Genomic DNA, 57,671 nt, shown 5'->3' with positions numbered 1-57,671 from the left:
CACATGCCAATGATGTTCACCCTTCAGTTCCACTCCAGGATTGGCTACGTGCCACGCTTCAATCTTCTTGTGGGCGTTCTCGATCATCACCACGGCGGCATCGACCATGGCGCCAATGGCGATGGCAATCCCGCCCAGGGACATGATGTTGGCGTTGATCCCCTGATAGCGCATCACAATGAACGCAATCAGTACCCCCACTGGTAGTGAAATGATCGCCACCAGGGACGAGCGCAGGTGCCAGAGGAAGATCCCGCACACCAACGCGACAACGATGAACTCCTCGATGAGCTTGTGACTGAGGTTTTCCACCGCGCGATCGATCAGCTTGCTGCGGTCGTAGGTGGTGACGATTTCCACGCCGGCCGGCAGACTGCTTTTCAGTTCGTCGAGTTTGGCCTTGACCGCAGCAATGGTCTGGCGAGCGTTCTTGCCGCTGCGCAAGATCACCACGCCGCCGACGGTCTCGCCTTCGCCGTCGAGTTCGCTGATGCCACGCCGCATTTCCGGTCCCGACTGGATCGTGGCGACATCGCCAAGGGTCACAGGCACGCCGCCCGCACCGAGCTTGAGCGGGATCGCACGAAAGTCATTGAGCGTCTTCAGGTAGCCGGAAGCCCGCACGATGAACTCGGTCTCTGCCATCTCCAGTACCGCGCCACCGGTCTCTTGGTTGGCCTTGCCGATGGCTTCGGATACTTCGGCCTGAGTGATACCGAGACTGGCCAGTTTCAGCGGATCCAGCTGCACCTGATACTGCTTGACCATACCGCCCACGGTGGCCACTTCCGCCACATTGGGCAGGGTCTTGAGTTCGAACTTGAGGAACCAGTCCTGAAGTGCGCGTAGCTGTGCCAGATCGTGCCCGCCAGTGCGATCCACCAGTGCGTACTGGTAGATCCAGCCCACTCCCGTCGCATCCGGCCCCAATGCCGGTTTGGCGCCGGCCGGCAAGCGACTTTGTATTTGGCTCAGGTACTCCAACACCCGCGAGCGAGCCCAGTACAAATCAGTGCCGTCTTCGAACAGCACGTAAACGAAGCTGTCACCGAAGAAGGAATAGCCACGCACAGTCTTGGCACCCGGCACCGAAAGCATGGTGGTGGCCAACGGATAGGTCACCTGGTTCTCGACGATTTGCGGGGCTTGTCCCGCAAAGGGGGTGCGAATGATGACTTGAACGTCAGAGAGATCCGGTAATGCATCGATGGGTGTGCTCTGCACCGACCAGATGCCCCAAGCCGTGACAAACAGCGTCGCCAGCAGTACCAGAAATCGGTTGGCCACTGACCAACGAATCAGGGCAGCAATCATGGCTGGCTCCCCGATTTATCCAGGCGCTCAACACGCAAGCCATCGTCGGTCTGACTCACCGCGACCCGAACCTTGTCACCTGCTTTAAGGCCTTGCATCAGCGCCGGGTTGGCGAGTGGGAACGTCATCGTCATGCCGGGCATGCCCAGCGTTTTGAAAGGGCCATGGGCCAGCGTGACTTCTTTGTCGTTGATCTCAACGATCTGCCCATCCGCTTCATGCAAACCGGTAGCTGCCGCGCCGGGTGGTGGTTCTTCCACCGAGCCTGCCACGATACCTTTGAGACTGGCCTCCGAGTCGAGCAGGAACTGACCCGACGTCACCACTTTCTGGCCTTCATCCAGACCTTTCACTATCGCTATCTTGCCATCGCTTTCCTGCCCAAGTTGCACTTCCACCGGACGGTAGCGGCCCGCGTCTTCGGCCAGCATCACCAACGCACGTCGGCCTGTGCGAATGACGGCCTCGCTCGGCACCCACAACACACTGTGCTCAGTTGAGCGGTTCAAGCGTACTTGCGCCGTCAAACCCGGTCTGAGGCGACCGTCTGGATTGGGGAGTTCCACCCGTACGCGCAGGGTGCGGCTGTCCGGGTTGGTCTCGGGCAGAATCGCGCTGACCTTGCCATTGACCTTTGTCCCTGGGAAGGCTGGCAATTGTGCTTCAACCGTTTGCCCCACGGCGATAGCTCCGGCATCCGACTCTGGAACGGCCACGGCCAGCCAGACACGGCTCAAGCCATTGACGCGTGCCAGAGTGTCGCCAGTCGCCACGGTCATACCCGCACGTACATTCAGTTCTTGCAGCACACCGGCAATGGGGCTGGTGAGCGTCAGGTAAGGCTGAACCTTACCGTCACGCTCTACCTGAGCTATCAGTGTTGCCGGCATCCCTGTGAGCCGCAGTCGTTGGCGGGCCGCAGCCAGCAAGTCAACATCACCATTACGCTTGAGGGCAAGGAACTCTGTTTGCGCTGCCGCCCACTCTGGCACCAGCATATCCGCCAACGCCTCGTCGGCTTTCAGCACATCACCGGGAGCATGGGCATAGACCCGTTCCACGAAGCCAGCAGTGCGTGCCTGGATCACCGCGACATCCCGTTCGTTGAACGCCAGGACACCGGTCACGTCGACGCTGGAATCAAAGATCCCACGGGTGACAGTCGCAAAACGCAGACCGAGATTCTGAGTCAGGCCCGGATCGATACTGACCGTCGTACCGTCACTACCTCCACTGGCGTATTGAGGGACCAGCTGCATGTCCATGAAGGGAGACTTACCCGGCTTATCGAACTTTTGCTGCGGGTACATGGGGTCGTACCAATACAATGCTTTGCGCTCATCCGGTGAATTGAGGTTCTGCTCCGGGGCGGTAACAGGTACTCCGCTCATGCGCTGGTAAGCGATCCAGTAGCCACCGGCAACACCCAATGCCAGCGAGAGGCCAACCAGCAATGCCCCGTTCCATTTTTCAAGGTTCATTGGCTGGACTCCCCATAAGCAAAATACAGACGCGCACTGGTCAGCGCTCGCTGCTCCTCCACGTCGATCTGTTTGAGTCGGGCTTCGATGAGTTCACGTCGAGCGGCCACAACGGCGTTTAAATCGCCTTTGCCGGCACGGTAGCTGGCCATGCTGAGTTCGAGCTTTTCCCTGGCCAGCGGCAGCAGGCTTTCCTGGTTGCGGCTTACCGCACGATTCAGGCGTTCATAGTCAGCCAGTTCGTTTTCCAGTTGCTGAGTGTGCTCGCGTGACAGGGCTTCGCGCTCAGCCTCGAGCTGGCTGAGTTCAGCCTGTTTGGCTGCGATTTTGGGGTTTTGCCGGGAGTCAGGAAACAGTGGCAAGTCCCAGGACAATTGCACGCTGACCATGTCGCCGAACTGACGATCGCGATGTTGATAGTCAAGCTCCCAGCTCCAGTCTGACTTTTTCTCCGACTCGGCTTCACGAACCTTGGCTTGCGCTTCACGGGTCATCGGCGCAAACGCTGCCAACTCGGGGTGGTGTTGCAGTTTATGGGCGTAGCTTGAGGGGTCGACAGGCCACTCCGGCAAGCTGCCCACAGGCTTGTCGTTGGCGGCGGAGCCAATCCAGCGTTTGAGGGCCGCCCGGGTCTGCGCTCTCTGGAGAGCCAGATCGTCCTGTTGCTCCGCCAGTCGAGCCGCTTCTTGCTTGGGCGTCACCGCATCGGCGGGTTGAGCGCGACCACCGGCAATCTGGGCCCGGACGGTATCGGTCAGCAGGCGGTTTTCTTTGTAGAAGTCCTGGAACAGCGCATCTTTGCGCTCGACCGAGTAGCTGCTGATCCAGGCCAATGCCGTGGATTGACGTACGTTCAATCGCGCAACCCGACGCTCTGCCGCAGCTCTATCAATGGCCGCATCGGCGACCTCAACGCGTGCTTTGCGTTTGTCGCCGTTGGGCATCTCTTGCCTGACCCCGACCATTTGCATGGTCATGAAGTCGTCGTTGATGCTCCAGCGATCCGGGCCGCCGATGGGGTAGTTCTGCACACCTGCCAGCAACTTGGGGTCAGGTAGTTCACCCGCGGGTATAGCCGCACTGCTGGCAGCTTGAATCTTTGCATCTTGTGCAGCCAGCGACGGCGCATTGTTTTCGGCCAGCCGCAGCGCTTCATCGAGTGTCAATGCGCCAGCGAAGCTCGGCAATGCCAGTACGCTAACCGCCAGACCGGCCACGAGGGACCGACCTGTGCAATAGCACTTGGAGTTCATGTTTACGATTCCTGTGATCATCCACTGCACGCGTCAAAAGACATGCGCACAGCTATGCCATCCCGCTAAAACGGGATGAGGCTCAATGGGGGACAGGAATCAGACGCGAGGCGGTCGCCATACCCCGGATGGGGTCGGTACAGGCATGGAATCGCTGGAAGAGGAAAGCACTACAGGGCTGAACAACGTGACAGGAGGCTTGCCGATCGAGACTTGCAGCATACCGCCAGTCTTGCATTCCTGGCCCGGCTTGCAGGGTTTGCCGTGCTCGGTCGGACTTTTCATATCGTTGCAGCAGTCCATCCCCATGTCGTCCATCATCGCCATGCCCATCTTCATCATCGGGCAAGGTTCTGTCGGTGCCTGAACACCCGCCATCCCGCTGAGGGGAAGCGCCAGGCTAATCACGAAAATGAGGCAAAACCGCAGGTAGCGTTTCATGGGGTTGGAGTGTAGCCGTCAGAAATAGTACTAACAATCAATTGCACGCACGCGCTCGGTTGCCTTGCGCAAGGGGTCGATTGCGCGTGATATCAGCGAACCCGGATTAAGCCAGCATTACTGACACAAAATGCAAGATGATCCTGTTCGCAGGCAATGCTATCGACTTGCGCAACGGTAATGAGTTGAGAGTCCGTCGAAGACCGCTTTTGGCCAATCTGGATCGCCGCCTGTTGCTCTGGATCCAACACCTGATACTTCCAGAGCGTTGACGAACCTTTGCGGCAGAAGGTAAACGCTGCTGGCCCCCCCGATAGCCAATGGACAATTGAGTGAAAAGAGAAAGGGAGGGCATCCATTGCCCTCCCCTCCGCGGTCCACGCTCCCTGCGACAGTACTGACCAGGACCTCAGACGGCCAGAATGAAGTCCGTCTGATCAACGGCCGCGCTGCTGACACCCACAAGGCGGATGGAGTCCACTCCGATCCCAACCACCGTGTCCGCCCCGTCAGCCGTTATGCTCACGTCGGCAGCGAACGTCGCGCTGCTGATCGCCAGCGCCGTGACATCGAGCAAGTCCTGTCCTGCGGCCGGATTGGCTCCGAAGTCCAGGATCACATCGTTGCCGAAGGCCGGGCCAAACGCGAAGATATCGCTGCCGACACCGCCGGCCATCGTGTCGTTACCGCCGCCGCCGTTGAGCACGTCGTTACCCGCACCACCCACGATCACGTTGCCGAGCGCGTTGCCGGTGCCCGCGAAGTTGCCGCTGCCGCCGAAAAACAGATTTTCGACGTCGGCACCCAGGGTGTAGCTCGCGAGCGAGGTCCACACCGTGTCGTTGCCGGCACCGGCGAGCTCGCTCACCACGTCCCCAAGGTCGGTGACTTCATAGGTATCGTTGCCGATGCCACCGACCATCGTGTCGGCACCTGCGCGACCGATGATAACGTCGTTACCTGCGCCACTGCTGAGGAAGTCGTTACCAGCCCCCCCCGCGATCGTGTTGTCGAGCGCGTTGCCGCCGCCCGCAAAGTTGCCGCTGCCGCCGAAAAACAGATTTTCGACGTTGGCACCCAGCGTGTAGCTCGCAAGCGAGGTCCAGACCGTGTCGCTACCAGAGCCGGCGAGCTCGGTCACCACGTCCCCGAGTTCGGTAACTTCATAGGTATCGTTGTCAACGCCACCGACCATCGTGTCGACACCTGCGCCACCGATGAGGAGGTCGTTACCTGCGCCACCGGCGAGGACGTCACTACCCGCCCCCCCCACGATCGTGTTGTCGAGCGCGTTGCCAGTGCCCGCAAAGTTGCCGCTGCCGCCGAAAAACAGATTCTCGACGTTGGCACCCAGGGTGTAGCTCGCGAGCGAGGTCCACACCGTGTCGCTACCGGCACCGGCGAGCTCGCTCACCACGTCCCCGAGGTCGGTAACTTCGTAGACATCACTGCCGACACCGCCAACCATCGTGTCGGCACCTGCGCCACCGATGAGGACGTCGTTACCCGTACCGCCCACGAGCGTGTTGTCGAGCGCGTTGCCGCTGCCCGCAAAGTTGCCGCTGCCGCCGAAAAACAGATTTTCGACGTTGGCACTCAGGGTGTAGCTCGCGAGCGAGGTCCAGACCGTGTCAGTACCCTCACCGCCAAGCTCGGTCACCACGTCCCCAAGGTCGGTGACTTCGTACATATCGTCGCCAACACCTCCAGCCATGGTATCGGCACCCGTACCGCCGATGAGAATGTCGTTGCCCGCGTCACCATTGAGGATGTCGTTGCCGCCCAAGCCGCTCAGGATGTCGTCGCCAGCACCTCCGCTGGCCGTGTCGTCGCCTGCCGTGCCGGTCCATATGTCGACACCGGCGGTACCGACAAACAGATCACCGACCACTGTCGTTGCGGCAGAAGTGACTTGCTCAGGTGTGCCGAGGTCATCGACGTAACTCGCGACGACACGCAGTTGCTGACCGAACTGCGCCAGGCCGGGCGTGAAGGTCGTGCCCGTCGCGCCGACGATGTCGGTAAAGATCGCACCGCTCCCCACCTGCCACTGATGGGTAATCACCGAGGTCGTGGTCCCGTTGGCGTCGGTGAACGCATCCGTGGCGGTCAAGGTCGAGCCTTCCGTCGGGGTCGTATCGCTGATCAGCACCGTTCCAACCGGCAGGACATTGACGGTGCCGGTACCGGCCGCCGTGATCGGTGCGGTCGACGCCGAGAACACCTCCTCCAGCACGCCATTGGCGTCCTTGTAGACCGCCCTGACGCGAATAGCCAGTCCGGTTGGCACGACGAGTTGCGGGATAGCCGGCACGGCGCCAATGAGGGTCGCCGGTGGTGCGACCATGAATTCCGTGCCCACCGTGACGGTCGTGCCCTCCGCGCGCGCAGTCTCTCCGGCGGCAAAGAAGGTGATGTCTTCGAAGACGCCCGAGCCCGGGCTTGGTTCGAACTGCCAGAAGAAACTGATGGGGCTGGTGATCGCGCCGCCGGTCGCAATATTGTCGGCATCAGAAATGTCTGCCGCCGATACCGTCAGCGTCTGTCCGACAGCCGGCGTAGGATCGTCGATCCTCAGCGAACCGACTGGCGCGGAGTTCAAACCGCCCAGCACGATCGCCTGATCGGTGAACTGCAACCGCTCGATATTGCTGAGGGTGTCGATCCCGTCCCTGCCAGCGACACTGTCGGTGACCGTAACGGTGCCATTGACGTTTTCGACCACGGTATAATCCGCAAAATTGCCGGAGTACAGCGCCGTATCGAAGTCAGGACCGGCCGCCGTCAGGATCTCGCGGACGATCTGGAGCTGGCCGGGGTTATAGGTGCCGTTCAACATGAGCGGGACCAAGGGCGTCATGCTGTCGAAGGTGGCGATTTCCGGCCCGGTGCCATCGATGTTCTGCCGCACGCTGATGCGCACGTTGAGCCACTTGTCGCCGTCGATGAGGTCATCGCCGACACGGCCTTCGATGACGTCGCTGCCGGCACCACCCAGGATAATGTTGCCCCCGTCGAACTTATCGTCTGCGGTACCCAGGATGCCGTCAGCGCCAGCAGCAGCGGCACCAACGAACGCCCGCAGACCACTGATGAGGTCAAGGTTGGTGAGCACACTACCCGTGGCGCCAGCGATAGCGAGCGTGACCGCGGTGGAATCATCGCCGATGAGGAAATCGGCGTGTGCCGATCCCGACAGCCCTTCCACCAGGTCCAACCGGGCAAGGATCGAAGCGGTGGAACCGGGCACCGCCGGCTGATCGAAGAAGCGCTGACTGGAGTTGAGGCCAATGGTCACGCCGACTGGATCATCCTTGTAGGTCGCCCAGTCGTAACCGGAGAACCCGATGTAAACATCCGCCTCGCTGGGGCTGCCGACCATGATGTCATCACCGCCTTCCCCGTCGAAGTTGTCCGGTCCGCCATCACCCAAGAAGACATCGTTGCCAATGATCTTATCGTCGCCGAATGCGTCAAAGTTGTCGCCGGCAGCACCATCGGCGGATCCGTTCTGGATCCAGTCGTCGCCTTCGCCGCCGCGCGCAAACTCGTTCGCCTTGCTGCCGAGGATGAAGTCGTTGCCCAGGCCGCCACTGCTGTCGGCCGCGTCCTCGCCGGTGATGATGAAGTCCTGGCCGGCCTGGCCGAGGATCAGGTTCAGGCCGTTGCCGGCCTGGATGACGTCGTTGCCGTCCTCGCCGTGGATGACGTCGTCGCCGCCGATGTCGGTAATGATGTCGTCACCGGTACCGCCAAGGAGTTGGTCGTTACCGTAGCCGCCATCGATCCGGTCGTTACCGGCATCGCCGTAGACCGTGTCATCGTCCGAGTCGCCGGCAATGAGGATATCGTTGCCGGGCGTGCCGCCGAGCACGACCGTATCGGCACCGGTGTAGTGCAGGTAGTTGGTATCCGGGCCCACTGTGCCGGGGTTGTCGCGGATCACCAGCGGTGTGAGGAAGTCACTACGTGGTGAGCCGATCGGATGGTTCGACGGGCCAAAAGGATCGGCATTGCCCGGCAGGTTGTCGGCGGCCTCATTGACTAGTGTCAATGGATTGTCGACCAGTATGCCATCCGGCCCGGCAATCACGCTCGGGTTGAACTGCTTGGTCGGGTCGACCTCGAGGGTAAAGGCCGGCGTCAGGAAAACCCTGGCCGAGAGGTGTGTTGCGTCGGTATTGGCCATCACCAGACTGGCGAACGTGTTGTTCTCAAGTTCGGCGCCAAAGTCCATCGAGGCGGTGCGTTCCAGATAGTAGAAGCGGTCGCCGTCCTGGAGTTTCTCCATCTGGTTCTCGAAGACGAAGTTGAAAGTCGAGCCGAGCATGCCGCCAAAGGGCATTTTCTCCTCGGCCAGCCCGCCAACCCAGAAGTCGACGCTGTCCAGGCCGGTGATGGTCACGTCGTCCGCGGTGTTCAGAATACCGTCCGCACCGGCGGTACTGGCCCAGGCTCCCGTGCTGTTCAGGAAGTCGACACGGTCGGCCGGTGCAGTCGCGCTGCCTAACACCAGGTCCGCAGCCGCGGCGCGCTTGTCCGCCAGCGTGAGGGCGCCGGTGATGGTCGCGTGCGTGCCGTAGGCGGCGATGAAGTTGATCAGCGATTCCGGATGCTTTATGTGCTGCACGAAGTCGGCCCAACTGGTGTAAGGCTTGAGCTCTGCGTCGCCGGTAGGCAGATAGAACTCCCGCCGCGCCGCGTTCAGGGACGGAATGCCGGTATCGCGGCCGCGCGCCAGGTTGATGGCGGGCAGATCGAGCGGCAGGCCCAGCAGGTTGTTGCGCAGGGCTTCGGTGACGAACTCGTCAATCTCGTTGCCCACCTGACGGGTCACGCCGCGCACGATGGCACCGGCCGCCTGTTCCGGGGTCGGACCACTGCCCGCGAACGCGATCGGGTTGAGGAAGGCCTGAATCAGCCCGATATCGCTTGAGGCGAAGTTCGGATCCAGTCGGTCGACCTGCTCCAGCAGCATCGAGTGCCCGAAGCGATAGACGGTGTGTGCGAACTCGGCAACGATGCTCGGATCGATCGCGGTGTCGTACACCTGGCCTGGGGCGAAGAAGGGATCGACCATCGGCTGGATCGTACGCGCGAACTCCTCGAACACCAGGTGCTGGTACTGCATTTCGGTGCCGAACTTCGCCGTCTGGAACAGACGCTCGCCGTTCCAGTCAAGGGTCGTGGTGTCGACGGGAACGGCAGTGACAGGCGTCAGCAGCCACTCGTTCAGGAACGACACGTCGCCGCTTGCCGCTGTCGCCAGGACCACCGCCATGGTGTGATCGACCAGGCGGTTGTGCTCATGGTGGAAGATGGAGTGGACGGTGGTCAGGCCGATGTTCTCGTTGACCCGACCGTCGCCGGCAATGTAGTGCGCGTCCAACAGTTCGTTGTCGTAGAAGCCCGGCGCAGGCGTACCGCCAACAACAGTGTCCACATCGGGCAGGAGTGCTGCGCCGGTCGCGTCGTCGATCGGAACGGCGGTGTGCGCGATGTCGTTGAGGAAGGCATGGCCGGTGCGCGCGGCATTGACCAGGCTGATGGGCGCCGCCGGATTGCCTTCAACCAGCACATCGTCGGCCGTGCCGGCAATGCCGTCCGGACCCACCATCACCACCTGAGGAAAACCGTTCGGACCCTTGATGAAATTGCCGTAGGCGTCGGTCGCCAGCAATGGCACGTTGTTGAAATCGGCATCGGTGAGGTCGATCCCGAGCAGGTCATGAGCTTGCGCCTTGACCACCTTCCAGGTGGCCATGCCGCCGATCCCTACGTCGTCGGCCGTGCCGAACACGCCATCGGCGCCCAGATCACGATTTTCGATCAACTTGCCGGTGGCCACCGGGTCGCCGGCTGCATTGAGCTCATAGGCACGCAGGAACACCTGATGCGAAGGATGCGAGCTGTAGGTCTGGTTCTGGTCGACAAACGGCGAGGTGGTGTTGGTGTTCTCGTGGATGTCGTCGGCCGTGCCCAGGATGCCGTCGGGGCCGGGCTGATTGGTGGCGCGCGTCAGCACCATGAAGTTGGTCGGGCTACCGGGCACGAACAACGGGTCATCCGGCTGCAGCGGAATGAACACAGTGCCCGAGCCGCCCTTGGTGACGAGGTCCAGGCCATGGTCGAAAAACTGGCCGAAGAAAGTCATCCATTGGTTGAAGGGCGCGGTCAGGCCCGCGTCGGGGCTCACGTTCGAGTTGAAGAAGGTCTGGAACGTCGTGCCGTCGGTGCGGGTTCCGGTAATCACCTGTGAGCCGACTTTCAAGACATCGTCAGCCGTGCCAAGGATGCCATCCAGACCCGGATCGAAGGTAGCCGCGACCGCTGCCGGGTTGCTGGCGGTCTGGTCGACGATCAGGTTGCTGATGGTGCGCGGCTGCGAATCGGTCACCAGGCCGCTGGTCTGGGTGTAGCTCGTGCCGGCTTCGGCCGTGCGGAAGTCCGGCGTGGTCAGGCGCGGGAATACCGTATCGGCGGCACCGAACTCGGGATGGAGCAGGTTGTTGTCCGTCCCTTCGACCGTGCGCAATCCGTATGGCACCCGTATGTTCGGCAGCAGAGTAACCAGGTTCTCGCCCGCCGCGTGGTGTTCCGCGATCTTGATCTGGTCAAGGATGAACGCCAGGTCCGATTGCGTGTAACGCACACCGTTGCTGGGGGCAGTGGTCTGCGGATCGATCAGCGAAGGCGCCACTACGGGGGCCGGCGCGCCGGCCACTATGGCGGTGGTTGGCGCGGAGAACACCTGCTCGGTCACGCCATTATCGTCGGCATAGATGCCTTTGACCCGCACTGCCAGGCCGGCAAGATCTGCCGTCACCGTGAGAGTGGGCGCGTCCGCTCTTGTAAATCCGATACCGATGCGGCCTGGCCCGAGGATGATGTCCTCGAAGACGCCCGAACCCGGTGCCAATTCAACCTGCCATATGTAACTGATGGAGTTGTTGATCCCCCCGCCCGCGTTGTCGCCATCGCTGATGCCTGCCGCCGACACGGTCAGCGTCTGGCCTACGGTCGGTGCGGTGATATCGACTGTCAGCGCGCCCACAGGCTCGGCGTTGACCCCCTGCACGAGGACCACTGCCTGATCGGAGAACTGCAGCCGCTCGATGTGGGTGAGACGGTCGGTTTCTTCCTTGCCGACATTGTCGGTCACGGTGACGATGTCGGTGGCGGCGATGTCGAGGGGAACGGCAGGATCGACGACGATGCCGTTGACGGCGATCGTGTAGTTCGCCAGAGGGCCCATGAAGTTGACGGTATCGAATGCAGCCCCGCCTACGGATGTACCGGGCAGGATTTCGCGCACGGCGACAAGCTGGCCGGGATTGAAGGTGCCGTTCAGCATGAGCGGGATCAGGGGCTCCATGCCGTCGAAGGTGGCGATCTCCGGCCCGGTGCCATCGATGTTCTGCCGCACGCTGATGCGCACGTTGAGCCAACTGTCGCCGTCGATGAGATCGCTGCCGCCACGGCCTTCGATGATGTCGCTGCCATCGCCGCCGAGGATGATGTTGCCCGCGCCGAACTGATCGTCTGCGGTACCCACGATGCCGTCGGGGCCAGCAGCAGCGGCACCGACGAAGGCCCGCAGGCCGCTGACGAGATCGAAGTTGGTGAGGATGCTGCCCCTGGCCGTGAAGTTGGCGATGATGGCCGCGTTTTGATCATCGCCGCGCAGGAAGTCGGCGAAGGACGACCCCGACAGGCCCTCCACTTCCGCGAACCGGTCATAGACCGCATCGGCCGACTGCCCCACCGCGCCCACGATATTGCCCGCGGCATCGGCCACCGGGTGATACGGACTGAAGAACGGAGTGACCATGTCGACGGTCACGCCGAACTTGTCGTTCTTGTAGGTGGTCCAGTCGAACCCGGACATCCCGTCCATCTTGTCCTGAGCGTCGCTGGCGACGAACACTTCGTCGCCGCCCTCGCCGATCATTTCATCGAATCCGCCTTTTCCGATGAAGATGTCGTTGCCAGGTATATCGTCGGTTAATGTTGGGCTATTGTTGTCGCCGACCGCACCGTCCTGAGTGCCCCCCTCGATCCAGTCATCGCCCTCGCCGCCCTGCGGTGACAGGTTGACTTTGGCGCCGAGGATGAAGTCGTCGCCTGTTCCGCCGAAGATCGTCGAGATGTCTTCGGTCGTGATGACGAAGTCTTTGCCCGCACCGCCGAGGACCAGATTGCTGCCGGCCAGGGTCGAGTTACCGGCCTGGATGACGTCGTTGCCGTCTTCGCCGTGGATGGTGTCGTCGCCGCCGATGTCGGTGATGATGTCGTCACCGGTGCCGCCGAAGACGTTGTCGTTGCCGTAGCCGCCGTCGAGCCGGTCGTTGCCGGCGTCGCCATAGACGGTGTCGTCGTCCGAGTCGCCGGCAATGAGGATATCGTTGCCGACCGTGCCGCCCAGCACGACCGTATCGCCGCCGGTGTAGTGCAGGTAGTTGGTATCCAGGCCCACTGTGGCGGGGTTGTCGCGGATCACCAGCGGCGTGAAATGGTCAATCCGTGGTGAGCCGATCGGGTGGATCGACGGGCCAAAGGGGTCGGCGTTGGCGGGCAGGTTGTCGGCGGCCTCATTGACTGGTGTCAATGGATTGTCGACCAGTATGCCATCCGGGCCGGCCACCACACTCTGGTTGAACTGGCGCGTCGGGTCGGTCTCCAGGGTGAAGGCCGGTGTCAGGAATATGTTGGCCGACAGGTGTGTTGCATCGCTGTTGAGCATCACCAGATTGGCGAACGAATTGTTCTCAAGCTCAGTGCCGAAGTTGAGTCCCGCGGTGCGCGCCAGATAGTAGAGACGGTCGCCATTCTGCAGGTTTTCCATCTGGGTTTCGAAGACGAAGTTGAAGCTCGAACCCAGCAGGCCGCCAAAGGGCATCTTCTCTTCGGCCAGGCCGCCGATCCAGAAATCGACGGCGTCCAGGCCGGTGGTGGTCACGTCGTCTGCGGTGTTCAGAATACCGTCCGCACCGGCGGTGCTGGCCCAGGCGCCGGTACTGTGCAGGAAGTCCAGGCGATCGGCCGGCGCCGTGGCGCTACCGAGCACCAGATCCGCAGCCGCGGCGCGCTTGCCCGCCAGCGTCGTAGCGCTAGTGATGGTCGAGTGCGTGCCGTAGGCGGCGATGAAATTGATCAGCGATTCCGGGTGCTTCATGTGCTGCACGAAGTCGGCCCAGCTCGTGTAGGGGGTCAACTGGCTGTCGCCGGTCATTTGGTAGAACTCGCGCCGCGCCGCGTTCAGTGACGGGATGCCGGCGTCGCGGCCACGCGCCAGGTTGAGGGCGGCCAGGTCCAGCGGCAGGCCGACCAGGTTGTTGCGCACCGCATCGGTCACGAACTCGTCGATCTCGTTGCCGACCTGGCGGGTCAGGCCGCGCACGATGGCGCCTGTCGCCTGCTCAGGGGTAGGGCCGCTCGCAGCGAATGCCAGAGGGTTGAGGAAGGCCGCGATCAGGCCGGTCTGTTGATTGCCCGGATCAATCGGATTGCCGTCGCCGACGACGTTGAAGTTGGCATCGAAACGATCGACCGTCTCCACCAGCATCGAGTGGCCGAAGCGAAAGACCGTGTGCGCGAACTCGGCGACGATCGACGCGTCGATCGTGGTGTCGTTGCCCATGGGCGCCAGGAAGACGTCCACTTGCGGCTGGACGGTGCGCGCGAACTCCTCGAACACCAGGTGCTGGTACTGCATCTCGGTGCCGAACTTGGCCGCCTGGAACAGCCGCTCGCCGTTCCAGTGCAGGGCCGCGATGTCGGCCGCCGTCACCGGCAACGCGGCCAGTTGGGCGTCGGGCATCAGCCACTGGTTCAGGAAGACGAGGTCGGCGGAGGCCAGCACCGTCGCCTTGGTCTGATCGACCAGCCGGTTGTGCTCGTGGTGGAAGACGGAGTGGACGGTGGTCAGGCCGATGTTCTCGTTGACGCGGCCATCGCCGGCGATGTAGTGCGCATCCAGCAACTCGTTGTCGTAGGTGCCGGGCGCTTGCGGGCCGCCGATGACGGTGTCCGCATCAGCCGTCAGGCCGCCGGTAGGATCGGCGCTGTGGGCGATGTCGATAAGGAACTGGTGACCGGTGCGCACGGCGTTCGTCAGGCTGATGGGTGCGGCCCGGTTACCTTCGACGAGTATGTCATCGGCGGTGCCGGCAATGCCATCCGCGCCCTTCATCACGACTTGCGGCAGGCCGTTGGGCCCCTTGATGAAGTTGCCATAGGCGTCGGTCGCCAGCAACGGCAGATCGAACACATCCGCATCGGTCAGGTTGATCCCGAGCAGATCATGGGCCTGGGCCTTGACCACCTTCCAGGTGGCCATGCCACCGATTTCGACGTCGTCGGCGGTGCCGAACACACCATCGACACCCAGGTCACGATTGGTGATCAGCTTGCCGGTGGCGACCGGATCGCCAGCGGCGTTGAGCTCATAGCCGCGCAGGAATACCTGATGCGAGGGATGTGAGCTGTAGGTCTGGTTCTGGTCGACAAACGGCGAGGTGGTGTTCTGCTGTTCGTGGATGTCGTCGGCCGTGCCGAGGATGCCGTCGGCACCGGGCAGATTGGTGGCCCGCGTCAACACCATGAAGTTGGTCGGGCTACCAGGCACGAACAGTGGATCGTCGGGCTGCAGCGGAATGAACACCGTGCCGCTGCCGCCTTTGGTGACCAGGTCCAGGCCGTGGTCGAAGAACTGGCCGAAGAAAGTCATCCAGGCGTTGAAGGGCGCGGTCAGGCCCGCGTCCGGCGTGATATTAGGGATCTGGAAGACAGAAACGTCGTCGGCGGTGCCGAACAGGCCATCCAGACCGGGGCTGGTGACCACCTGTGAACCCGGATTGGCCGCTGCGGCCGCGACCGCCGCCGGGTTGTTGGCGGTCTGGTCCACGATCAGGTTGCTGATGATTCGCGGCTGCGCGTCGAAGACGGCACCGCTGGTCTGCAGGTAGGAGGTCGGCGTGGTTCCGCCAGGATCAGTGGGGCCAAAGAAGCCGACCGGCTGGACCTGCGCGGTATTGAACACCGGCGTCGTCAAGCGCGGAAAGAAATTGTCGGCGGCACCGAACTGGGGATTGGCCAGGTTGTTGCCGAAGCCGGAGACGGTGCGCAGGCCGAAGGGTACTTCTACGTTCGGCAGCATGTCCACCAGACTCGCGCCTGCTGCATGCCGTTCGGCGATGAAAATTTGTTCAAGAATGAACTCGAGATCGGACTTGTTGAAGCTGGCCATGGCTGTTTCCTCGATGCTTGACTGATCAGGAAACCACACGCATAAAACACGGCTGCAAACGCGTGGTTTAGTGTTGAACCCCATAAACAAAAAACAGAAATTGAACGGCGGGACCTGATTTCACGGCCATACGAAGCCCTTACTGAATCGCGTGCGATCAGCAGTGCTCAACTGAGGATCAATTCCCCATGACAACCGTAACTACAGGCGGGTATTGCGCCTCAAGGAGGCGACGGCCCATGAACACGGGTTGGATAGATGGCGTAACTTACTAATGGCCCCGTCACGTATCGGGGCTCTATGCATCTGTCCATATGGCTCTCTCAGGCATAGGGGGCTTGTCACAGATGCCACACATCCAGCGATCAGAGTCATTGGCCGGAACAGGCTCGCGAAGATCGCCATAGTCCGGGAGTTCCTGAGGGGTGATGGCACGGTTCTGCGTCCATGCGGCTTCGTCAACAAGCCTTTTATCCATGAGCAAACTGGCATCGACTACGAATTGACTAGTCTGTATTGGAGACGGGTTCCACACGCCAGGTGGCGGAGTCAGGAAATCATTGCTATTGGTAATACCCCCCGGCTGTTTTTGCCGGAAATAGCGATTACCCGGATTGATCGAGAATCTTTTTAAACTATTCATCGCCCCTCCCGCCCTCAACCTTAAACGCTAGCTTTACACTCCATTGAAAATGAGTATTGAGGTGGTACCCGGATGTGTACAGAGACGAAAGCCCAGCCAAATTCTGAGACCTTGGTCAAAGAATCGGATCAGACCTTGGTCGAATCAAACGCTGGCCAAACGTCCAGTGACGCAGTGCCCGGGAGGCAGATCACCGGTACGAAATTGCGCCATTTAAGCCGCTCAACCCAGTTCGTCATCTGCGCCACAATCATTCTGGGTTTGACCATGACGCTCGTTGGAAACCTCGTAAGCCAGAGTATCGAAGAGGCAACGGTTCAAACGGCGGCAGAGACGGGCGCGCGTTATATGCAGAACTTTCTCGAACCTTACGTCCAGGGATTGACCACAGCCAAAGAACTCCCCGATGAAACGATTCAGACCATTGATCAGTTGCTGTCCAGCACCTCGCTGAGTACACATGTCGTCTCGGTGAAGATCTGGCTTCCAGACGGCACGATTGCCTATAGCACCGACAAATCCGCGGTCCAGAAAAAATTTCCGACAGAGGAGATCTCACAGGCGCTGACAGGCAAGATCTATACAGAACTGGACAATGATCTTGAGGATGATACTGACGATGCGTTTGAGCGAAGCCTGAATATTCCCTTCTATGAAATTTTTGCTCCACTGCGCGAAACGGGTACTGGAAAAATTGTTGCGGTGGGTGAGTTCTACGAAACCGCGCAAGCGCTACAGCGCGAAATCAATAACGTTCGCGAGAAAGTATGGGCGATTGTTGGTACAGCAACGATGGCCATGCTTTTGTTGTTATTTTTTATCGTTCGGCGTGACGACAAGATCATAAAGCGGCAAGAAACGGCACTTGAATGGCGAATGCAGGAGCAAGCCAGGTTGCACTCAAATAATGCCGCCCTTCAGTTTAAAGTCACTACAGCCAATCGCGAATTCTCAAAGATCAATGAACTTACCCTTCGTCGGATCGGGGCAGATCTTCATGATGGTCCTGCTCAGCTGTTGTCACTTATTCTCCTTCGCCTTGAAGAACTCGAAGATTCGCAAGGCGTCTCGGATGGGGAAGTCCTCGACATGATCAGACGTGCCGGCGAGGATGCTTTAAACGAAGTGCGGGAAATTTCACTCGACCTGGCACTTCCGGAAATCAATGATCTGAGCCTGCACGATGCGCTGGTATTGCTTGCCCAGCGGCACGAAGAGCGAACCGAGACACGAGTCGAACTGGAGCTTGATACGCTTGCGGACGATGTACCGACAGCGCATAAAATTTGTATTTACCGCTTCGCCCAGGAAGCATTGAACAATGCCTATCTTCACGCCGGAGGAAAAGGCCAAAAACTCAGCGCCTCTCACTCCGAAGGGCTACTGCAAGTGCAAGTCGAGGATGCAGGAGTGGGTATTTCAACCGAGAAACCGAGCGTGCCAGGTCGAGGCAGGACTCATCTGGGCCTTGTCGGCATGCGCTATCGCGTCGAATCCCTCGGCGGAATATTCATCATTGAATCGGCGCCCCATGCCGGAACCAAAGCCAGGGCGCAGTTCAGAATCTGATAGCCCGTGCCAAAACGATCATCGCGCCCAAGTCACCGGAAACGCTTATGGCTCGTAGCTTGTCTAGCCGTTGTCATTCAAGTCGCGGCGTTGAAGAGCACTACATAAACCAGGTATATGGTCACTCTCCCAATGTCGTCTCACGGCTGCGACTGCCTGCGTCCGGTTACGAACCCGTAGCTTGTACATGACATTCGTCATGTAGTGCTTGATGGTCTTCTCGCAGAGCTCAAGCTTGATAGCCACCTCACGGTTGGTCAGGCCCTTCGATACCTCCCGGATAACTTGTTCTTCGCGATGGGTCAGTTCGATCTTTTGCTTATCACCCGCGTGCTTTCTGAAACTGCCCAAGAGCTTGCTGGCAAGCTTGGGTGTAATGAAGGTTTCACCACCGGCGACCTGTCTGATGGCTTGTACAAGTTCGCGACCGCTTATGCCTTTCAACGCATACCCCTGCGCGCCTGCTTCGAGGGCGGAATAGGCGTCCTCGATGGACTCGGATACCGTCAGCATCAAAATTCTGACTGACGGCGAAGAAGCGGAGATCGCTCGCACGGCAGCAAAGCTATCGCCCGGCATATTGACATCCATCAGCAAAACATCCGGAGCAAAACGAGCGGTAATTTCCAGGGCATCATCGGCGGACCCGCCCTGCCCGACCACCTGGAAGTCAGCTATTTTCCTCAGCGCCATTGTGACCCCATCCCTTAACAGCGGGTGATCATCAACGATGCCAATCTTGATCATGGAACTCATAAGAACTCCTTATAAGAGCCGATGCAGCTGCATGGTGGTGTCGCACGTTTCATTTTTCACCCCTCGCGCCATACCCGATCCGGCAAGCCCAGCCGCCTCCAAGATGTCCGGGACGACAGCTGTTGCGGGTATCCAGGGGGCTGCAACTTATGAGCCATTTCAATAGGGCGAAGATAAAATTCAAATTAATTAGCAGGCTGTTTCCGAGTGCTTCAAGCGAGAGAAAGAGTGAGGGGGGGAAATTCCTCAAAAACTGGGTGGTAAACGCCCGGTTGGGTGGGTGTAATGCCCCACTTATGGAGATACCGACCGCTTTCGCTTGGGGCTGCTGGCCCTGAGGCGACCTGGATTCAACCGGTGGTGAAAGGCAGAAAACGGCCAATACCCGACACTTCCCCCTGGCTCGATAGCTGGCGTTTTCGGTCTAGGTACTGTCACAACCACCGCGCGAAAAATCCGTCATGACATGTCATAACCTCCTGCAAAATCGGGCTTTGCCCAACAAATACGGGGGGTTTAAGGACGAACGGTCGAGAGGCGTCAAGCGCGGGGAATTGCCGGGAGTTTGCAGCCACTACAGGCTTTTCAGGCAGGCACGTTCGTCGCGGTACTGTGAACTTCACTCTCATCACGTGTCACATTAGGTCCTTGTCAAGCGAACTACAGAAGAGGTCAGCCTTATGAGCATCGCCACAATTGTCAGTGCCGTGATATCCAGTCTCGCACCCAGTGTCTTCGACCAGAACAGCCTGCAAGACCCCGGCGCGCATGTCTCCGCCGTCGAATACCACTACGGAATGGAAATCGATGTGAAACGGGTACTGCAGCGCACCGATACCTCCGACAAGACCGGCATGGTGCCGGTGACCCTGGTCTACGAAGACAGTGAGGGCGAGATTCACAAGCTTCGTTTCCTCGAATGGGGTGGAAGCCCCGCCGACCCCACCAGCATTGCCTGATCCGCTCGCCGATAGAGTTCCGGGCCTCGCCTGCGCCTCAGAAGCGGATGTTAAAACTCATAGGCACCCAGTGCGGATGATGTTTGTTGTTACCTGAATATTAAAATAATCGAATGATTAAAAGTTCATTCGTGAAAATCACTATTATCTTGGCCGCGTAATGCCGCTAGATTAACTAATCGTAATAGCTGAATCTTGACTGCCATCAGCAACGGCAAACTCCAATTATGCCGTGCCGGGAGCCAAGTTGATTCACTATTACAACAAAGAGGTCACCATGGAACTTAGTATGTTTTCTTCGTCCACCGTGGAATATGTGCGTCTGGGCGTTGTATATTTTCATCTTATCGCCTGCTGCGTGGCAATCGGGCTGGTGTTGACCAGTGACATTGCAATGGTCAAGCAACTCCTGAAGGGAGATGCATCAGGTCACCATGATGACGCGCACATGGACAGTCTTCAAAAAACCGTATCGCTTGCACTTGTCTGGCTCTGGATTACGGGCATTGCCATTGTCGGGATCGATTATTCCGGCAAGGGGATGGAGTATTTCCTCAATCCAAAATTGCAAGCCAAAATCGGCATCGTTGTGCTGTTGACCTTTAATGGTTTCCTGTTGCATGGCGCTGTATTGCCGGCGCTGAAAAAAGCCGGTTCGTTACTGAAACTTTCCTTCAGCCTGCGCATGCTGGCGCTGTTCTCGGGGGCGTTCTCTGGCGTGTCGTGGTTCTATGCCGCCATGCTGGGCGTTGGTCGTCCGCTGGCCTGGAAGTACTCGCTGGTGGAGTTGCTGGCTGCCTATCCGGTGCTCATCGTCGGTGGGTTCGGGATGATGGTACTGCTCACCACCTGGGCCAAAAACAAAGACACCGAAGCGCGCCTGGAGCAAGGCACCCGGACACCAGGAAACGCCGCCCTGGCTGGCTGGTGAAGCCAGGTTGAACAAGGACGTTCAGCGCTAACCAATGAATCTCGCTTTAACTGTTAAAAGTCTCACTTGAGGATACCCAAATGAAATCCATGAAAGTTCTCTTCGTAGTCGCCACGCTGACCGCCTCTTCTCTGGCGATGGCCACAGGTGGCGGGGATCGGACCTTCGCACGCATGGAGTCGGCCCGGAAGGTCTCGATGGAAACCTACCAGGTTGCCCAGAAACAGAAGGCTGAAGCCGCTGTAGCTCAAAGCAAAGCCAAGGCGACCGACCGCAGCAACAGCTGATCCGTATAGCACGTCCCCAGGCCGACAGAAATGTGCGGCCTCAAGCCTCAAAAGCAGCACCCAAGGTGCTGCTTTTGCTTGTTTAACCGAAATCCCGCTGACACAAAATCCAGTGTGCTGATTCCACAGCGATAAGCAGCCTTTCGCGAAGGGCTGCTTTGGGGCCTGTTCCTCAGGTCTGTGCTCAGAAGCGATAGTTGGTGCTCAGCTCCAGCGTCCGTGGGGCACCTGGCGCCCCAGCTCCGCACCATACAGCAGGTTATGGTTCATCCCGGCGAGCACGGTGCGCTGGTTGAGTTCGGTCTGGTTGAAATCGTCGTTGATGCGGTAATCGACACCGGCCGTGAACGAGAACACTTCACTGCGGGTGTAGTCGTCATCCCGGAAGGTATCACTGTTCTCCAGCGCGCCTATCCTAGCGTCGTCATCCATGCTTGCCAAAAATCCTCTGTTCTCAAGGACAGCTTTCCAAACATGTAAAACAGAGATAATGTAATTTCAATTACAAAATAATTGCGATCTCTACATGAAAAAATGGCTGACTTTGATTCTAGGCCTGCCCACCGCGAATGCCACCGAACGCATGCGCGCTTGGCGTGCCTTGAAAGCTTCAGGTGCTGCGGTCTTGCGCGATGGCGCCTACCTGTTGCCTGACACCGGTTTGTGTCGTGAAGTGCTGGCATCTGTAGAGCGTGACATCCTTGCCATCAATGGCACCGCGTTCGTCCTGCCCGTCGTCGATCCTGATGGTGAGCGCTTTGTCGAGTGGTTCGACCGTAGCGACGATTACGGCAAGCTTCGTGCGCAGATCGAAGAATGCCGTGGACAGCTGAATGCTGAAAATGCGCTGGCGACGACCAAACAAATTCGTAAGCTGCGCAAAGCCTACGATCAACTGGCAAGCATCGATTACTTCCCAGGCAAGCCGAAGCAACAGATCGATTCGGCGTTGCAGGAGCTAGAGACGGCGGTCAGTAGAGCCCTGTCGCCGGATGAGCCACACAGCAGCAACCACCCGATAACGGCACTCAATCCTGGCGATTATCAGGGCCGTATCTGGGCAACACGCAAGCGTCCCTGGGTCGACCGGCTGGCGTGCGCCTGGCTGATTCGCCGCTTCATTGACCCCCACGCTCGGATCCTCTGGCTCGAGCACCCCCAGGACTGCCCAGCCGACGCCCTGGGTTTTGATTTCGATGATGCGACCTTCAGCCATGTCGGCAACCGCGTGACCTTCGAAACCCTGCAAGCCAGCTTTGAACTTCAGGAGCCAGGCCTGAACCGCATTGCGGCTTTGGTGCATTACCTCGATGTCGGAGGCATTCAACCGGTGGAGGCTGCCGGCATCGAGCGCGTGCTGGCAGGGCTACGCGAAACCATTCTCCACGACGACCAGCTGCTGGTTGCCGCGAGCGCCATCTTCGACGGCCTGCTCGCCGGGTTTGTAAAAGAGGAACAACCCAATGAATAAGGTTTTCGCACCAGCGGTTGAAGAGGATCTGTCGAGGCCAAAGCCGATCAGTTTGCGCGAGGCTTTCTGGTTCTGGTTGAAGCTGGGTTTCATCAGCTTCGGCGGGCCAGCCGGACAGATCTCGATCATGCATCAGGAACTGGTGGAGCGTCGGCGCTGGATCTCCGAACGACGTTTTCTGCATGCCCTCAATTACTGCATGTTGCTGCCTGGGCCAGAAGCTCAACAATTGGCGACTTACATCGGCTGGCTAATGCATCGAACCTGGGGTGGAGTGATTGCGGGGGCACTGTTTGTGCTGCCCTCACTGTTCATCCTGATCGCTCTGTCGTGGGTGTATATCGCGTTCGGCGAAGTGCCTGTGGTGGCCGGGCTCTTCTATGGGATCAAGCCTGCCGTGACCGCTATCGTGGTGCAGGCGGCCCATCGAATCGGCTCTCGGGCGTTGAAGAATAATTGGCTGTGGGCGATAGCGGCGGCGTCATTTACCGCCATCTTCGCGTTCAATGTCCCATTCCCGCTGATCGTGTTGGGTGCAGCTTCAATCGGCTATGTCGGTGGACGCCTGGCACCCGAGAAGTTCAGGGCTGGCGGCCATAGCGCCGCCAAAAAGTCTTATGGTCCGGCGTTGATCGATGACGACACGCCCTCCCCTGAGCATGCGCGATTCAGTTGGTTGAAACTGGTGCCGCTCGCACTGATCGGTGCCGCACTGTGGGCGTTGCCAATGGGGATTTTGACCGCCCTCTTTGGCTGGGAAGGCACTTTGACCCAAATGAGCTGGTTCTTTACCAAGGCCGCGTTGCTGACCTTTGGTGGGGCCTACGCTGTCCTTCCGTATGTCTACCAAGGCGCAGTCGGTCACTATGGCTGGCTGACGCCGACGCAGATGATCGACGGCCTGGCTCTAGGCGAAACCACACCGGGGCCACTGATCATGGTGGTGGCTTTCGTCGGCTTTGTCGGCGCCTATGTCTCGCAAGTATTCGGTGCCGATCAAGTATTTCTGGCGGGAGCTGTGGCCGCAGCCCTGGTGACCTGGTTCACCTTCCTGCCCTCGTTCCTGTTCATCCTTGCGGGTGGCCCGCTGGTAGAGTCGACTCACAACGAACTCAAATTCACCGCACCGCTCACCGCCATTACGGCGGCCGTCGTCGGTGTGATCCTTAATCTGGCGTGTTTCTTCGGCTATCACGTACTTTGGCCGAAAGGCTTCAGCGGCAACCTCGACGGGCCCTCTGCACTGATCGCCATTGCAGCGGCGATTGCCCTGTTCCGCTTCAAGCGGGGCGTCATCCAGGTGCTGATGGCCTGCGCGCTCGTCGGTTTGGCAGTACATCTGCTGCGCTAGACCGCACGAGTGGATTAACAGTCTTTGGCGAGCACTGGGCTCGCCAGATCACCCAGCCTACCGAGCCAGGCAGGAGGTGTTCCATGAGGTGGATTACACGTGAACGACCCAAGATTGACCGCATCGCCTGTCCCTGGCTGATCGCGCGCTTTATCGATCCGCAGCCCGAGTTCTTATACGTGCCCAGTGGTGACGTACTACGTTTGGCGACGGAGAGAGACGCTGTGCCCTACGACATTCCCGGCGCAGAACTGACTCATGAGGGCGAGCTGTGCAGCTTCGACGCTTTTCTGAAAAAGTACCAGCTCAGTGAGCCCGCTTTGCAGCAGTTGGCCAAGATCGTCCGTGGAGCCGATACCTCCCGCCTGGATCTGACTGCGCAATCGGCTGGGTTGTACGCCATCTCACTGGGACTGTCGCAGCGATATTCCGATGATCATGAAATGCTTTCCCATGGACTGATCCTGTACGACGCACTCTATGCATGGTGCAAGGAGTGCCAAGGTGAAACGCATAACTGGCCTCCACAAATGTGAGAAAGCCAGCTTGCATCAATGTAGGAGCGAGCTCGCTCGCGATGGACTCAAGAGCGCCGCGTTTAGCCAGTAAATACGCGTTATCGTTAACGACCATCGCGAGCAAGCTCGCTCCTCCAATTTCCTTAATCTCTCCCCGACATTCGATGAAAGGCTGAGCGCCCATTTCTTGAGCTGTCCCTGCCTCTGGTTTAGGATGGCCTCATATCCCCCTGGGGGGGATATGAAGCATCTATAAACAACAAACTCTTCGCTGTCTTTTTCGAGTAAAGCCCGACAACCAGACAGGCGTTCGCCTCTTCCTGTGAGATTTCTCATGCTGACAATCCTGGCCAACCGAACCTACCGTCACCTCTTCCTGGCCCAGGTGATTGCACTGGTAGGGACTGGTCTTGCCACTGTCGCGCTAGGCCTGCTGGCATTCGATCTTGCAGGCGCCCAAGCGGGCGCTGTCCTTGGTACAGCGTTGGCGATCAAAATGACGGCCTACATCGGCGTTGCGCCGATTGCAGCGGCTTTTGCAGAACGTCTACCCCGGCGAACAATGTTGGTCTCGCTGGATTTAGTACGAGCCTTGGTCGCGTTGGCTCTGCCGTTCGTGACGGAGGTCTGGCAAATCTACGTGCTGATTTTCGTTCTGCAATCGGCCTCAGCTGCGTTCACCCCGACGTTCCAGGCGACCATCCCTGACATCCTGCCGGATGAATACGACTACACCCGCGCCTTGTCGCTATCGCGTCTGGCCTACGATCTTGAAAGTGTCGCCAGCCCAATTCTCGCCGCCGCATTGCTGACGATGATCAGCTTCCACAACCTGTTCGCAGGCACTGTCATTGGTTTCCTTGCCTCTGCGGCCCTGGTCGGCACAGTGCTATTGCCAAAAGCGAAGAAAACACCACGACGCAGCATCTACGAACGAACCACCCGTGGCATGCGCATATTCCTGGCAACGCCCCGGCTGCGAGGGCTGCTGGCTCTTAATCTGACGGTTGCGGCCGCCAGTGCCATGGTTATCGTCAACACAGTGGTGCTGGTACAGTCCCGCTTCGCTCTGCCGCAAAGTTCTACGGCATTGGCGCTGGCCGCGTTTGGAGGCGGCTCGATGATCGCGGCTTTGGTCCTGCCTCGGCTGTTGAACAACATCAAAGACCGAACAGCCATGCTGTTTGGCGGAGCAATCCTGGTCGCAGGCTTGGCAATTGGCGTCAACCTGAGCACCTACAACTTCCTGTTACCTCTGTGGATGGTACTCGGCGTGGGCTATTCCCTGGCCCAGACCCCGAGTGGTCGGCTGTTGCGTCGCTCGGCACATGCCGAAGATCGCCCGGCACTGTTTGCCGCTCAATTTGCACTGTCCCATGCCTGCTGGTTGATTACCTACCCACTGGCGGGATGGCTGGGTGCCAACATCAGCCTCACGGCGTCGTTTGTCGGGCTCGCTGTCGTGGCAGGTGGCGCACTGGTGGTCAGTATCGTGATCTGGCGTCCTGTGCATGACCAAGAGTCGATCAAACACACCCATGAGAACCTGCCGGTCGATCACATTCACCTCGACGGGCAGGATGGTGTGGATCACGAACACCCGTACGTGATCGATGATCAGCATCGCCGATGGCCAGATAGACGACCGTAAGTTCTCAAGATTTGCCAAGGCTGGTTGGTCAGTCTTCAGACCAGAAACCGTAGCGCCTGTAGCGCGGGCATGGCAGGCCTAGAGGTACTTGGTGATCTGCTTGAAGGCTTCCAGTGGTGCGCGCTCACCATTGTTCAACGCCGAGACGGTGTCTTCCAGGCAGTGATCGATGTGATCCTGAATGAGCGTGCGCTTGGCCTGACACACCGCTTTTTCAACAGCGTGCAGCTGCTGGGCGATGTCCACGCACTGACGCCCCTCTTCGATCATGGTGATGATGCCGCGTAAGTGGCCGTCCGCCCGCTTGAGTCGCTTGATGATCGCTTCGTGACTCTGGTGGGTGTGTGGGGTGTGGTGGGTGTGGGGATGGTTGTGTTCGAGCTCACTCATCATTTGAGTCTTCGCGATTCATGAATGACACGAATCTTATCCCCCCATGGGGGATGCAAGCAATTCAGTATCCGTCTGCACATGGGTATTAATCCGGGCGATCAATTTCTGGCTACTGCGACAGGCAGCTTCACGCCCTGAGGAAGCAAGCCCCCAAAATACCCGCAGCAACAAGCCAGACTAATACAACGATCACTGCAGCAAATCTGTTCGCTGGCCGCTTCACATGGCTTTTCTCCCACTCACTCGCTTTGAGCTGACAGTCCTCGAGCACCTGCGCCGGCATCAGCCGAATCGCGAGCAGAATCCCTAGCGGCAAAATGATCACGTCGTCCAGGTATCCAAGCACAGGAATGAAATCAGGAATGAGGTCGATTGGACTCAGCGCATACGCCACGACAAAAACCGAAATCCATTTGGGTAACCAGGGTGTTTGCGGATGCTGATAGCAAAACCAGAGAACCATGGTTTGCCGTTTTAGCTTTCTGGCCCAGCCACGTAAACGATCAAGTATGCGTTTCATGTCGTAATTGTCAGTACCTGAAGGAGCGTGCCTGCGAGCGTAGCGCCTCAGGCGATTGACTGCTACGGGTCGAATAGCGACGGTCTGGCATCGCGGTCCTCTTCACTTCGCGAGCGTACGCTCTAACACAACCTCCAATGGATGGCGCAATTGCAGGTTGGCAAAGCGCTTCACCTGACTGCGACAGGAGTATCCCGTTGCCAGCGCCTCGTTCTCTTTTTCCAGCTTGCCGGACCAGGACTGCTCAAAAATGGTTCGTGAGCTGCCTTGGTTACGTACTTCATGGCCGAAGGTTCCGGACATGCCGCAGCAGCCGGTCGCCTCAGTCGTCAGCTTGAGCCCGAGCCGGGCAAAAACGGCTTCCCATTGCGAAGTGCTGGCCGGGACATTGGTTTTCTCGGTGCAGTGCGCCAACAAACGGAAGGTTCCGGTCGCGGGATGCGGGTTTTCCGGCAACGCATCGAACAGCCATTCCTGAGGCAGCAAGACCTTCGGGCAATCGTTGAGTCCTGGTACTTTTTGATATTCCTGGCGGTAGACCAGCGTCATCGCCGGGTCCAGTCCCACCAGCGGTACACCGCAGTCGGCGAGCGCCTTGAGCTGATTGCCATTGCGGATCGCCGCCTTGGCGAAGGCGCCGAGGAAACCCTGCACATGCAAAGGCTTGCCGTTGGCGCTATAGGGTGCCAGAAACACCCGATACCCCAACTGATGCGCCAACTGGATAAAGCTCGCCAGCAACGGCGTTTCGAAGTAACGGGTGAAGGCGTCCTGCACCAACACCACGCTGCGCTCGCGTTGTGCCGCGGTCAGTTCGCGCAGGGCTGGTACGCTGGCGACCGCGACCTTGCAGCGGGTCAACGTGGCCTGCAAGTCATGGCGGTGGATCAGCGGGCTGTCGAGCATGCCGACCTGTCGCTCGAGCAGGCGGCTCACCCATTTCGAGCCCATCACTGCGTTGTACAGGCCCGGCGCATAAGCCATGTAGGGAATGGTGAACTCCAGCGAGCCGATCAGGTAGTCACGCAGCGGACGTTGATAGCGACCGTGGTACAGCTCCAGAAAACGCGAACGGAATTCCGGGACGTTGACCTTGACCGGGCATTGTCCCGCGCAGGATTTACAGGCCAGGCAGCCGGCCATCGCGTCATAGACCTCATGGGAGAAATCCGCCTCGCCACGCGAGCGCGCCAGGTTATTGCGTAACCGCGCCGGCAACCCGCTCAACCACGACAACTTGCCGCGGGCTGCTTGCAATACGTCAATATTGGCCGCGCCTTGCAGACGCAACCATTCGCGAATCAACGACGCCCTGCCCTTCGGCGAATGCTGGCGCTCACGGGTGGCTTTCCACGACGGACACATCGCATCAGAGGGATCGTAGTTGTAGCAGGCGCCGTTACCGTTGCAGTGCATGGCGGTGCCGAAGCTTTGCCACACGCGCTCGTCGATCTGCCGATCCAGATCACCGCGCAGCGTCACTTCGTTGACCTTGAGCAAGCCTTGGGCAGCATCCGGCGGCGTGCAGATTTTCCCGGGGTTGAGCTGGTTGTGCGGGTCGAACGCGCCTTTGAGCGACTGCAACGCCGGGTACAACTCGCCAAAAAACTCGGGGACGTATTCCGAACGCAAACCCTTGCCGTGCTCGCCCCACAGCAACCCGCCGTAACGCCGAGTCAACTCGGCCACAGCGTCGGAAATCGGCTTGACCAGTGCGGCCTGGACCGGGTCTTTCATGTCCAGCGCCGGGCGCACATGCAGTACGCCGGCATCGACGTGACCGAACATGCCGTAGCTCAGGCCATAACTGTCGAGCAATGCACGAAACTCGGTGATGTAGTCAGCCAGCTTCTCCGGCGGTACGGCGGTGTCTTCAACAAAAGGCTGCGGCCGAACCTCGCCTTCGACGTTGCCCAACAGCCCGACCGAGCGTTTGCGCATGGTGTAGACGCGGCTCACGGCTTCGGCACCTTCGGCGAGCGTGTGGCCCAGCCGCTCGATCGTCGTGTCGGCCTGCAGATGCGCCACGAACGACACCACGCGAGCGTTCACGTCCGCCACATCTTCCCCGCTGAACTCCACCAGATTGATGCCCAGCGTCGGACGTTCGGCGTCCGCCGGGAAATACTCGGCGACGCTGTGCCAGACGATGTCTTTCATCGCCAGCAGCAACACCCTGGAGTCCACGGTTTCGATGGACAACGGCTTGTGCGCCAGTAACGCATTGGCGTCACGCAGCGCATCCATGAAGCTGCCGTAACGCACGTTCAGCAGCACCGAATATTTGGGAATTGGCAGCACGTTGAGCTTGGCTTCGACAACGTAGCCCAATGACCCTTCCGCACCACACAGCACACTGTTGAGGTTGAAACGCCCTTGCTCGTCGCGCAGGTGTGCCAGGTCGTAACCGGTCAGGCAACGGTTGAGTTTGGGGAATACCGACTCGATCAGCTCGGCCTGGGTCTCCTGAATATTGCGCGCTACCCGGTACACTTCGCCGATACGGCCGGACTGCGCGCAAGCCGCCTCCAGTTCTGCGTCGGACAGCGGATGGCTGTGCAGACGCTCACCGCCGAGCAGCACGCTGTGCAATTCCAGAACGTGATCACGGGTCTTGCCATAGGTGCAACTGCCCTGGCCGCTGGCGTCGGTGTTGATCATGCCGCCGACGGTGGCACGGTTGGACGTCGACAGCTCCGGCGCAAAGAACAGCCCGTGCGGCTTGAGCGCGGCATTGAGCTGGTCCTTGACCACGCCCGCCTGCACCCGCACCCAACGCTCGGCGACGTTGATTTCGAGAATGGTGTTCATGTGCCGCGACAGGTCGACCACGATGCCATCGGTCAATGACTGCCCGTTGGTGCCGGTGCCACCACCGCGCGGGGTCAGCTTGATCTGGCGAAAGCGTGGCTCGGCCATCAAGGTTGCGATGCGTGCGATGTCATCCGCATCCAGGGGGAACACCGCCGCTTGCGGCAGCCGCTGGTAAATCGAGTTGTCGGTCGCCAGCACAGTGCGGGTGGCGTAGTCGGCGCTGAGCTGACCACGAAAGCCGCTGGAGTGCAGGGCTTGCAGAAACTCCGGGTACTGGGCCGCGGGTGCAACGGTGGGCAACTGAGCGATCATCGCAGGCTGTTCTCTTGTCGGTCTAATCACGGGAAAACTCAAAACACTTGTCGCCTGAGCATTAATGGGTCAGCCTCAGGTCGTCGGCTACGCCAATGATCCTGCAGGTTCTGGCACCGGACAAACGGATAATCCTGCCGCTATCGATGACTTTTACGAATGAATTACCGTCACCTCACCCCTTCGATGTCGTTGCTGCTGGCCTTTGAAGCCGCCGCCCGCCATGAAAGCTATACCCGCGCCGCGATGGAACTGTCACTGACCCAAAGCGCCGTGAGCCGGCAAGTCCAGGCGCTGGAGCAGCAACTGGGCCTGACGCTGTTTCGCCGTGAAGGCCGGCAAGTGCAATTGACCGATGTCGGTCGTCTTTATCAGCGGGAAATGAGCGAAGCGCTCGGACGCATCCGCAGCGCCACGTTGCAGGCCATGGCTTATCAATCCGGCAGCGGCACGTTGCGTCTGGCCACTTTGCCGACCTTCGGCTCGAAGTGGTTATTGCCGCGCCTGCATGACTTCTACAAAACCCATCCCGGCATGCTGGTGCACATCAATTCCCGGATCGATGCCATCGACTTTGAAACCAGCGGGATCGATGCCGCGATCATGGTCGGCAGCGCCAACCTGCCGGGCCTGATCAGCCATCGCCTGCACACCGAAGAACTGATGGTGATCATTTCGCCAGAAGCAGCCGAAATCCATGACGCCTGGACCCCTGACCGCATTGCTGGCCAGACGCTGCTCAACGTCGCGAGCAACGCAAACGTCTGGGGCGAGTGGTTCAGCCACCACGCCCTGCCCCATCGGATGATGCGCCTGGGGCCGAGTTTCGAACTCACCTCGCACTTGATCCAGGCCGTCAGGGCCGGCATCGGCATCGGTCTGGTGCCACGTATCCTGGTGGCCGACGAGTTGGCCAACAACGAACTGATCAGTCTCGATCAGCCCTTCGCCAGCCAGCGCAGTTACTACCTGGCCTATCCGCCGCGCAATGAAATGCTGCCTTCACTCGTCGCGTTTCGTACCTGGTTGCTGGAACAGATCTGACGGTTACCGCCCAAGGAACGCGTAGCCGAAACCCACCACCTTGGCGTCTTCACCGTAGCCGCCCAGGAACGAAACACCCACCGGCAGGTTGCCCTCGATGATGCCTGCCGGAACGGTGATTTCGGGAAATCCTGTGGCCGAGGCAATGTACGACGACGCGTAGGTATCGCCGGACTTGCACACGTAACTGTCATCGCTCACTCCGTGCACCACCGAAGCCGGGCAGTTGATGGTGGCAAAGAACAGGCTGTCGACTTTGTTCTGCTTCATGATGCCCATCAGCTGCGCGCGCAGCTGTGGAATCTTCCGGGAGAGGATGGAGATGTACTGCGGCGAATCGGTGCTGGTGGTATTCGCGACCGTTTCCAGTCCGGCCAGGCGTGCCGGGTTCATCCCATGCGCAGCGTTTTGCGCCTGATTTTGTTTGGCCAGGTCGAGAAACTGCGCAAGCGTTCGCGGTTGGCCCGGATTGAGGGTGGCGAGGTAGCGTTCGAATTGCGACTTGAATTCGCTGTCCCCCACAGGGCCGAGCACGTCACTCCACAGGGTTTCAAAGGCTTTTGGCAATTCGATGGAGATGACCTGCGCACCACGCTTGCCGAGCGTTTCCTGCGCAGCTTTAAAGACCGCATCCACCTGCGGGTTCGCACCCTTGAAATTGCTGATTACGCCGATGGTCTTGCCTTGCAGCGAGGTACGGCTCAGTGCCGGTTCGAACTGTATTTTGTCTGCAGCAAGGTCGAAGGTCGCCGCGTCGCTTTTGTCCTGGCCCTTGATCACATCGAGCACGATGGCCTGATCCAGCACGCTGTTGGTAATGACGCCGGCGGTATCGAACGCGAGTGACAGCGGAATGATGCCGCCACGACTGATCAGCCCCAGCGAAGGTCGAAAACCCACCGTACCGGTGACGCTGGCCGGCGCCCGGATCGAGCCGCTCGTATCCGACCCCAATGCGAAGGGTGCGAACGCCGCCGCCACCGAGGCGGCAGAACCGCTGCTGGAGCCGGATGCATCACGCTTGGTGTTCCGCGGGTTCAGCGTCTGCCCGCCAAACGAGCTGTAGCCAAACCAGCCAAAGGACGCGGCCAGTTCCGACAGGTTGGCTTTGCCAAGCACAATGGCTTGCCCGTCGATCAGCTTCTTGACGGTGAAGGCATCCTGGCTTGGCACCGACGAACGCAGTACGAAGGAACCACCGGAGGTGACCATACCGGCGGTGTCAAAGTTGTCCTTCACCACGAACGGAATACCGGCCAGCGGTGCGTACCTGGCAGTGGGGTTTTTCGCCCGCTCAGCGTCCCACTTGCGGGCCTGATCGATCGCCTGTTCATTGATGGTCACCAGCGCATTGATGTTCTGGCCCTGGCGATTGTTCGCCTGAATGTTATCCAGATAGTGCTGCACCAAATGTTCGGAACTGAGAGTCCCGTTGTCCAACGCATGACGCATGTCGGCGAGGGTCATGCGTTCGATACTGTCATCCGCCTGAGCACTTGCTGCCATTAGCAAAAACGAGCACGCCGCGAACTTTTTATTCAACTGCATTGTTATTCTCCGAGTGGGTACAGGCGAACGAAACCAGCTCGCACCTGATGTGGATGCAAGGGAATGAATGGGAGGCGGGAAAAAAAGGTTCTTCACGCAATCCCGGGGAACACCGATACCTGTAGAAACTGCGATGCGGCGATCCGACTTGCCAGCGATGGCGACCTTACGGCCGAGCATTTTCTTCCTGGTGTACATATTCATTGCTGCGGTAACGGCCACTTAGGGTTCCGCCCTGACGGCGGGTCACTTTCGAAAAGCCTGCGCGGCCCGGCGGAAAGTAACCAAAGCGCTTTGCCCCTTACATTCGGTGCCTCGCTGTGGCTCGGCATGCCCTCGCTCCGGTCCTGCTCCGTGGGCCCGCCGCGATCGGCCATCCATGGCCGTACGCGGCTAACCCGGCATCCATGCCGGGTTGCCCACTGCGCAGAACCTGCGCTCGGCCTCACGAGGGGGCGTGCACCGCAACAGCACCGCGAGGCGAGCTAACGCTCGACCTCGTTGTTTGGTGGGGCACGCGTTCCCCTGTAGGAGCTGCCGAAGGCTGCGATCTTTTGATCTTGCTGTTGCGATCTGGAGATTGCTGAAGATCAAGATCAAAAAGATCGTCCGAACACGGCCCGAACCTTCGGCAGCCCCTACAGATATTTTGTTATATGTGTTCCCCGGAATTCCGTGAAGAACCGAAAAAAATGGCCGGGGTTATTCCGCCGGCCCTGGTAAGTTCTGAAGGCAACGTCAAAGATCGCAGCCTTCGGCAGCTCCTACAGCAATTGATTCTTTTGCAGGAATTCCCGGGACACGCTCTCGATGGATTCACGGCCGACATCGACCCGGGAATTGAGGCCCGCGATGGTGTCGTCATCCAGCTTGGACGACAGGGCATTGAGCAACTCACCGATTTTCGGATTCTCTTTGAACACTTCAGTGCGAATCACCGGGGTCAGCGCGTAGCTGGGGAAGAAGCCTTTATCGTCTTGCAGCACCACAAAGCCGAAGGCCGGAATTCGCCCATCCGTCGACAGGACCAGGGCCAGGTCGACCTGCCCGTCCCTAAGCGCCTGATAGGTCAGCCCGCCGTCCATGCGGACGATGTTCTTGCGCTCAAACTCAAACTTGTAGGTCTCTTGCAGAGGACGCAGGCCATCAGGGCGGGAAAAGAATTCAGCGTTGGAGGCAAACTTGTAGGACTTGCCTGTTGCGATCTTCTGCGCAAGATCGCTGATCGAGGCGATTCCATCCTTTTCGGCCTCTTCCTTGCGCATGGCAAAGGCGTAGGTGTTGTTGGCCTTGGAAGGGTTCAGCCAGGTGATGCCTTTCTGCGCATCCAGCTCGCTGATTTTCTTGTAGGTGTCGTCGGCGTTGAGCTTGTCCGTGACTTTATTGTAAGTAATCAGTGAAGTGCCGGTGTATTCCCAATAAACATCGACCTGACCGTTCTCTTGCGCCGCGCGCAATACGGAAGAACCCAGGTCCGGGCGTTTATCGACACTGTAGCCATTGGCGCGCAGGAGTTGAGCGGTCATCTCGGCAACCAATTGCTGCTCGGTAAACTTCTTGCCGCCAACCACAATCGTGTTATTGGCAGAAGCACTGCCCACAACACCGCAAACAAGACTCAGGGTAAAGATCAGACTGGTCAGCATTCGATAAATCATCGTGCACCTCATATTATTGATTTTTGTCTATGGTCTTCAGATTCATTCGCGCCCGGCCAACCTCAAGCCCCGTGACACTGCAATGTTTTGAATCAGGCCGCAGCCCAGATCGACCGCAATCGCCAACAGCGCGGTCGCCGCGGCGCCGGCCAGCATCATGCCGAAGTCGTTCAGGTCGATCCCGGTAAAGATCAACTCGCCCAACCCGCCGCCGCCGACCAAAAAGGCCAGCGGCGCGGTACCGACGTTGATCGCCAGCGCCGTGCGGATGCCGGCGAAAATCACGTTCATCGCGTTCGGAATTTCAACTTTCCACAGCGTTTCCCGTGGCGTCATGCCCATGGCCTCGGCCGCTTCGACCAGGTGCGGCGGCACCGCACGCAGGCCTTCGTAGGTATTGACTGCCACGGGCAACAACGTCGCGACAAACAAGCCGATGATGGCCGCGCCGCTGCCGACACCAATGAAACTCATGGCCAACGCCAGCAACGCGAGCTTGGGGATCGCCTGCCCTACGTTAAGGACCTGCATGCTGGCCATGGCGTAACGCTGGTTCGCCGGACGGCTCATCCAGACGCCCAGCGGCAGCGCGATGACCAGCGCCAGCACCCCACTGACCGCCACGATCTGCAGATGCTGGACCGTCAGGTAGCTGATATCGCCCCAGTAAAACTGCAGCCCTTTCCACAATCCGATCAGTAAGTCAGACATTGTCAGTGCACCACCGGAGTAATGTTTTCAACAAGTCGCGCCAGGATGTCGGCTTGATGGACATAGCCGATAAAGCGTCCGTCGCTGTCGTTGCAAAGTGCCCAGTCCTGGCCGCGACCGAGCAACTGCGAAAGCACCTGGCGCAGGTCATCTCCGGGTTTGACGATCAGGTGCGATTGCGAAACAACAGCGCTGTTGCCGCCCACGATCTGCATGTGTTCCCGTGGCGGGACCTTGCTGGCCACGTCAGACGCGCGCAGCAGACGCAGGCGCTTCATGATCCGGTCGCCGCCCATGAAGTTCGCCACGAACTCGCTGTTGGGCCGGGCCAGCAGATCATCCGAGCTGCCGAACTGCTGGATTTTTCCGTTATGGAACAGCGCAACGCAGTCCGCCATTTTCACCGCTTCATCGATGTCATGACTGACAAACAGCACGGTCTTGTTGACGAGGCGCTGGATGCGCATGAATTCGTCCTGGATCACTTCCCGGTTGATCGGGTCGATCGCGCCAAAGGGCTCGTCCATCAGCATCACGGGCGGATCCGCTGCCAGGGCCCGGGCCACGCCTACGCGTTGCTGTTGACCACCGGAAAGCTCACACGGATAGCGCTTGAGAAATTTCGACGGATCCAGCGCGACCACTTCCAGCAACTCCGCGGCGCGCTTTCGGCTTTTGGTTTTGTCCCACCCCAACAGATTGGGAACGACGCAGATGTTTTCCTCAACGGTCATGTTCGGGAACAGGCCGACTTGCTGGATCACATAGCCGATGGAGCGTTTGAGGGTGACGCTGTCCAGCTCGGACGTATCGCGACCTCCAATTCTGATCGTGCCGGAGGTCGGCGTGATCAGTCGGTTGATCATTTTCAGCGTCGTGGTCTTACCACAGCCCGATGGCCCAAGCAGTACGCAGATCTGCCCCTCTTCAACATTGAATGAGACATCTTCTACTGCAGTGATTGAGCCGAATTGCTTGTTGAGGTTTTCGATCTGGATCACGTCGTAGCTTCCTTCATTCGGCCGGTGGCCACTTTGTTCTTGTTCAGGCCTTTTGGCGTCAGCAGGCGCTGCAAGCCGTACAACGCGTAATCGGCCGCAATGGCGATGACACTGATGACAATCGCACCGGCCAACAGCTGTCGGGTATCCGATTGCGCGATGCCGCGAATGATGAGGCTGCCCAGGCCGCCGGCGCCGATGTAGGCCGCGATGGCTGCGATGCCGATGTTGATGACGGTCGCCATCCTCACGCCCGCCATGATCAGCGGGACCGCAATCGGCAGCTCAACCTTGCGCAATCGTTGCCCGGTCGACATGCCCATCCCGATCGCTGCTTCGCGCAAGGCCGGATCGATGTTGGAGATCGCAGTGGTGGTGTTGCGGATGATGGGCAATTGGGAGTAGAGGAACAGCGCAATGACCGCCGGCACGACGCCGATCCCGTAGCCGATCAGCGACAGGGCCGGAATCATCAGCCCGAACAGCGCGGCGGAGGGAATGGTCATCAGGACCGCGGCGAAGGCCAGGACCCAGCGGCGCGTTCTGGGGTGCTGGGAGATCGCGATCCCGACAGGCACGCCGGTCAGAATCGCCAGACCCACCGCAACCGCCACGATGAGCAGGTGCTGCCCGAGTAGCAGACTGATCAGCCCGCCGTTTTCCAGAATGAAACTCAAGGTTTCCATGTGTTATGCCTTCTGTGCGTCATTGTTGTTTTTATCGGTCGTGCATCTGGAATTGAACGCCGGATCTGTAGGAAACATTACAGCGCTACTGCAGGCGCTCTGAGCTTCGAGTTCGACGATTTCTATCAAAAAACCGACGTCACGCGGCAAGCCAATGCGCAATGCAAAGTGCAGGGTCGATTGCAGACGGCAGTATGCGGGATCGCCAAATGACAAGGCTTGCCAGAGCGCACCGCCTGTCGGGGCGAGTCATTAGCTAGCTATGGGATTTTACAGAGAGGATTGGTTCAGAGGCTTTTCGGGGGATTGGCGTTTGTTGACCGATGCACTCAGTAACTGAAATCAGGAGTGAGCATCATCAAATTTCCGCCGTTCTTCACCGGGCGTACATCCCCAGACACGACGGTAAGCAGCCCCCAGATGTGACGCTGAGACGAACCCGCAGCTGTAGGCAATGGACGCAATGGGCTGGGTGCTTTCACGCAGCAACCGGCGTGCTTCGTTCAGCCTGAGCTCCAGATAGAACTTCTTCGGCGTCATGCCGAAGTGCTGATGCCACAGCCGTTCGAGTTGACGGTGGGACAGATTGCAACGGTCGGCGATCTCTTCGATGCCGACGATGTTCTCCAGATTGTTCTCCATGAAGGCGATGGCGGCTGTCAGCCTGCGATCGTGAATGCCGAACCGCCACTGAATCGACATCCGCTGATGCTCTTCCGGCGCTCTTATCCTGGCATGCAGAAATTGCTCGGCGATGCTCGCCGCGAGCTGGTTACCGAAATCAAGCGCGATTTGTGCCAGCATGAGATCGATGGCCGCCGTCCCCCCGGCGCATGTCCAGCGGTTGCCATGGTTGACGTAAAGCTCCCTGGTGACTTCGATCGAGGGGAATTCTTCCGAAAACTGGCCAATGGACTCCCAGTGCAAGGTGCAGCGCTTGCCCTCCAGCAAGCCGGCGCGTGCAAGGATGAACGTACCGGTGCTCAATGCGCCGACGGTAATCCCGCGGAACGCTGCGCGTTGCAGGAAACGCAGCATTTTTGGTGGTTTCTGATGTTCGATGTCCAGGCTCGCCAGGACAAAAACGCGATCCAGCTCCGGCGCCTGATCAACCGGCACGGTCTGGATTTCGATACCGCTGCTGGAACTGACCGGTCCGCCCGACTCCGTGAGCAGGGTCCACTCATAAAGCGTTTTGCCGGACAGCCGATTGGCCGCGCGCAAAGGCTCGCTGGCACCCGCCAGGGCCATCATGGAGAACTGAGGAAGAATGAGCAGCCCGATTCGCTTGGTTGTGCTGCTATTCACAGACGTCGCCGATTCACTGGGGGCTGTCATCGCCAGATCCTTTCATGGTAGTTCCAGCCGTTCGAGTGAACAGCTCAGGCCACACCGGGGAAGTGGCTTTGGACACGCCATGTTAGGGGTTGGGCACGCATTCAGCCAGATTGAATCGTTGAGACCGCGAACCCACCCGGCCAAAGCGCAACGACAGATCAGAATGACGTGAGCGATACACGCCGCGATGCTGGAGATCACTGCGAGACTTCGGCGCCCGACGTCTCGCAGGACAATGGCGAGCGGATCAGCCGCGCGCGCGGATGGCTTCGTCGATGCTCTGGATCATCGACTTGAACACAGGGCTGTCGACCTGATTCTGCTGGCCATGTTGCATGTGCGAAATGATCAGCGCGTGCGGGCCAGCATCGCCCGGATAGTTCTGGTGCAGACGCACAGACTCCGACGGCATGTGCAAGGTGTTGTCGGCGCCATGGATGATCAGCGCTGGCGGGAAGCCTTTTGCACCTTCAATGGAGCGCTCCGGGTCATAGGCCACATAGGACTTGTAGGACTTTGCCGTCACGTAGGTGCAGCCCGGCCAACGGTCCGCACCGCCCGCTTCGGTGTAGCCGCCCAGTTGCTGATCGACATAGGCCTGGGTTTCAGGATCCAGCGGGTAATAACCAAGACGCGTCGCGTCAGTACCGGTGTCGAACGGAGGGATAGGCGCGTCATCCGCGAGTTGCCCGATGGCCGCGTCAGCCGCAGCCTGATCAGCGCGCAAGGCTTGCAGTTTGCGGATGTTGGTGTAGCTCATCGGCACCCAGAAGCGGATCTGCTCACCACCGGCGGCGGCCAGCTCAGCCACTGCACCGAGGCTTGCCACCGAGCCCATCGCCCACGACGCGACCACCGGCATCTCGCCGAAATTCTCGCGCGCCCATTCAACGGCACCGAGCACTTCATCCTTCTGGTCTTCGAGGATGACGTTGGTGATGATCTTGTCACCGGATTCGATGGTGTTACGGATGTGCTTGTTGGAAAAAAAGCCTGCCACATCGTAGGTCATGACGCGATAACCACGGGCTGCCAGGGCGCGACCGAACAACTGGCCGTACATCGTGACCCCGCCGGTGAAGCCGGAGTTGAAGATGACCGGTGGCAGTTTTTGCGCCGCAGCGTCGAGTTGTTCTGGCTGAAAGACCGTGCCTTTGAGGCTCAGGGTTTCATCGCCGTACTTGACGGTGAAGTCGATGTCTTTTGTTGTAATGTTCGTCATTGCTGGTTATCTCGAAGTGGGAGCGTGGGCGTAGATCAACTTACCCATTGGCCAGATGCTCCTCGCAGAAGTTGGCCAACCGGAATTCGGGTTTCTTTGGAAACATGCAGCGCAACGGCATCGACAAAGTTGAAAGCCGTGCCCGGATTGAAAAGGTTGGAATACGGAACTCCCTTGTTGTCAGTTCCAACATGAGGTGCATCCGTTGCTTCCAGAAGAATCTTGTCCGCACCGACTGCGCAAACAATTTGCGTCACGAAACGAGCGGTTTCCTCGGGGTGAACAGAGGTGCGATACCCAGGGCCCTTGAACCACACGTTGCCCCGTTCTCTGGCTTCGGTGAGCAGCGCGATGTAAGCCGGCTCAGTGATGTCGCGCTCGCTGTGACAAGTGCCCAGGTGATCGATGATGACCCGCACATCGCGAGGGATCTGGCGCAATACACGCAGATTCGTCTCGGCTTCTTTCGCGTAAATGTGCAGATGCTGGCGCGGTAACAAGCGGCCATAAAACGCCGACCACTGCCCATCGCTGAATTGCGTATCGGAAACCGTTTCCGGCCGTGCATCGTGCAGAACGATCCGGGCGCCAACCACCTGCGGGTGCGAGAGACGCTCCAGTGTGGCGTAAGCCGGTTCTGCCTTGATCGTCCCCACCAGTCTGACGTCCCCATAGCGCAGAGGGTTGGACGCCTGGAGATGCTTGAGTTCGTCAAATGAAGCAAATACGTTTTCTGAATCCGGCAGAATACTTAAATGGACATTATTGAGGAGCGTCGGAGCAATTCCGGCATCGATCAATGTATCCAGATAAGCCGTCAGCGGATGCGGCTCAGGTAATGCATAGGGCAGCGAACCGGCCACTCGGCGCAAGTCTTGCGATGTATAAAAATGAACGTGACTGTCTATTCTTTTGATCAACGGCAGCATGATTATTGTTTCCTGCTTTTGTGCGAAAACAATAATCGTCGTCAGCACTTCGTCGCTCCCCCCAACTCGACGTGTAGTATCAAAATTTCGCCATGCGCGATTTTGTGAGCAAGGAGGCTCACCAGACTGCGTGTTTTTTTGGCTAAGGCAGATCGGCGAACTCTTTAAACCACGTCAATCGATAAGGCAGCGGATTTTATGGTATTCAGGCTGTATCGCTCGTGGAAGACAGCGCGCCGATACTTCTTCCAGAGGCCCACGAACTTTCAGCAAACGGAGTCAACTACATGGACGTCATCAATCAGTTGCAGCCCGAAGAGTGTGCAGGCATGGAGGATATCCGACGCGAAATCGATGCCCTTGATCAGGTTGTTATCAAACTGTTGGGCAAGCGTTTTCACTACGTACTGGCGGCCTCGAAGTACAAGACCTCAGCGACTTCGGTGCGTGCTCCGGAGCGTTTCAAGGCCATGTTGGCGACACGACGCGAGTGGGCCGAGGCCGAGGGCCTGAGCCCGGATGCAATCGAGAAGATGTACAGTGACCTGGTGAACCACTTCATTGCAGAAGAGATGAAACACTGGGCGGCTCATCAATCCGACACCTGACTCTAGTGTTCGGACTGTCCGCCGTGGGTCGTTTTCTGCCTTTCGCGACCGGCAGAGAACGGCCAATTCTGTTGAAAAAGTCGCTCTGCCCAAACTGCCTGATCATTGACTGGTGATAACGTCTTTTTTGCACGCTGCCACGTGAAATCCGAGTCTGGAAGACTCTGCCAAAAGTAAAGATTTCAACCTCGGACGCGTACTTTTCTGATACGCAAACCATGGCCGACTTTTTCAACAGAATCGGCCAGAAGCAGTCATTCGCACACGTATACTTCGGACCCCATAATTGTGGCCGCATTGGCCACAAACGAATTGGGTGGGCGCGTTATGCAGGTCCGCCCCCACGACTAATCCACAATGAACAACTTCGCCCCGGTGGTGGTGAATGATCGATGTCCCTCAGCATTATTGCCCACCTGATAACTCATGCCCGGCGACAGTGAGAACTGACGACCATCTTCCAGTTCAGTATGCAACTGACCCTCCAGGCACAACAGAATGTGCCCCCTCCAGCACCAATGATCGGCCAAATATCCAGGGCTGTACTCGACCATCCGCACACGCGTTGAACCAAACAGGCAGGTACGCCAATAGGCTGTGCCTGTCTGACCGGCATGCGCCACCGGCTCTATCGTTGACCAATCGGTGGTACCGAACGGGATTGCAGTAAGATCCATGGTTGCCTCATCGAAATACAATAAATGCAGACCGTATCAATCTGGCGATGGTACCGATAGACACAGACGGCCCGCGCTTATGGGATACAGGCGCTGTACAAACCCGAAGGCTAGTTGCCCCGCCCTCCTCCAAACGACCAGTCATCGCCGGCCGTAGTGGTGATCACCACCATGACATCCTCCGCGTTCAGTCCCGTCGCCCGCCCCAATTTCTCGACCAGGTCGCGGTAAAAACGTTGTTTGGTCTCAACACTTCGAGGACGGCCTGCTGTAATCGCGATTAGCACAAAGTCATGGCTACGCGGCCCGCCCAAGTAGTGGGGATCAAATATCAGCTCGCCGCTCTCATGTTGATGAATGGCCTGGAAGCGATCAGTCTTCGGCACTTCGAAGCTCTCGACCAAGGCGTCGTGCAATCCCTCAGACAATGCCTGTAAATACTCTACCGACTTCCCGCGGTGCAGTGAAACTCGTGCAAACGGCATCAAAAATTACTCCTGAAGTTTTGGAAGGCAAGTCTGTAGTTCTCTGAGCAGATTCAGTGCCGAGGCAGCCGTCGGCCAACCGGAATAAAACGCCAGGTGGGTGATGACTTCGGCCAGTTCGTCGACACTCAAGCCGTTATCCAAAGCACGTTGCAAATGAAATGGCAGTTGCTCCAGACGGTACATCGCCACCAGCGCGGCCACCGTCGCCAGACTGCGTTCACGGGGCTTCAATTGCGTACGCGTCCACATGTCTCCAAACAATACGTTGTCGGTCAGCTCGGTGAACTTCTGCAGGTAGTTGCTCTGGTGTTCTCGCCCCGTGACCATCGATGCACTCATGATGTTTCCCCCCCCTGATGTCCCAATTGACGGGAGAAAACTATCAAATCGCGATAATTCCAAATATCAGATTTAATAGCACCAATCATCCCGAATCAGTGGACTATTAAATGCGCCGCCCAACCTTCGATCTAGACGTATTGCGCACCTTCGTCACCGGCGTGGAGTTCAACAGTTTTGCCAAAGCAGCGAATCGTCTCGGTCGGTCAACCTCTGCCGTAAGCGCTCAATTGAAGAAACTCGAGGAGCAGGTCGGTGCGCCGGTACTGGCTAAATCCGGTCGCGGACTGGTCTTGACCCCCACGGGAGAAACACTGCTCAGCCATGCCCGCCGGTTGCTGGAGCTGAACGACAGCATTTTCCAGACCCTGCATGAAAGCCAAACCGCCGGGACCATACGCCTCGGGCTTCAAGAGGACTTTGGGGAACATTTCCTGAGCGATATCCTGCGACGCTTTGTCCAGACTTACCCGAAGGTGAATCTCGAAGTCAGGATCGCCCGTAACGCCGAACTGCTTGCTCTGGTCGAAAGCGCCGATCTGGACCTGGCCTTGACTTGGGACACCGGGCACATGTCGCCCTATGCTACGCGTCTGGGCGAAACACAGATGCACTGGATCGGGGCCCGCGGTACGCCATTGCTGATGGCCCTTGATGACTCACCGTTGCCATTGATCATGTTCGACGCGCCTTGCGTATTGCGCAACGCCGCCACCCAGGCGCTGGATGCCGCGCAAATACCTTGGCGGATCGCCCTGACCAGCCCCAGCATCGGTGGTATCTGGGCGGCCGTCGCCGCCGGATTGGGCCTGACGCTGCGAACCCGCATCGGGCTGCCGAGCCATCTCACCGTAGTTTCTGGCTTCCCCCCCGTGGCAAGCCTCGGCTATGTGCTTCACAGCAATGGCGACGACCCAACACCAGCCACCCAACAATTGGCCGCATTAATCAAAACGAGCCTGCAAGAACAGGCGTACCGTTTCACGACTACGAAATAATCGAAGGCTCCCAAGGGTTCAATTCGAACGATACGGATGGAGAATAACGAAGCACTGAGGTGATCGGCCAACGACGGCTATGGGTCGTTTTCTGCCCTTCGCGACAGGCAGAAATCGGCCAAAAGCGGACGTTTAGAGTGTCTAGTCCTGAAATGGGTTTACACCTGTTTCACTTAACCACCGGCGCATGCTCGGCCATCAATTCTATTACCCAGTCGATAAATACCCGCACCTTGGCGCTGACATGGCGATTCGGCGGGAATGCCAGATACATCGGCATTGGCGCCATGTGCCAGTCCTCAAACAGCGGCAGCAGCTCGCCGCTGACCAAGTGCGGTTTGGCCATGTACTGCGGTAGCCAAAGCATGCCCAGACCAGCCAGGCCGGCGGCGAGGTACGCATTGCCGTCGTCGACCGTCAGTTGCGGGCGGCCCTGGGCCTCGATGCGTTCCTCACCCCGCTGCATCGCGTAGGGCAAGGATTTGCCTGTACGAAACCAGAGGAAGCCAACGGTACTGTGCCTGCCCTCCTCCAGCTCACGGGGGTGCGCCGGCGTACCGAAGCGCTGCAGATAGCCGGGCGCGGCATAAATGCCGATGTTCAGATCGCCCACATGCCTTGCCATCAGGGACTGATCGATGATCTCGCCGCCGCGCACCACGCAGTCGACGTTTTCGCCAATGATGTCGACAATGCGATCGCTCACGCCCACGGTCAGCTGGATTTCCGGGTAGCGTGCAAAGAACCCCGGCAAGGCTGGTATCAGCAGCATTCGCGCCAGCGGGCTGGGCACATCCACCCGCAGCCGCCCGCGCGGTGTCATCGACGCGCTGGACAGGCTGGTCTCGGCGTCGTCCATATCGACCAGTAGCCGGATGACGCGCTCGTAGTAGACCGCGCCATCGGCGGTGACGTTGACCTTGCGTGTGGTGCGGTTGAGCAAGCGCACACGCAGCCTCGCTTCCAGTTGCTGAACGAGCTGCGTCACGGTGGTCTTGCTCATGTGCAGGGTGGCTGCCGCCTTGGTGAAGCTGCCGGTTTCCACCACTCGGGCAAAGGCCTGCATTGCATCGAAACGGTCCATTTCACGCCTCACTCGGGTCTGGATAGTTTGGATTCTACAAACAGTCATGACCAGAGTTGCGCGTTTATTCAGGTCGCTCGTCTTTTTACACTGGCTCCACCGTAAACAGCGGGCCGCGATGGCCCCGAAGGAGGTATGCAATGACCTGCAAACGTGATGTCGTTTTCCCGCCTGACCGCCATGCACTGTACGAGCTCCACCGCTACTCACCGGCGATTCGCTCCAACGGTTTTCTGTTCGTATCCGGTCAGGTCGGCAGCCGCAAGGATGGCTCGGCCGAGCCGGACCTCGCGGCACAGGTTCGCCTGGCCTTCGCCAACCTCAACGCGATCCTGGCCGAGGCCGGCAGTAGTTTCGAGGATGTGGTCGACACGACCATCTTCATGGTCGATCCCGACTCGAAATTCGAAACTATCTGGGAAGTAGCGGCCGAGTACTGGGGCGAAGCTCCCTACCCGACAGCGACCGCTATCGGCGTGACCTGGTTGTCCGGCTTCGACTTCGAGATCAAGGTGATTGCCAAACTATCCCAATAAACTCGGCTCAGCCCTCCTCCGACCGTCAAAGGGAACCATCTTGTTTTTTCTGGAGTGACCCTCCGCTCCCGACCGTTCTCTGCTTGTTTTCACCGTCCGCTTCTGACCGATTCTGTTGAAAAAGTCGGCTTCGGTTTCCACGGCAAAAAGTACGCGTCTGAGATTGAATTCCGCGTTTTGCGCAGAAGGTTCAGGACTCAGATTTGACGTAGCAGCGTGCAAAAAAGACGTTTTCACCGCTCAATGTATGGGGAGCCAGGCCGGGTCGACTTTTTCAACACAATCGGCCGTTCTCTGCCGATCATGGTTACAAAGCGTGCTGGTCAAATCCGATGCAATCGGTGGTCAGAACGAATGCAAATGACTGGTCAGGTCGAATGCAAGCGGGTGGTCAAGTGGAGTGCAATTTCGCAGTCATCTGACATGGTCGCTTCTCCAGTTCTTGTAGAAATCGTGGCAGCGACCAAAAAAATGGCCCGCATGCGGGCGGGCCAAATGGGAATTCTTCAAAGGAGCAGGGTTAATCTGCGCTCCACCATGTGAGCGATTGGTGAAAAGCATGTCGCAGAAACGAAAAAGCCCGGCACATTAGCCGGGCTTCCTGTAGATGGGCCAAATCCCTTTGGCTGACTGCATTGTGCTTGGTAGGTGTGACGAAGGCATGACAGGGGCAGATACGAGAAGCCCGGCTCTGGACCGGGCATTTGAGTTACATCGGTACGACCGCCAAGCCGCTACAACATCTCGCCGTCATACCACGCGCCTACTCCGCCTTCCCCCGCACACTTTTTCTCGCCTTCATAACCCGCCAGCTAGTTTGTGCCGTTCAATGGAGAACCCTGCGACTCTCTCCAATCCTGATCCGATCAAGCGCCCGGTTTAATGCGTCCAAGGCATCGAGGAGAGCTTTCGCCTCGGCTTCCCGGCCATCCCCCCATAGGCGTTCAGCCATTTTGTTCAGGGCTTGGATAGAACGCTCAATTTCAGCAGCAGTCACTGCTGCTTTACTGTCCGTCAGCTTCTTCTTCATTGAGTAACCGTTTACAGGGCATTGCTTGTATTTCAGATCTAGCGCGAATACGCCCGCCAGACGCATGGCTATTCAGCCTTCCGGACAATCCTTCCCGCCTTCACCTCATCTGTGTAAGCAGTCAGCCGATCAGCTTGCTCATGCAGCTTTTCGATCATCTCCATTGCCTCCAGAAGCTCTGTATCCCCGCGCTGTTTTGCAAGCCTGAACATTTCCAGGGCAGCTTCTTCGAGGGAAAATGCAGCGGCTTTCAAGTCGCGGCGTAACTCTTGATTGGGTTTGTTAAGTGCCATGACAACCTCCTGCCAATCCCTTCCGCGATCATTGGCAGTGGTCTGCCTTCGCCGGCCGGACTACCTGACCTGCACCGATTTCTTTAATCCAGCCATCTAACCGATTCTCACCTTGCTGGAAGATTGTGATCATCCTTCGAAGCGCCTCAGCGTCTGGTCCATTACCTGCGTGGCTTAGCCGCTCGGCAATCCGAACTAACTCCACGGCCGACCACTTCAGATCAGAGGCGACACCCTGCAGATCGCGCTTCAGGTCCTGCACTGGTTTGTTGAGCCCCATCATCACCCCTTACAAGTCCCCACAACACTAATCCGATATTCAGCTGCGAAATTGCACTCTACTTGATCACCCGCTTGCATTCGACCTGACCAGTCATTTGCATTCGTTCTGACCACCGATTGCATCGGATTTGACCAGCACGCTTTGTAACCATGATCGGCAGAAATCAGCCAGTTGCGGACATTCGGTATGTCACGAAATTAAGGGCGGCTCAATCTTCAGTGCATGGCACGTTAGGTTGACACTTTTAATCATTGGTTTTCAGCAGGGCTGCTCCACATCAGCACGGCCAGAATAGCTGCAGCGATGATGCTGGGCGCAAATAAAGCGATACTGAAACTAAGCGGATGGACACCGAAAATCATGACCGCAGCTGCAAACATTCCGCACAACAAGCCGACCATCAGCCTGACCTTGCTTCTGAATCTGGGACGCGACCACAGTAGTCCAAAGTAGATGCGCCACCCCGAATAAACCCCAAGCCAGCCGAACACTACCATTGGGAGTGTCATCCAAGCCGAGAAATCGCCTTGTGACAAAGTCCCGATTGAAACCATCAGCCCCATAACACCGAATAATGCAGCAAAGGCTGTCGGCGGAACCATTACAAACAACGCCATTATTGTGAGTAAAACTCTACGTTTTGTGAGAGGGGTCACTGAGCGGCTCCTGTTGGCTCTATAACCAAAAAAATAATAGTCACGATATTCAATTGCAGCTATTAAGCCAGGAATCTTGGCCTGCCATCGAGATCCATTGACGAATCAGTGGCCGTTCCTGAGCTTCCATTTTTTCCACATGAGTATCAGATGAGCAAATGCAAAAAATGAGAAACACATAAATAAGTGATCACGAGTGCTGCTACTTTCCCTGGACTCATATAACTCTTCACACTCACCTCCTGAAGAACATTGAGCAGAGCAAAGTTTCACGCCGTCGACACTGCAGTCCAGCAAGCTGCCATTTATGAAAGACAACTCAATCTCTTTACCTTTTGCCTCCCTGAACAATCCAGGCGCCCGTGTTAATCGAAAATCAAGCTGCTTATATCGACCTGACTCCGAATCTCGAACTGTGATTACGGGCACTTTACTACCGCTGAAATGAACTGCCCTGCCCTGCCCTGCCACGAATGAACTCAATTTCGGCTCCACGGTAGCCATAGGAATCGACAAAAATTAGCAGAATCAACATGACCACTCCGAGGACGCCGAAGGTCAACCTGATCTGCTCAATTCCTCCTTTCGGCCATTGCATTTCAATTCCTCATTTTTCCCGCAGCGAGTCTGGACCATCACTGCTCAGGTCAACGTGAAAAGCAGATCTGCCCTCGCACCTTTACTCAAGAACCCCATTATTTAGTTCGCATAATTAAATCGAATTATCCTTAATGGTTTCTTCAGTTAGAAAACACATATCGCCCCTTGACTTTTCTCGGTGTGAAAAAAGCCCAATCTGGAAATATCTTCTGGCGAACGTAGCATACGAAAGCAAACATTACGATGCCTATAACCGAGCCGACAAACATTGATATGGAACCTGAAGTCACCGCTTCCACTTGCCCCGCTGCCGAACCCGCATATAGAACAATGTACGCATTGCAAGCTCCTGCCAGATGATTGTAGAACCCCCAGGCAAACAAGAGCGGGACAAGTGCGCACAAACCGCCAATTACCCATCTAGCGTTAGGTCCAATAGTTGAACCTATACTAAAGCCGATTAGAAGACCGAGTACAGCCTGGATAAACATTAGTGTAATAACGGCATTAACCTTGCGGTCATGTATATTGCAGAGGTAGGGGTCAGCAGTTGTAGCGATCAAGCTGGCAAGCAGGCGGTCCTTGACCCCTTGGCCTGATAGCTGAGCGAATACTTCCGATCTAGGTACTCCTGACGAGAGCAGATCTTTTACTTTGGCTTTAGCTTCTTTTTTGTTCATATTAGTGACGACTCAGTGGCAAAAGGGCAAATTGTGATGACGCCTCAAGCGAGGTGATCACGTTTTCACGAGCCTGCTGGATGGTGTTCCCCTCCAACGCGTACAGGTACCCGACCAAGCATAGCCACTAATTTGCCATTGTTATTGACGACGGCAGCCATGGCCGCTTTTTGCCTGTCTGGACTGACCGTCATGGGTCGCACGCTGCCCTTCGCGACAGGCAAAAACCGACCAGTTGCAGTCGTTAGCGAACGGCTATGTTGGGTCGTTTTCAGCCTGTCGCGACAGACAGAAACCGGCCAAAAGCAGACACTTTTCAGCCCTGATGAAGTCTGTGACTCAAAATACCCTGTGACTTGATGGAGCACAGATGTTGCGCAAATTGTCTATCCTGAACTCGCACGCTGAACACTTGCATTGAAGAATATGAAATACCCCTAGGCCGTAGCAATTAGCTTCCTTTAGCTCAATGTTAGGGTTCGGAGAGTCAGCAATGAGCAATCACAACATGCCAAATCAGACTACTCCAGAGAAACCTACCCACACACCCAATGACGGAAACGCAATTGTTTCTGAACCCGCTTACACCCCGAACGCAGTTCATTTAAAGGTCCGCTTACGAAATATTGCGTTGCCAGTCACCTTCCTAATCTATGGAACATTTGGAGTGGTCACCGACAACTTTATGATTCCCACCAAGCGCGGAGTATTAACTCTGTATGGCTACCCAGCATGGATCATGTATGGAGCGCTGCTGTGTCTGGTGGCTAACCTGACTGCGGTGATCATTGATCATTACGACACGCGAAACAATGAAGGAAGGTACAAGAAGCTTGAAGCGTTTGTGCGAAAATTTGGATGGACACTGTTTGGCCTTGCATTGATTTTAAGTCTCGTAAAACACGCCCAAGATTACGTATGTGAGGATAGAGTAATCCTACAAACGACCAACGAAAAAGTTGGACTTACTGCAATCGCATACAATCGCTACTGCGCCTTGCATAACCCTCTCAATGCAATCGAACCGCTACTACAAGTCTCTGTTATTCCTGCGGCTTCTATTCTTCCGGTGAAGTTTAAAATTGCTGCAAGCATGAATTTGACGGATATTGTTCGCATGTACTGGAATGGCAAAAAGTTGACCCTTGAGTACCGCCCGCGTCTAGATAAAAAAGGCAAGAAAGCTCTTCCAGAAGTCTACAGTGACTCACCCGTTCCGGTTGAGCTTATTAACGTGAGCCCTAACCCGGTGGTGCAGGGGACGCGCCGCGCTAAAGCTGCACAGAAACCCGGACCTTGAACGTTATTGAATGACCGTTTTTTTTTGCCGTTTTCTACCTGGTGCAACAGGCTTCTATGGGTTGAAAGCGGCCCTCTACAGATGTCAGAAATCGATAAATAACTGCTCTCGATTTGCAGTCCGCGCTCCCCAGATAGCGGCTCAATCTTTGGTTCAGTGTCCCACAACCGCAGACTGGCCAGCCACTCGCGGACCGGATTTGAAGCCGTGCGCCCGAGCTCTCCGGGCAATTGCAAACCCCACCCCCGCCAAGACCACCATTGCCCACGGGAAAGAGGCGACGCCCCAGCTATCCAGCAACACCCCACCCACCACCCCACTCCCCGCGATCGCACTATTCCAAGCCACCACATTCAACGACAACGCCACATCCGCCCCATCTCCCGCCGCATCCGCCAGCGCTGTTTGCAGCAACGTCGCCGCCCCGCCGAAGCTCAACCCCCAAACCGCCACGCCGAGGTAGATCACCTCAGGCACGCTACCCAAAAAGCCAAACACCAAGGAAACCACCGCAAACGTCGCCAGGCTCACCAATACAGTCCTGCGCAACAACGGCTCAACCAATTTGGCAGTCACCCAAATCCCCACCAACGCCGCAATACCAAACACCAACAACACCACATCCACTCGATCCGCTAACCCCGCCGGCGCCACGAACGGTGCAATGTAGGTGTAGAGAATGTTGTGTGCCAGCATCCAACTGATCACCACCGCCAGCACGGGGCGCACGCCCGGCGTGGTCAGCACTGTGCGCAGCGACATGCGTTGGTGCGCGACTTGGGGTGGGTAGTCAGGGACTTTCAACAGGACCCAGGCAATCAGCACCAGGGTCAGGGCCGACATGATGCCGAAGGTGGTGCGCCAACCCACGAGGCCACCCAGCCAGGTGCCAAGGGGCACGCCCAGGGACAGCGCAATCGGTGCGCCGACCATGGCCAGCGCCAGCGCCTTGCCCTGTTGATGGGGCGCGACCATGCGCCGGGCGTAACCGGCCAGCAGGCTCCAGGCCAGCCCCGCTGCTACGCCAGCGAAGAAGCGCGCCACCAGGATCACGCCATAGTTGGAGGACAGCGCGGTGATGGAGTTGAACAACAAGAAACCAACGATGGTCAGCAGCAATACGTTACGGCGGCGCCAGCCGCGGGTAGCGATGGTCATGGGGATGACCGCCAGCACCGAGCCCAGCGCATAGGCGGTGACCATCTGGCCGGCCATGGAGGGGGAAATTGCCAGTCCTTCGCTCACCAGAGGCAACAGTCCCGCGGGCAGGGTTTCGGTGACTATGCAGATGAAGCCGGTCATGGCAAGGGCGAGCAAGGCACCGATGGGCAGGCGGTCGGACGCTGCCGATAAGGTAATTGAGGGTGTCACGGGAAACTCCTTGAGTGGGGACTTAGACTTAAATACTGATCGATACAAATGTTGAGGGTAGGCAGCGATCGTTGTCAACGACTTATGTATCGATTAGTATTTATCTCGTCATCCAGAGGAGCCTTTGAAATGGCGCAAATGGGCCGCCCCCGCACCTTCGACCGCGACCACGCCGTGGAACAGGCCTTGCACCTGTTTTGGCAACACGGCTATGACGCCACCTCCCTCGCTCAATTGAAAGCAGGACTGGGCGGCGGGATTTCCGCGCCTAGTTTTTACGCGGCGTTCGGTTCCAAGGAAGCGTTGTTTGATGAGTGTGTGCAGCGTTACCTGGCGACCTTCGCTCAGGTAACCGAATGCCTGTGGGACGAGAGCCTGCCGCCACGCCAGGCCATTGAAACCGCACTGCGCCAGTCGGCGCGCATGCAGTGTGAAGACAGCCATCCGAAGGGCTGCATGGTGGCCCTCGGTGTGATGAGCGCGCCCAGCCCGGAGAATGCGCGGGTGGTCGATGCCCTGACCCGATCTCGCGCCCGCACTCGCGCTGGGATTTTGGCGTGCGTTGAGCGGGGTATCAGTGCCGGTCAGTTGCCGGGCAATATTCACGCGCCCGCGATGGCGACGGTGTTCGACAGTTTCCTGCAGGGTATTTCCATCCTTGCTCGGGATAACACTCAGCATAAGGTCATTGATGCGGCCATTACCCAGATACTGCTGACGTGGGACCTTGCGGCCTCTACCGTGCCACCACATATCGCACCGGCTAAAAGAGACTGATTGATTTAACCGGTGAGCGATGTGTGGGAAGCCAAGGTTTGTGCCGCGTGGCTATTGCAAAATTTTCTTTCTGACCGCTTCGCTCAATGGGCAAAAAAACGGCCATTTGCGCACATGCCATTGCTCTCCATCACCCTGCGCCAGCCTTGGGACTCAGCTAAAGTACTGATTCATGGAGCTTAGAGACGAGCAATGAAACTGAACCACAGGCCACTGAAGGCTAGCGACGTTAAAATGATCTGCGGCTTTCCTCAGAACGCTCAAGAGTTGTTTTTCATGTTTCCGAAGGCGCACTTCCCGCTAACGGAAACGCAGTTGATTACCGCGATCTCCCAACGCTTCGACTCTACCGTCGTGGAGATCAATGGGACTGTCGTTGGGTTTGCCAATTTCTATCGAGCGCAACGCAATGGCGTTTGCTGTATCGGCAATGTCATCGTCTCGCCGAGCGCTCGGGGCGAAGGAGTGGCGACGTTTATCGTAGAGACGATGACCGACTTGGCATTCGAGCGTTACGGAGCCAGCGAGGTGCAGATTTCCTGCTTCAACGAAAACACGGCAGGGCTGCTGCTCTACCCCAGGCTCGGGTTTGTGCCTTATGCCATTGAGGAGCGACCTTCTTTGGGAAACGGCCGATCGGCCCTCATACACATGACGCGCAGCAGAGTCTCGACAGGTTGAATACACAGTCGATTGCTACCCTGGATGACAAGTAGAAATCGGCCAAAAGCGGACTGTCGCGTCCAGACTTAAACCATTTTGCACGTCAACCAAGCCCCCCAGAACAGGCTGCTGAAGAAACGGGTAGCGTCCCCGAATCCGGCGTCGTGTAACAGTTTTTGAACCGCCGCCTCAGAATGTGGAGGGTCAGCGCCTCGGAGGATTTTCCCCAGCTTGACCTTCACTTCATCCGGGCTGGCTCCATGCTGCCGCCACCGTTGCCCCCAAGCAGCAAGCAATAGCGGTTGGCTGGCATAAGCGTACTGATTCCCCGCGACAATCAGCGGCGCGCCCGGCTTTAGATGAGCCCGAATGGATCGTAAAACTTGTCGTTTGGCATCATCTCCATCGAGATGATGCAGTACACCGATCAAGGTAGCTGCGTCATATGATTGGTCTGCTGCCAGGTCTTCAACATGCCCAAGATGCATGTCCGTTCTTTCACGCAAGTTGTTTGCCTCTAACTGCTGCTTCGCTGTCTCCAGCATTGGCTCGGATGGATCAACGGCAGTGAAGCGCCAACCGGGCTCCAGCGTTGCCATCGCAATAATTTCCTGCGCCGTGCCGCCAGCGCCAACTACCAGTATCTTCGCCGAATTTGTATTGCCGAGGCTTGCCGCCAGCATGCACGCAACAAGATCGTGGCAGGCGTCATATCCTGCTAATGCGATACGGCTCTGTCGTCCGTATTCATTGGCCCGTTTGGTATCAAATTTTTCAGCTGAGTTGAGAGGTGATGATTTCAAGGCGGTTCTCCATGTCCTTGAATCAAGCTATGTCATATACGGCGATAATAAAAATTCATTAATTTTATTAACTGCATTCCTATGTGGAATACAACTCCCAATCGGAGTTTGCCTTGGCATAGTCAGCTTCACGCCCTGAGGAAGTCAGTCAACCTAAATCAAGACTCTTGAGGAGCGATGACCCACGCTTCCACACAGCTTGCAAAAACCATGCGAATGGGGATAGATCGACTTTAAACATCAACTCATCCAATTTCTCATCGCCAGGGTCAATTCATGCCGCTGAGGTTTCATAAAATGCACGCCAATGGCGATGACTTCGTTATCGTGGACTCGCGTAACTCATCCAATCCAATGACAGACGGCATGGCTCGGCGAATGGGTGACCGGAACCGGGGAGTCGGGTTCAATCAACTCGCGGTGGTGCTCGATGACGATGATGCAGATGCGCGCTTGATGTTCTGGAATGCAGATGGCTCCGCGCTGGACGTTTGTGGCAGCGCGACACGAGGTGCTGCGGATTTGTTGATGCGCGAATCAAATACCAAGTCGATATCGCTGCGAACCAACCGGGGCCTGCTCACTTGCGAACGGACCTCAACCGGCGCAATTTCCGTCGACATGGGAGTACCACTTTTCGACTGGTCGGATATTCCTCTGGCTCTGGAAATGGATACTGTTGATTTACCACTTGCGGGTAGCCCAACAGCTTGCAGCATGGGAAATCCGCACTGCACCTATTTTGTGGATGATCTTACAGCTGTGGACATAGCGACAATCGGGCCGACCATAGAAACCAACCCTCTTTTCCCCCTCAGGACGAACGTGCATTTCGTCCAGATCATTGACCGAAAGCACATTCGTTTGCGCATTTGGGAGCGCTGGGGAGCGATTCCGCTTGGTTCAGGTTCCTGCTCTTGTGGCGCTGCTGTAAACGGAATTCGTCGCGGCTTGTTAGACAATTGCGTTGAGGTTGAATGTGATGGCGGAACTGTAACGGTTCAATGGGATGGCGTGGGATCTGTCGTCCTGACCGGTCCGGTAGAGACGACTTTTTCGGGAATGATTTCGGGCGCCCTGTAACAAGCTTTGTAGTGGCTGAATCGTGATAAGCAGGTAAGACGATCACTCCCAAGCAAGATGGGTGATGTCCGTACCAGACTCGCACATCCCGCAGCCCTGCCATACTGTTGAGCATGACCCGTGCAACTTTCCGCTTCTATGAGGAGCTCAACGATTTCCTGCCGGCCGAACGGCGGCGGCAGTCCTTCACCTGCGAGTGCGCGCAAGGGGCGACGGTCAAGCACATGATCGAGGCGCTCGGAGTACCGCACACCGAGGTCGAGCTGGTGCTGCTCAACGGTGAGTCGGCGGGCTTCGAGCGGGTGATCCTCGACAGTGACCGGCTGGCGGTGTACCCCAAGTTCGAAACGCTGGACATCAGCCCGCTGCTCAAGGTTCGTGCGCAACCTTTACGGGTGCTGCGCTTCGTCGCTGATGCGCACCTTGGCGGGCTGGCCAGCCTGCTGCGCATGAGTGGCTTCGATACGCTCTACGACAATGGTTTCGAGGATGGCGAGATCGCCGAGATCGCTGCGCAGCAAGGACGCATCGTGCTGACCCGTGACCGCGAACTGCTCAAGCGGCGGATCATCAGCCACGGCTGTTACGTGCATGCCCTGAAACCGTCGCTGCAGCTGCGCGAATTGTACGAGCGCCTCGACCTGGCGCGTAGCGCGCGGCCATTTAGCCTGTGCCTTCATTGCAACCTGCCGCTGCACGAGATCAGCCCGGAACTGGCTCGGACGCTGGTACCGCCACGCATTGGCGTCCTCTATTCGCACTTCCTGCGCTGCGACGCCTGCCAACGGGTTTACTGGGAAGGTTCGCACTGGCGCGGCATGTGCGCATTTCTGGCACCGCTGCTGAACCGATAGCCGCGCGCATCGGGCACTCAATGATGTTTTCCGGCACAGTCATGTGGCTCCACAAATTCAAGTGCTGAAACACCATCGACAATCGGCTGCGCAGGCTCCGTAACTGCCTGGGGGTAGAGCGCTCGAACGAGCGCCCTGCTCAAGCTGACGACGACGCGTTACTGGGCGCCGTAAACGTCAAAATCGAAGTACTTGTTGTTGATCCGCGCGTAAGTGCCGTTGGCGAGAATGGTTGCCAGGGCTTTGTTCAAGTCTTCGCGCAATGCGACATCGTCCTTGCGCAGACCAAGACCATCACCAACGCCGAAGAAGCCCGGGTTATCCAGAGTGGCACCGGCAAATTCATAGTCACTACCCGCCGCGGTTTTCAAGAAGCCGTAACTGGCTTGAATGGAACCCTGCAACGAGGCATCAAGCCGCCCCACGACCAGGTCGGCGTACACCTGATCCTGATTTTGATAGGAAAGAACGTCCACGCCTTTGGCACCCCAAACCGCTTTGGCATAGGACTCCTGGGTCGAGCCCTGCTCCACACCAATGCGCTTGCCCTTGAGCGATTCGAGGGTCGGCTGTAATCCCGATCCACGTTTGGCCACTAACCGTGCCGGTGCATTGGACACCTTGTCGGTAAACGCAATCTGCCCCAGGCGTTTGGGTGTGATGGTCATCGAAGACGCCACCGCATCGAACTTGCGCGCCAGCAGTCCCGGGATCATCCCGTCCCAACTGCTTTCCACCCAGACGCATCGGGCTTTCAGTTCGGCGCACAGCGCCTCGGCGATGTCGACACCGAAGCCGGTCAGCGTGCCATCCTGGTTCTTGTATTCCAGTGGTGGATACGTCGGGTCCACCCCCAGCCTCAACACTTTGCCAGACCAGTCGGCCCCCCCCGCCAGGCTCGAGGCCGTCAGGAACACCAGGGAAACGGCTGCAATCATCTTGTTCATTTTTATTCCTCTTCAGGCCGCAGATTTTTTACAGGCACAACGGGCGAAAGTTCGCCATCTCAACACAGAAAACGTTCGACCAACTTGACCCAATAGCTCGCGCCCACCGGCAGGCAGCCGTCATTAAAGTCGTAGCCGGGATTGTGCAGCAGGCACCCGCCTTCCCCCTCGCCGTTGCCGATCACCAGATAGCTGCCGGGGCATTTTTCCAGGACAAAAGCAAAGTCCTCACTGGCCGTGAACGGTCGCAGGTCATCGATCAGGTGTTCCTCTCCCAGCCAGTCGCGGGCGACTCCATGGGCAAATGCTGTCTGTTCGGGATCGTTGATCAACACCGGATGGCAATGCTGGTAATCGATGTGGACCCGGGCGCCAAAACTCTCGGCCTGGCCCTTGACCAATTCAGTGATTCTGACCTCCAGCAAGTGGCGAATCTCGGGGGTCAGGGCGCGTACGCTCAGGCTCAGATCGGCGCTGGACGGGATGACATTCGAGGCACTCCCGGCATGCAGGGAGCCCACCGTGATAATCGCCATCTCCTGCGGGTCAACGTTGCGCGAGACGATGCTTTGCAGGGCCATCACGATCGAGGCAGCGACCACCACCGGGTCGATGGCTTTGTGCGGCACCGCACCATGGCCACCGTTACCGATGATTTTGATGTTAACCGTGTCGGCGGACGCCATGAACGGCCCGCTGTAAAAACCCAAATGCCCGACGGGATAACCCGGCACGTTATGCATGGCGAAGATCGCGTCACACGGAAACCGTTCGAGCAGCCCCTCCTCCAGCATTTTCCTGGCACCGCCCAGCCCTTCTTCCGCCGGTTGGAAAATCAGGTGCACGGTGCCGTTGAATGCCCGTGTCCGGGCCAGGTACTGACCGGCTGCCAGCAGGACTGCTGTATGACCGTCATGACCGCAGGCATGCATGACTCCGTCGATCCGGCTGGTATAAGGCAAACCGGAGGTTTCCTGTATCGGCAACGCATCCATGTCAGCGCGCAAGCCAATGGACCGACCTTCGCCATTTTTCAGGGTGGCGACGACCCCGGTCTTGCCCACCCCGGTGCTGACCTCAAAGCCCCACTGAGTCAAATACGCTGCCACCAGCTCACTGGTGGCGAACTCTTCAAAACCCAGTTCAGGGTGCGCGTGAATGCTGTGACGTATCGCGATCATTTCATCTTGCATCGCGGCAATACCAGGCAGGACCAGGCCGGCATTCATGGGTGTTCTCCTTCGACAGGGGCTGTGCAGTAGCGAAAGCGCTGTTGGGGTCGATCTTAGGGAACGGACGCTGGGCTGGGGAGGCGCAGTTTGGTTATGATGACAACCATTAGTTGTCACCAGGGTGAGCAGATGAAACTGCATCAATTGCAGGCGCTGATTGCCAGCGCCGAAACCGGCAGTATCCGCGCGGCCGCGCGTTCGCTGGAGATTTCCCAGGCCGCTGTGACCAAAGCACTGCGCGAGTTGGAAACCAGCCAGCAGCTACCGCTGTTTACCCGAACCGCCAGCGGTCTGAACTTCACCGAATACGGCAAAGTACT

Annotated in this window: 49 protein-coding genes and 2 pseudogenes (2 of these 51 only partly in view); 18 read left to right on the top strand and 33 right to left on the bottom strand. The window is 58.0% G+C overall.

Going from position 1 to position 57,671, the window contains the following annotated elements; genetic code table 11:
- The 6 genes from KW849_RS29605 to KW849_RS29580 form a co-directional block, all read right to left on the bottom strand.
- On the bottom strand, positions 1–1,314 hold the 5' portion of the coding sequence (locus KW849_RS29605; protein WP_218433326.1) for an efflux RND transporter permease subunit. It extends 1,845 nt beyond the left edge of the window; only the first 1,314 of its 3,159 coding nucleotides appear in the window; it begins with the start codon at positions 1,312–1,314; its stop codon lies off the left edge, out of view.
- Complete coding sequence (locus KW849_RS29600) at positions 1,311–2,795, bottom strand: efflux RND transporter periplasmic adaptor subunit (protein ID WP_218433324.1); 1,485 nt, start codon at positions 2,793–2,795, stop codon at positions 1,311–1,313. The genes KW849_RS29605 and KW849_RS29600 overlap by 4 nt, the downstream gene beginning before the upstream one ends.
- Positions 2,792–4,048 carry a TolC family protein gene (locus KW849_RS29595; protein WP_218433322.1) on the bottom strand — a complete coding sequence of 419 codons (1,257 nt, stop codon included), beginning with the start codon at positions 4,046–4,048 and terminating at the stop codon, positions 2,792–2,794. The genes KW849_RS29600 and KW849_RS29595 overlap by 4 nt, the downstream gene beginning before the upstream one ends.
- A 99-nt stretch (positions 4,049–4,147) precedes the next feature.
- On the bottom strand, positions 4,148–4,489 hold the full coding sequence (locus KW849_RS29590; RefSeq protein ID WP_218433321.1) for a hypothetical protein: 342 nt from the start codon (positions 4,487–4,489) through the stop codon (positions 4,148–4,150).
- A gap of 409 nt (positions 4,490–4,898) precedes the next feature.
- A complete protein-coding gene (locus tag KW849_RS29585) occupies positions 4,899–15,737 on the bottom strand; it encodes a peroxidase family protein (RefSeq protein WP_218433319.1) in 10,839 nt (3,612 codons plus the stop codon).
- A gap of 298 nt (positions 15,738–16,035) precedes the next feature.
- Positions 16,036–16,380 carry a hypothetical protein gene (locus KW849_RS29580; RefSeq protein WP_218433317.1) on the bottom strand — a complete coding sequence of 115 codons (345 nt, stop codon included), beginning with the start codon at positions 16,378–16,380 and terminating at the stop codon, positions 16,036–16,038.
- A gap of 72 nt (positions 16,381–16,452) precedes the next feature.
- On the opposite strand from KW849_RS29580, the gene KW849_RS29575 reads away from it, so the two are divergent.
- Positions 16,453–17,949, top strand: coding sequence for a sensor histidine kinase (locus KW849_RS29575; RefSeq protein ID WP_218433315.1), 1,497 nt, complete (start codon positions 16,453–16,455; stop codon positions 17,947–17,949).
- Between the two features lie 63 nt (positions 17,950–18,012).
- Here the strand turns inward: KW849_RS29575 and KW849_RS29570 are convergent, their stop codons facing one another.
- Entirely contained in the window at positions 18,013–18,705 is a 693-nt protein-coding gene (locus KW849_RS29570) for a response regulator transcription factor (RefSeq protein ID WP_218433313.1), read from the bottom strand.
- 680 nt (positions 18,706–19,385) lie between these two features.
- Here KW849_RS29570 and KW849_RS29565 point away from each other — a divergent pair.
- The 3 genes from KW849_RS29565 to KW849_RS29555 all read left to right on the top strand — a co-directional run bounded on the left by KW849_RS29565 (position 19,386) and on the right by KW849_RS29555 (position 20,882).
- Positions 19,386–19,664, top strand: coding sequence for a DUF2790 domain-containing protein (locus tag KW849_RS29565; protein WP_218433311.1), 279 nt, complete (start codon positions 19,386–19,388; stop codon positions 19,662–19,664).
- Positions 19,665–19,941: 277 nt separating this feature from the next.
- Positions 19,942–20,595 (top strand): hypothetical protein, encoded by a 654-nt coding sequence (locus KW849_RS29560; protein ID WP_218433309.1) that lies wholly within the window; start codon positions 19,942–19,944, stop codon positions 20,593–20,595.
- Between the two features lie 80 nt (positions 20,596–20,675).
- On the top strand, positions 20,676–20,882 hold the full coding sequence (locus KW849_RS29555; protein WP_218433307.1) for a co-regulatory protein PtrA N-terminal domain-containing protein: 207 nt from the start codon (positions 20,676–20,678) through the stop codon (positions 20,880–20,882).
- 225 nt (positions 20,883–21,107) lie between these two features.
- Here KW849_RS29555 and KW849_RS29550 read toward each other — a convergent pair.
- Positions 21,108–21,314, bottom strand: a pseudogene (locus KW849_RS29550) (hypothetical protein); the annotation flags it as partial.
- 94 nt (positions 21,315–21,408) lie between these two features.
- Here KW849_RS29550 and KW849_RS29545 point away from each other — a divergent pair.
- The 4 genes from KW849_RS29545 (at position 21,409) to KW849_RS29530 (ending at position 25,873) form a co-directional block, all read left to right on the top strand.
- Positions 21,409–22,353, top strand: a complete 945-nt coding sequence (locus KW849_RS29545) for a chromate resistance protein ChrB domain-containing protein (RefSeq protein WP_218433305.1) — start codon at positions 21,409–21,411, stop codon at positions 22,351–22,353.
- Entirely contained in the window at positions 22,346–23,704 is a 1,359-nt protein-coding gene (chrA, locus tag KW849_RS29540) for a chromate efflux transporter (protein WP_218433303.1), read from the top strand. Before KW849_RS29545 ends, chrA begins: the two co-directional genes overlap by 8 nt.
- 83 nt (positions 23,705–23,787) lie before the next feature.
- Positions 23,788–24,240: a chromate resistance protein ChrB domain-containing protein gene (locus tag KW849_RS29535; RefSeq protein WP_218433301.1), complete on the top strand. Its 453-nt coding sequence runs from the start codon at positions 23,788–23,790 to the stop codon at positions 24,238–24,240.
- Positions 24,241–24,556: 316 nt separating this feature from the next.
- Positions 24,557–25,873, top strand: coding sequence for an MFS transporter (locus KW849_RS29530; RefSeq protein WP_218433299.1), 1,317 nt, complete (start codon positions 24,557–24,559; stop codon positions 25,871–25,873).
- Between the two features lie 78 nt (positions 25,874–25,951).
- Here KW849_RS29530 and KW849_RS29525 read toward each other — a convergent pair whose 3' ends face one another.
- The 3 genes from KW849_RS29525 to KW849_RS29515 all read right to left on the bottom strand — a co-directional run bounded on the left by KW849_RS29525 (position 25,952) and on the right by KW849_RS29515 (position 29,912).
- A complete protein-coding gene (locus KW849_RS29525; protein ID WP_218433291.1) occupies positions 25,952–26,263 on the bottom strand; it encodes a metal-sensing transcriptional repressor in 312 nt (103 codons plus the stop codon).
- A 130-nt stretch (positions 26,264–26,393) separates the two neighbouring features.
- On the bottom strand, positions 26,394–26,786 hold the full coding sequence (locus tag KW849_RS29520) for a YkvA family protein (protein ID WP_218433289.1): 393 nt from the start codon (positions 26,784–26,786) through the stop codon (positions 26,394–26,396).
- 102 nt (positions 26,787–26,888) lie between these two features.
- Positions 26,889–29,912, bottom strand: a complete 3,024-nt coding sequence (locus tag KW849_RS29515) for an FAD-binding and (Fe-S)-binding domain-containing protein (protein ID WP_218433287.1) — start codon at positions 29,910–29,912, stop codon at positions 26,889–26,891.
- Positions 29,913–30,071: 159 nt separating this feature from the next.
- Between KW849_RS29515 and KW849_RS29510 the strand changes: the two genes are divergently transcribed.
- Positions 30,072–30,956 (top strand): LysR substrate-binding domain-containing protein, encoded by an 885-nt coding sequence (locus KW849_RS29510; RefSeq protein WP_218433285.1) that lies wholly within the window; start codon positions 30,072–30,074, stop codon positions 30,954–30,956.
- Positions 30,957–30,959: 3 nt separating this feature from the next.
- On the opposite strand, the gene KW849_RS29505 is transcribed toward KW849_RS29510, so the two are convergent.
- The 8 genes from KW849_RS29505 to KW849_RS29470 all read right to left on the bottom strand — a co-directional run bounded on the left by KW849_RS29505 (position 30,960) and on the right by KW849_RS29470 (position 40,097).
- Complete coding sequence (locus tag KW849_RS29505) at positions 30,960–32,504, bottom strand: amidase family protein (RefSeq protein WP_218433276.1); 1,545 nt, start codon at positions 32,502–32,504, stop codon at positions 30,960–30,962.
- 764 nt (positions 32,505–33,268) lie between these two features.
- On the bottom strand, positions 33,269–34,150 hold the full coding sequence (locus KW849_RS29500) for a glycine betaine ABC transporter substrate-binding protein (protein WP_256357440.1): 882 nt from the start codon (positions 34,148–34,150) through the stop codon (positions 33,269–33,271).
- A 54-nt stretch (positions 34,151–34,204) separates the two neighbouring features.
- Entirely contained in the window at positions 34,205–34,873 is a 669-nt protein-coding gene (locus tag KW849_RS29495) for an ABC transporter permease (protein ID WP_218433272.1), read from the bottom strand.
- Between the two features lie 2 nt (positions 34,874–34,875).
- Complete coding sequence (locus KW849_RS29490) at positions 34,876–35,874, bottom strand: ABC transporter ATP-binding protein (RefSeq protein ID WP_108219550.1); 999 nt, start codon at positions 35,872–35,874, stop codon at positions 34,876–34,878.
- Positions 35,871–36,560, bottom strand: coding sequence for an ABC transporter permease (locus KW849_RS29485; RefSeq protein ID WP_218433270.1), 690 nt, complete (start codon positions 36,558–36,560; stop codon positions 35,871–35,873). The genes KW849_RS29490 and KW849_RS29485 overlap by 4 nt, the downstream gene beginning before the upstream one ends.
- A 342-nt stretch (positions 36,561–36,902) precedes the next feature.
- A complete protein-coding gene (locus KW849_RS29480; RefSeq protein WP_218433268.1) occupies positions 36,903–37,898 on the bottom strand; it encodes a GlxA family transcriptional regulator in 996 nt (331 codons plus the stop codon).
- Positions 37,899–38,145: 247 nt separating this feature from the next.
- Complete coding sequence (locus KW849_RS29475; RefSeq protein ID WP_218433258.1) at positions 38,146–39,120, bottom strand: alpha/beta fold hydrolase; 975 nt, start codon at positions 39,118–39,120, stop codon at positions 38,146–38,148.
- 35 nt (positions 39,121–39,155) lie between these two features.
- On the bottom strand, positions 39,156–40,097 hold the full coding sequence (locus KW849_RS29470) for an amidohydrolase family protein (protein WP_371319193.1): 942 nt from the start codon (positions 40,095–40,097) through the stop codon (positions 39,156–39,158).
- Positions 40,098–40,336: 239 nt separating this feature from the next.
- On the opposite strand from KW849_RS29470, the gene KW849_RS29465 reads away from it, so the two are divergent.
- On the top strand, positions 40,337–40,657 hold the full coding sequence (locus tag KW849_RS29465; protein ID WP_108219545.1) for an isochorismate lyase: 321 nt from the start codon (positions 40,337–40,339) through the stop codon (positions 40,655–40,657).
- Between the two features lie 347 nt (positions 40,658–41,004).
- On the opposite strand, the gene KW849_RS29460 is transcribed toward KW849_RS29465, so the two are convergent.
- The 3 genes from KW849_RS29460 to KW849_RS29450 all read right to left on the bottom strand — a co-directional run bounded on the left by KW849_RS29460 (position 41,005) and on the right by KW849_RS29450 (position 42,161).
- Positions 41,005–41,334 (bottom strand): DHCW motif cupin fold protein, encoded by a 330-nt coding sequence (locus KW849_RS29460; RefSeq protein ID WP_218433257.1) that lies wholly within the window; start codon positions 41,332–41,334, stop codon positions 41,005–41,007.
- A gap of 110 nt (positions 41,335–41,444) precedes the next feature.
- The gene (locus tag KW849_RS29455) at positions 41,445–41,819 is read right to left on the bottom strand and encodes a tautomerase family protein (RefSeq protein ID WP_218433255.1); all 375 of its coding nucleotides are present in this window, start codon (positions 41,817–41,819) and stop codon (positions 41,445–41,447) included.
- Between the two features lie 6 nt (positions 41,820–41,825).
- Positions 41,826–42,161, bottom strand: coding sequence for a carboxymuconolactone decarboxylase family protein (locus KW849_RS29450; RefSeq protein ID WP_218433252.1), 336 nt, complete (start codon positions 42,159–42,161; stop codon positions 41,826–41,828).
- Between the two features lie 110 nt (positions 42,162–42,271).
- Here KW849_RS29450 and KW849_RS29445 point away from each other — a divergent pair, with 110 nt between their 5' ends.
- Positions 42,272–43,159: a LysR substrate-binding domain-containing protein gene (locus KW849_RS29445; protein ID WP_218433250.1), complete on the top strand. Its 888-nt coding sequence runs from the start codon at positions 42,272–42,274 to the stop codon at positions 43,157–43,159.
- Between the two features lie 169 nt (positions 43,160–43,328).
- Here the strand turns inward: KW849_RS29445 and KW849_RS29440 are convergent, their stop codons facing one another.
- Positions 43,329–44,243: a LysR family transcriptional regulator gene (locus tag KW849_RS29440; RefSeq protein WP_150753504.1), complete on the bottom strand. Its 915-nt coding sequence runs from the start codon at positions 44,241–44,243 to the stop codon at positions 43,329–43,331.
- A gap of 140 nt (positions 44,244–44,383) precedes the next feature.
- Here KW849_RS29440 and KW849_RS29435 point away from each other — a divergent pair, with 140 nt between their 5' ends.
- A complete protein-coding gene (locus KW849_RS29435) occupies positions 44,384–44,779 on the top strand; it encodes a RidA family protein (protein ID WP_218433248.1) in 396 nt (131 codons plus the stop codon).
- Between the two features lie 826 nt (positions 44,780–45,605).
- On the opposite strand, the gene KW849_RS29430 is transcribed toward KW849_RS29435, so the two are convergent.
- The 5 genes from KW849_RS29430 to KW849_RS29415 form a co-directional block, all read right to left on the bottom strand.
- Complete coding sequence (locus KW849_RS29430; protein WP_043302433.1) at positions 45,606–45,809, bottom strand: hypothetical protein; 204 nt, start codon at positions 45,807–45,809, stop codon at positions 45,606–45,608.
- A gap of 68 nt (positions 45,810–45,877) precedes the next feature.
- Positions 45,878–46,102, bottom strand: a complete 225-nt coding sequence (locus tag KW849_RS29425) for a hypothetical protein (RefSeq protein WP_218433246.1) — start codon at positions 46,100–46,102, stop codon at positions 45,878–45,880.
- A 28-nt stretch (positions 46,103–46,130) separates the two neighbouring features.
- Complete coding sequence (locus tag KW849_RS31605; RefSeq protein WP_043302427.1) at positions 46,131–46,382, bottom strand: hypothetical protein; 252 nt, start codon at positions 46,380–46,382, stop codon at positions 46,131–46,133.
- Between the two features lie 251 nt (positions 46,383–46,633).
- Complete coding sequence (locus KW849_RS29420; protein WP_218433244.1) at positions 46,634–47,041, bottom strand: hypothetical protein; 408 nt, start codon at positions 47,039–47,041, stop codon at positions 46,634–46,636.
- Positions 47,042–47,781: 740 nt separating this feature from the next.
- Complete coding sequence (locus KW849_RS29415) at positions 47,782–48,321, bottom strand: hypothetical protein (RefSeq protein WP_218433242.1); 540 nt, start codon at positions 48,319–48,321, stop codon at positions 47,782–47,784.
- A 493-nt stretch (positions 48,322–48,814) separates the two neighbouring features.
- On the opposite strand from KW849_RS29415, the gene KW849_RS29410 reads away from it, so the two are divergent.
- Positions 48,815–49,621, top strand: coding sequence for a hypothetical protein (locus KW849_RS29410; RefSeq protein ID WP_218433240.1), 807 nt, complete (start codon positions 48,815–48,817; stop codon positions 49,619–49,621).
- A 153-nt stretch (positions 49,622–49,774) separates the two neighbouring features.
- Here KW849_RS29410 and KW849_RS29405 read toward each other — a convergent pair whose 3' ends face one another.
- On the bottom strand, positions 49,775–50,992 hold the full coding sequence (locus KW849_RS29405) for an MFS transporter (protein ID WP_218433230.1): 1,218 nt from the start codon (positions 50,990–50,992) through the stop codon (positions 49,775–49,777).
- 129 nt (positions 50,993–51,121) lie between these two features.
- Between KW849_RS29405 and KW849_RS29400 the strand changes: the two genes are divergently transcribed.
- Both KW849_RS29400 and KW849_RS29395 read left to right on the top strand, forming a co-directional pair.
- Complete coding sequence (locus tag KW849_RS29400; protein WP_218433228.1) at positions 51,122–51,769, top strand: TetR/AcrR family transcriptional regulator; 648 nt, start codon at positions 51,122–51,124, stop codon at positions 51,767–51,769.
- Between the two features lie 192 nt (positions 51,770–51,961).
- Positions 51,962–52,450: a GNAT family N-acetyltransferase gene (locus tag KW849_RS29395; protein WP_218433226.1), complete on the top strand. Its 489-nt coding sequence runs from the start codon at positions 51,962–51,964 to the stop codon at positions 52,448–52,450.
- 68 nt (positions 52,451–52,518) lie between these two features.
- Here the strand turns inward: KW849_RS29395 and KW849_RS29390 are convergent, their stop codons facing one another.
- A complete protein-coding gene (locus KW849_RS29390) occupies positions 52,519–53,235 on the bottom strand; it encodes a class I SAM-dependent methyltransferase (protein ID WP_218433224.1) in 717 nt (238 codons plus the stop codon).
- Between the two features lie 276 nt (positions 53,236–53,511).
- On the opposite strand from KW849_RS29390, the gene dapF reads away from it, so the two are divergent.
- Positions 53,512–54,318, top strand: coding sequence for a diaminopimelate epimerase (dapF, locus tag KW849_RS29385; protein WP_218433222.1), 807 nt, complete (start codon positions 53,512–53,514; stop codon positions 54,316–54,318).
- Between the two features lie 113 nt (positions 54,319–54,431).
- Positions 54,432–55,172, top strand: a complete 741-nt coding sequence (locus KW849_RS29380) for a Mut7-C ubiquitin/RNAse domain-containing protein (RefSeq protein ID WP_218433220.1) — start codon at positions 54,432–54,434, stop codon at positions 55,170–55,172.
- Positions 55,173–55,179: 7 nt separating this feature from the next.
- Here the strand turns inward: KW849_RS29380 and KW849_RS31600 are convergent.
- The 3 genes and pseudogenes from KW849_RS31600 to KW849_RS29370 all read right to left on the bottom strand — a co-directional run.
- A pseudogene (locus KW849_RS31600) lies at positions 55,180–55,287 on the bottom strand (histidine/lysine/arginine/ornithine ABC transporter ATP-binding protein); the annotation flags it as partial.
- A 43-nt stretch (positions 55,288–55,330) separates the two neighbouring features.
- A complete protein-coding gene (locus KW849_RS29375; RefSeq protein ID WP_218433210.1) occupies positions 55,331–56,119 on the bottom strand; it encodes an ABC transporter substrate-binding protein in 789 nt (262 codons plus the stop codon).
- Between the two features lie 59 nt (positions 56,120–56,178).
- On the bottom strand, positions 56,179–57,348 hold the full coding sequence (locus tag KW849_RS29370; RefSeq protein WP_218433196.1) for a M20 aminoacylase family protein: 1,170 nt from the start codon (positions 57,346–57,348) through the stop codon (positions 56,179–56,181).
- A gap of 96 nt (positions 57,349–57,444) precedes the next feature.
- On the opposite strand from KW849_RS29370, the gene KW849_RS29365 reads away from it, so the two are divergent.
- A protein-coding gene (locus KW849_RS29365; protein ID WP_371319192.1) for a LysR substrate-binding domain-containing protein crosses the window boundary here: on the top strand, positions 57,445–57,671 show its start. 763 nt of this gene lie beyond the right edge of the window; only the first 227 of its 990 coding nucleotides appear in the window; its start codon is at positions 57,445–57,447; its stop codon lies off the right edge, out of view.

Source organism: Pseudomonas sp. PDM26 (assembly GCF_019219185.1).
Lineage (GTDB): Bacteria > Pseudomonadota > Gammaproteobacteria > Pseudomonadales > Pseudomonadaceae > Aquipseudomonas.
The sequence above is the reverse complement of the archived record's forward strand: the minus strand, read 5'-3'. Positions and strand labels throughout refer to the sequence as shown.

Excerpts from the sequence above, each read along its gene's own strand:
- KW849_RS29370 (WP_218433196.1), bottom strand. The coding sequence starts at position 57,348 with ATGAATGCCGGCCTGGTCCTGCCTGGTATTGCCGCGATGCAAGATGAA.
- KW849_RS29515 (WP_218433287.1), bottom strand. The coding sequence starts at position 29,912 with ATGATCGCTCAGTTGCCCACCGTTGCACCCGCGGCCCAGTACCCGGAG.
- KW849_RS29595 (WP_218433322.1), bottom strand. The coding sequence starts at position 4,048 with ATGAACTCCAAGTGCTATTGCACAGGTCGGTCCCTCGTGGCCGGTCTG.
- KW849_RS29560 (WP_218433309.1), top strand. The coding sequence starts at position 19,942 with ATGGAACTTAGTATGTTTTCTTCGTCCACCGTGGAATATGTGCGTCTG.
- KW849_RS29395 (WP_218433226.1), top strand. The coding sequence starts at position 51,962 with ATGAAACTGAACCACAGGCCACTGAAGGCTAGCGACGTTAAAATGATC.
- chrA (WP_218433303.1), top strand. The coding sequence starts at position 22,346 with ATGAATAAGGTTTTCGCACCAGCGGTTGAAGAGGATCTGTCGAGGCCA.
- KW849_RS31605 (WP_043302427.1), bottom strand. The coding sequence starts at position 46,382 with ATGGGGCTCAACAAACCAGTGCAGGACCTGAAGCGCGATCTGCAGGGT.
- KW849_RS29525 (WP_218433291.1), bottom strand. The coding sequence starts at position 26,263 with ATGAGTGAGCTCGAACACAACCATCCCCACACCCACCACACCCCACAC.
- KW849_RS29565 (WP_218433311.1), top strand. The coding sequence starts at position 19,386 with ATGAGCATCGCCACAATTGTCAGTGCCGTGATATCCAGTCTCGCACCC.
- KW849_RS29410 (WP_218433240.1), top strand. The coding sequence starts at position 48,815 with ATGAGCAATCACAACATGCCAAATCAGACTACTCCAGAGAAACCTACC.
- KW849_RS29580 (WP_218433317.1), bottom strand. The coding sequence starts at position 16,380 with ATGAATAGTTTAAAAAGATTCTCGATCAATCCGGGTAATCGCTATTTC.
- KW849_RS29455 (WP_218433255.1), bottom strand. The coding sequence starts at position 41,819 with ATGCCGTTTGCACGAGTTTCACTGCACCGCGGGAAGTCGGTAGAGTAT.
- KW849_RS29570 (WP_218433313.1), bottom strand. The coding sequence starts at position 18,705 with ATGAGTTCCATGATCAAGATTGGCATCGTTGATGATCACCCGCTGTTA.
- KW849_RS29440 (WP_150753504.1), bottom strand. The coding sequence starts at position 44,243 with ATGGACCGTTTCGATGCAATGCAGGCCTTTGCCCGAGTGGTGGAAACC.
- KW849_RS29415 (WP_218433242.1), bottom strand. The coding sequence starts at position 48,321 with ATGAACAAAAAAGAAGCTAAAGCCAAAGTAAAAGATCTGCTCTCGTCA.
- dapF (WP_218433222.1), top strand. The coding sequence starts at position 53,512 with ATGCCGCTGAGGTTTCATAAAATGCACGCCAATGGCGATGACTTCGTT.
- KW849_RS29460 (WP_218433257.1), bottom strand. The coding sequence starts at position 41,334 with ATGGATCTTACTGCAATCCCGTTCGGTACCACCGATTGGTCAACGATA.
- KW849_RS29505 (WP_218433276.1), bottom strand. The coding sequence starts at position 32,504 with ATGCAGTTGAATAAAAAGTTCGCGGCGTGCTCGTTTTTGCTAATGGCA.
- KW849_RS29445 (WP_218433250.1), top strand. The coding sequence starts at position 42,272 with ATGCGCCGCCCAACCTTCGATCTAGACGTATTGCGCACCTTCGTCACC.
- KW849_RS29430 (WP_043302433.1), bottom strand. The coding sequence starts at position 45,809 with ATGAAGAAGAAGCTGACGGACAGTAAAGCAGCAGTGACTGCTGCTGAA.
- KW849_RS29520 (WP_218433289.1), bottom strand. The coding sequence starts at position 26,786 with ATGAAACGCATACTTGATCGTTTACGTGGCTGGGCCAGAAAGCTAAAA.
- KW849_RS29400 (WP_218433228.1), top strand. The coding sequence starts at position 51,122 with ATGGCGCAAATGGGCCGCCCCCGCACCTTCGACCGCGACCACGCCGTG.
- KW849_RS29375 (WP_218433210.1), bottom strand. The coding sequence starts at position 56,119 with ATGAACAAGATGATTGCAGCCGTTTCCCTGGTGTTCCTGACGGCCTCG.
- KW849_RS29485 (WP_218433270.1), bottom strand. The coding sequence starts at position 36,560 with ATGGAAACCTTGAGTTTCATTCTGGAAAACGGCGGGCTGATCAGTCTG.
- KW849_RS29435 (WP_218433248.1), top strand. The coding sequence starts at position 44,384 with ATGACCTGCAAACGTGATGTCGTTTTCCCGCCTGACCGCCATGCACTG.
- KW849_RS29480 (WP_218433268.1), bottom strand. The coding sequence starts at position 37,898 with ATGACAGCCCCCAGTGAATCGGCGACGTCTGTGAATAGCAGCACAACC.
- KW849_RS29590 (WP_218433321.1), bottom strand. The coding sequence starts at position 4,489 with ATGAAACGCTACCTGCGGTTTTGCCTCATTTTCGTGATTAGCCTGGCG.
- KW849_RS29545 (WP_218433305.1), top strand. The coding sequence starts at position 21,409 with ATGAAAAAATGGCTGACTTTGATTCTAGGCCTGCCCACCGCGAATGCC.
- KW849_RS29585 (WP_218433319.1), bottom strand. The coding sequence starts at position 15,737 with ATGGCCAGCTTCAACAAGTCCGATCTCGAGTTCATTCTTGAACAAATT.
- KW849_RS29530 (WP_218433299.1), top strand. The coding sequence starts at position 24,557 with ATGCTGACAATCCTGGCCAACCGAACCTACCGTCACCTCTTCCTGGCC.
- KW849_RS29535 (WP_218433301.1), top strand. The coding sequence starts at position 23,788 with ATGAGGTGGATTACACGTGAACGACCCAAGATTGACCGCATCGCCTGT.
- KW849_RS29380 (WP_218433220.1), top strand. The coding sequence starts at position 54,432 with ATGACCCGTGCAACTTTCCGCTTCTATGAGGAGCTCAACGATTTCCTG.
- KW849_RS29510 (WP_218433285.1), top strand. The coding sequence starts at position 30,072 with ATGAATTACCGTCACCTCACCCCTTCGATGTCGTTGCTGCTGGCCTTT.
- KW849_RS29500 (WP_256357440.1), bottom strand. The coding sequence starts at position 34,150 with ATGCTGACCAGTCTGATCTTTACCCTGAGTCTTGTTTGCGGTGTTGTG.
- KW849_RS29600 (WP_218433324.1), bottom strand. The coding sequence starts at position 2,795 with ATGAACCTTGAAAAATGGAACGGGGCATTGCTGGTTGGCCTCTCGCTG.
- KW849_RS29465 (WP_108219545.1), top strand. The coding sequence starts at position 40,337 with ATGGACGTCATCAATCAGTTGCAGCCCGAAGAGTGTGCAGGCATGGAG.
- KW849_RS29425 (WP_218433246.1), bottom strand. The coding sequence starts at position 46,102 with ATGGCACTTAACAAACCCAATCAAGAGTTACGCCGCGACTTGAAAGCC.
- KW849_RS29555 (WP_218433307.1), top strand. The coding sequence starts at position 20,676 with ATGAAATCCATGAAAGTTCTCTTCGTAGTCGCCACGCTGACCGCCTCT.
- KW849_RS29495 (WP_218433272.1), bottom strand. The coding sequence starts at position 34,873 with ATGTCTGACTTACTGATCGGATTGTGGAAAGGGCTGCAGTTTTACTGG.
- KW849_RS29475 (WP_218433258.1), bottom strand. The coding sequence starts at position 39,120 with ATGACGAACATTACAACAAAAGACATCGACTTCACCGTCAAGTACGGC.
- KW849_RS29450 (WP_218433252.1), bottom strand. The coding sequence starts at position 42,161 with ATGAGTGCATCGATGGTCACGGGGCGAGAACACCAGAGCAACTACCTG.
- KW849_RS29575 (WP_218433315.1), top strand. The coding sequence starts at position 16,453 with ATGTGTACAGAGACGAAAGCCCAGCCAAATTCTGAGACCTTGGTCAAA.